General features: G+C 74.1%; 44 protein-coding genes and 1 tRNA gene (1 of these 45 running past the window's edge). 23 read left to right on the forward strand and 22 right to left on the reverse strand.

Going from position 1 to position 57,671, the window contains the following annotated elements:
* From DMH08_RS04840 to DMH08_RS04860, 5 genes are all read left to right on the forward strand, one after another.
* Window positions 1-445 (forward strand): inositol monophosphatase family protein (locus DMH08_RS04840; protein ID WP_325052908.1); only part of this gene is annotated, 445 nt, incomplete at its 5' end.
* A 95-nt stretch (window positions 446-540) separates the two neighbouring features.
* Window positions 541-1,458, forward strand: a complete 918-nt coding sequence (cysD, locus tag DMH08_RS04845) for a sulfate adenylyltransferase subunit CysD (protein ID WP_026402231.1) — start codon at window positions 541-543, stop codon at window positions 1,456-1,458.
* Window positions 1,459-1,535: 77 nt separating this feature from the next.
* Window positions 1,536-2,798, forward strand: coding sequence for a sulfate adenylyltransferase subunit 1 (locus DMH08_RS04850; protein WP_125612050.1), 1,263 nt, complete (start codon window positions 1,536-1,538; stop codon window positions 2,796-2,798).
* Window positions 2,799-2,910: 112 nt separating this feature from the next.
* Window positions 2,911-3,801: a glycosyltransferase gene (locus tag DMH08_RS04855; protein WP_233617395.1), complete on the forward strand. Its 891-nt coding sequence runs from the start codon at window positions 2,911-2,913 to the stop codon at window positions 3,799-3,801.
* A gap of 147 nt (window positions 3,802-3,948) precedes the next feature.
* Window positions 3,949-4,914, forward strand: a complete 966-nt coding sequence (locus tag DMH08_RS04860) for a sulfotransferase (protein ID WP_199747625.1) — start codon at window positions 3,949-3,951, stop codon at window positions 4,912-4,914.
* 793 nt (window positions 4,915-5,707) lie between these two features.
* On the opposite strand, the gene DMH08_RS04865 is transcribed toward DMH08_RS04860, so the two are convergent.
* From DMH08_RS04865 to DMH08_RS04895, 7 genes are all read right to left on the reverse strand, one after another.
* Window positions 5,708-6,967 (reverse strand): glycosyl hydrolase, encoded by a 1,260-nt coding sequence (locus DMH08_RS04865; protein WP_125611984.1) that lies wholly within the window; start codon window positions 6,965-6,967, stop codon window positions 5,708-5,710.
* On the reverse strand, window positions 6,964-8,274 hold the full coding sequence (locus DMH08_RS04870; RefSeq protein WP_026402225.1) for an RCC1-like domain-containing protein: 1,311 nt from the start codon (window positions 8,272-8,274) through the stop codon (window positions 6,964-6,966). The genes DMH08_RS04865 and DMH08_RS04870 overlap by 4 nt, the downstream gene beginning before the upstream one ends.
* A complete protein-coding gene (locus DMH08_RS04875) occupies window positions 8,271-9,965 on the reverse strand; it encodes an oligosaccharide flippase family protein (protein WP_125611986.1) in 1,695 nt (564 codons plus the stop codon). Before DMH08_RS04875 ends, DMH08_RS04870 begins: the two co-directional genes overlap by 4 nt.
* A 6-nt stretch (window positions 9,966-9,971) precedes the next feature.
* The gene (locus DMH08_RS04880) at window positions 9,972-12,164 is read right to left on the reverse strand and encodes a Wzz/FepE/Etk N-terminal domain-containing protein (protein ID WP_125611988.1); all 2,193 of its coding nucleotides are present in this window, start codon (window positions 12,162-12,164) and stop codon (window positions 9,972-9,974) included.
* 86 nt (window positions 12,165-12,250) lie between these two features.
* Window positions 12,251-13,684, reverse strand: coding sequence for a hypothetical protein (locus DMH08_RS04885; protein WP_125611990.1), 1,434 nt, complete (start codon window positions 13,682-13,684; stop codon window positions 12,251-12,253).
* Window positions 13,681-15,702: a sulfotransferase gene (locus DMH08_RS41425; protein WP_233617396.1), complete on the reverse strand. Its 2,022-nt coding sequence runs from the start codon at window positions 15,700-15,702 to the stop codon at window positions 13,681-13,683. The genes DMH08_RS04885 and DMH08_RS41425 overlap by 4 nt, the downstream gene beginning before the upstream one ends.
* Window positions 15,699-17,138, reverse strand: coding sequence for a hypothetical protein (locus DMH08_RS04895; RefSeq protein WP_233617397.1), 1,440 nt, complete (start codon window positions 17,136-17,138; stop codon window positions 15,699-15,701). The genes DMH08_RS41425 and DMH08_RS04895 overlap by 4 nt, the downstream gene beginning before the upstream one ends.
* Window positions 17,139-17,406: 268 nt before the next feature.
* Here DMH08_RS04895 and DMH08_RS04900 point away from each other — a divergent pair, with 268 nt between their 5' ends.
* Complete coding sequence (locus tag DMH08_RS04900; protein WP_125611992.1) at window positions 17,407-20,184, forward strand: PKD domain-containing protein; 2,778 nt, start codon at window positions 17,407-17,409, stop codon at window positions 20,182-20,184.
* 196 nt (window positions 20,185-20,380) lie between these two features.
* On the opposite strand, the gene DMH08_RS42300 is transcribed toward DMH08_RS04900, so the two are convergent.
* The 6 genes from DMH08_RS42300 to DMH08_RS04930 all read right to left on the reverse strand — a co-directional run bounded on the left by DMH08_RS42300 (window position 20,381) and on the right by DMH08_RS04930 (window position 27,685).
* The gene (locus tag DMH08_RS42300; RefSeq protein WP_125611994.1) at window positions 20,381-22,066 is read right to left on the reverse strand and encodes a CBM96 family carbohydrate-binding protein; all 1,686 of its coding nucleotides are present in this window, start codon (window positions 22,064-22,066) and stop codon (window positions 20,381-20,383) included.
* Window positions 22,067-22,091: 25 nt separating this feature from the next.
* A complete protein-coding gene (locus DMH08_RS04910; protein ID WP_026402219.1) occupies window positions 22,092-23,354 on the reverse strand; it encodes a delta-60 repeat domain-containing protein in 1,263 nt (420 codons plus the stop codon).
* Between the two features lie 93 nt (window positions 23,355-23,447).
* Complete coding sequence (locus DMH08_RS04915; protein WP_125611996.1) at window positions 23,448-24,230, reverse strand: WecB/TagA/CpsF family glycosyltransferase; 783 nt, start codon at window positions 24,228-24,230, stop codon at window positions 23,448-23,450.
* Window positions 24,199-25,143, reverse strand: a complete 945-nt coding sequence (locus DMH08_RS04920; RefSeq protein WP_084550159.1) for a sulfite exporter TauE/SafE family protein — start codon at window positions 25,141-25,143, stop codon at window positions 24,199-24,201. The genes DMH08_RS04915 and DMH08_RS04920 overlap by 32 nt, the downstream gene beginning before the upstream one ends.
* Window positions 25,144-25,296: 153 nt before the next feature.
* Window positions 25,297-26,763: an adenylyl-sulfate kinase gene (gene cysC, locus DMH08_RS04925; RefSeq protein WP_026402217.1), complete on the reverse strand. Its 1,467-nt coding sequence runs from the start codon at window positions 26,761-26,763 to the stop codon at window positions 25,297-25,299.
* A 118-nt stretch (window positions 26,764-26,881) separates the two neighbouring features.
* Window positions 26,882-27,685 carry a class I SAM-dependent methyltransferase gene (locus DMH08_RS04930; RefSeq protein WP_125611998.1) on the reverse strand — a complete coding sequence of 268 codons (804 nt, stop codon included), beginning with the start codon at window positions 27,683-27,685 and terminating at the stop codon, window positions 26,882-26,884.
* Window positions 27,686-27,898: 213 nt separating this feature from the next.
* Between DMH08_RS04930 and mfd the strand changes: the two genes are divergently transcribed.
* The 6 genes from mfd (at window position 27,899) to DMH08_RS04960 (ending at window position 37,076) form a co-directional block, all read left to right on the forward strand.
* Entirely contained in the window at window positions 27,899-31,504 is a 3,606-nt protein-coding gene (gene mfd, locus DMH08_RS04935) for a transcription-repair coupling factor (protein ID WP_026402215.1), read from the forward strand.
* A gap of 41 nt (window positions 31,505-31,545) precedes the next feature.
* Window positions 31,546-32,244, forward strand: a complete 699-nt coding sequence (locus DMH08_RS04940; RefSeq protein WP_026402214.1) for a hypothetical protein — start codon at window positions 31,546-31,548, stop codon at window positions 32,242-32,244.
* Entirely contained in the window at window positions 32,241-33,218 is a 978-nt protein-coding gene (locus tag DMH08_RS04945; RefSeq protein WP_125612000.1) for a MazG family protein, read from the forward strand. The genes DMH08_RS04940 and DMH08_RS04945 overlap by 4 nt, the downstream gene beginning before the upstream one ends.
* Before the next feature lie 133 nt (window positions 33,219-33,351).
* On the forward strand, window positions 33,352-35,790 hold the full coding sequence (locus DMH08_RS04950) for a penicillin-binding protein (protein ID WP_233617398.1): 2,439 nt from the start codon (window positions 33,352-33,354) through the stop codon (window positions 35,788-35,790).
* Window positions 35,791-35,875: 85 nt separating this feature from the next.
* Complete coding sequence (locus tag DMH08_RS04955; RefSeq protein WP_125612002.1) at window positions 35,876-36,835, forward strand: NADP-dependent oxidoreductase; 960 nt, start codon at window positions 35,876-35,878, stop codon at window positions 36,833-36,835.
* A 43-nt stretch (window positions 36,836-36,878) separates the two neighbouring features.
* Window positions 36,879-37,076 carry a hypothetical protein gene (locus DMH08_RS04960; RefSeq protein ID WP_026402211.1) on the forward strand — a complete coding sequence of 66 codons (198 nt, stop codon included), beginning with the start codon at window positions 36,879-36,881 and terminating at the stop codon, window positions 37,074-37,076.
* 46 nt (window positions 37,077-37,122) lie between these two features.
* Here DMH08_RS04960 and DMH08_RS04965 read toward each other — a convergent pair whose 3' ends face one another.
* Entirely contained in the window at window positions 37,123-38,577 is a 1,455-nt protein-coding gene (locus DMH08_RS04965; RefSeq protein ID WP_233617399.1) for a sensor histidine kinase, read from the reverse strand.
* A 197-nt stretch (window positions 38,578-38,774) separates the two neighbouring features.
* Between DMH08_RS04965 and eno the strand changes: the two genes are divergently transcribed.
* The 4 genes from eno to DMH08_RS04985 are packed head-to-tail and all read left to right on the forward strand — an operon-like array spanning window position 38,775 to window position 42,088.
* Complete coding sequence (gene eno / locus DMH08_RS04970; protein WP_026402209.1) at window positions 38,775-40,058, forward strand: phosphopyruvate hydratase; 1,284 nt, start codon at window positions 38,775-38,777, stop codon at window positions 40,056-40,058.
* Window positions 40,059-40,069: 11 nt separating this feature from the next.
* Window positions 40,070-40,510, forward strand: coding sequence for an FtsB family cell division protein (locus DMH08_RS04975; protein WP_125612003.1), 441 nt, complete (start codon window positions 40,070-40,072; stop codon window positions 40,508-40,510).
* 55 nt (window positions 40,511-40,565) lie between these two features.
* The gene (locus tag DMH08_RS04980; protein WP_125612005.1) at window positions 40,566-41,162 is read left to right on the forward strand and encodes a DUF501 domain-containing protein; all 597 of its coding nucleotides are present in this window, start codon (window positions 40,566-40,568) and stop codon (window positions 41,160-41,162) included.
* Window positions 41,159-42,088: a Ppx/GppA phosphatase family protein gene (locus DMH08_RS04985; protein WP_026402206.1), complete on the forward strand. Its 930-nt coding sequence runs from the start codon at window positions 41,159-41,161 to the stop codon at window positions 42,086-42,088. The genes DMH08_RS04980 and DMH08_RS04985 overlap by 4 nt, the downstream gene beginning before the upstream one ends.
* A gap of 7 nt (window positions 42,089-42,095) precedes the next feature.
* Here DMH08_RS04985 and DMH08_RS04990 read toward each other — a convergent pair whose 3' ends face one another.
* Window positions 42,096-42,632 carry a hypothetical protein gene (locus DMH08_RS04990; RefSeq protein WP_125612007.1) on the reverse strand — a complete coding sequence of 179 codons (537 nt, stop codon included), beginning with the start codon at window positions 42,630-42,632 and terminating at the stop codon, window positions 42,096-42,098.
* A complete protein-coding gene (locus tag DMH08_RS42750; protein WP_442778626.1) occupies window positions 42,581-42,919 on the reverse strand; it encodes a DUF2510 domain-containing protein in 339 nt (112 codons plus the stop codon). Before DMH08_RS42750 ends, DMH08_RS04990 begins: the two co-directional genes overlap by 52 nt.
* Window positions 42,920-43,107: 188 nt before the next feature.
* On the opposite strand from DMH08_RS42750, the gene DMH08_RS05000 reads away from it, so the two are divergent.
* From DMH08_RS05000 to DMH08_RS05015, 4 genes are all read left to right on the forward strand, one after another.
* On the forward strand, window positions 43,108-43,929 hold the full coding sequence (locus DMH08_RS05000) for a uracil-DNA glycosylase (protein WP_026402204.1): 822 nt from the start codon (window positions 43,108-43,110) through the stop codon (window positions 43,927-43,929).
* Window positions 43,930-44,061: 132 nt separating this feature from the next.
* Window positions 44,062-45,435, forward strand: coding sequence for an NAD(P)/FAD-dependent oxidoreductase (locus DMH08_RS05005; RefSeq protein WP_125612009.1), 1,374 nt, complete (start codon window positions 44,062-44,064; stop codon window positions 45,433-45,435).
* Window positions 45,436-45,545: 110 nt separating this feature from the next.
* Window positions 45,546-45,618 (forward strand) — tRNA-Leu (locus DMH08_RS05010).
* Window positions 45,619-45,776: 158 nt separating this feature from the next.
* The gene (locus tag DMH08_RS05015) at window positions 45,777-46,628 is read left to right on the forward strand and encodes a Bax inhibitor-1/YccA family protein (protein ID WP_026402202.1); all 852 of its coding nucleotides are present in this window, start codon (window positions 45,777-45,779) and stop codon (window positions 46,626-46,628) included.
* Between the two features lie 182 nt (window positions 46,629-46,810).
* Here the strand turns inward: DMH08_RS05015 and DMH08_RS05020 are convergent, their stop codons facing one another.
* The 3 genes from DMH08_RS05020 to DMH08_RS05030 all read right to left on the reverse strand — a co-directional run bounded on the left by DMH08_RS05020 (window position 46,811) and on the right by DMH08_RS05030 (window position 49,716).
* Window positions 46,811-47,038, reverse strand: a complete 228-nt coding sequence (locus DMH08_RS05020) for a DUF4287 domain-containing protein (protein ID WP_026402201.1) — start codon at window positions 47,036-47,038, stop codon at window positions 46,811-46,813.
* Between the two features lie 202 nt (window positions 47,039-47,240).
* Window positions 47,241-48,461, reverse strand: a complete 1,221-nt coding sequence (locus DMH08_RS05025; RefSeq protein WP_026402200.1) for an acetyl-CoA C-acetyltransferase — start codon at window positions 48,459-48,461, stop codon at window positions 47,241-47,243.
* Between the two features lie 205 nt (window positions 48,462-48,666).
* Window positions 48,667-49,716 carry an SGNH/GDSL hydrolase family protein gene (locus DMH08_RS05030; protein ID WP_034517673.1) on the reverse strand — a complete coding sequence of 350 codons (1,050 nt, stop codon included), beginning with the start codon at window positions 49,714-49,716 and terminating at the stop codon, window positions 48,667-48,669.
* Window positions 49,717-49,901: 185 nt separating this feature from the next.
* On the opposite strand from DMH08_RS05030, the gene DMH08_RS05035 reads away from it, so the two are divergent.
* A complete protein-coding gene (locus DMH08_RS05035) occupies window positions 49,902-51,308 on the forward strand; it encodes a cystathionine beta-synthase (RefSeq protein ID WP_125612011.1) in 1,407 nt (468 codons plus the stop codon).
* A 137-nt stretch (window positions 51,309-51,445) separates the two neighbouring features.
* Here the strand turns inward: DMH08_RS05035 and DMH08_RS05040 are convergent, their stop codons facing one another.
* Complete coding sequence (locus tag DMH08_RS05040; RefSeq protein WP_026402198.1) at window positions 51,446-53,605, reverse strand: MMPL family transporter; 2,160 nt, start codon at window positions 53,603-53,605, stop codon at window positions 51,446-51,448.
* A gap of 158 nt (window positions 53,606-53,763) precedes the next feature.
* Here DMH08_RS05040 and DMH08_RS05045 point away from each other — a divergent pair, with 158 nt between their 5' ends.
* Together DMH08_RS05045 and DMH08_RS05050 are read left to right on the forward strand one after the other, a co-directional pair.
* Entirely contained in the window at window positions 53,764-54,921 is a 1,158-nt protein-coding gene (locus DMH08_RS05045) for a cystathionine gamma-synthase (RefSeq protein WP_026402197.1), read from the forward strand.
* Between the two features lie 73 nt (window positions 54,922-54,994).
* Window positions 54,995-56,164: an alpha/beta hydrolase gene (locus DMH08_RS05050; protein WP_233617400.1), complete on the forward strand. Its 1,170-nt coding sequence runs from the start codon at window positions 54,995-54,997 to the stop codon at window positions 56,162-56,164.
* 25 nt (window positions 56,165-56,189) lie between these two features.
* On the opposite strand, the gene DMH08_RS05055 is transcribed toward DMH08_RS05050, so the two are convergent.
* Both DMH08_RS05055 and DMH08_RS05060 read right to left on the reverse strand, forming a co-directional pair.
* Window positions 56,190-56,744, reverse strand: coding sequence for a hypothetical protein (locus DMH08_RS05055; protein WP_125612013.1), 555 nt, complete (start codon window positions 56,742-56,744; stop codon window positions 56,190-56,192).
* 26 nt (window positions 56,745-56,770) lie between these two features.
* Window positions 56,771-57,671, reverse strand: partial view of a vWA domain-containing protein gene (locus DMH08_RS05060; RefSeq protein ID WP_125612015.1) — the 3' portion only. The gene runs 1,160 nt beyond the window's last position; 901 of the gene's 2,061 nt are visible here — the last part of the coding sequence; its start codon lies off the right edge, out of view; the stop codon is at window positions 56,771-56,773.

The following is a 57,671-nucleotide window of genomic DNA, read 5'->3' on the forward strand; positions in this document are numbered from 1 at the left end:
GCGACACCGCGATCCGCAGCTTGCCCGCCTCCGGCGCCGGCACGTGCCGCGGGAGGGGCCGCTGCACGTGCCGGCGCCGGAGGCGGGCAAGCTGCGGATCGCGGTGTCGCGGACGCGGCCGCCGGAGTTCGTCCGGCGGCTGGCGGACGCGGTCGAGCCGGACGTGGAGCTGGTGCCGATCGGCTCGGCGGGCGCGAAGATCTCCGCGGTGCTGCTCGGGGAGGTCGACGCGTACGTGCACGCGGGCGGCCAGTACGAGTGGGATTCGGCGGCTCCGGCGGCGGTGGCGCTCGCCGCGGGCGCGCACGCGTCGCGGGTCGACGGGGCGGCGCTGGCCTACAACCGTGAGGACCCCAGGTTGCCGGATATCCTGGTGTGTCATCCCGTGTCGGCGTCGACGCTGCTGACCGGCATCCGGGACGTGAGCGACGCGCTGCCGACGTGACCCCGCTTCGCGGCCGTCGTTCGAGCCGGTGGACGGGTGCGCCCGTCGCGTGCCACCGGTAGTACCTGCCAGTTCGTGGAGAGAAGCCCCAGATCATGCAGCGTGGCGATTATCTGCTGTCCCAGTTGGACGTCCTAGAGTCGGAGTCGATTCACATCTTCCGGGAGGTGGCGGCCGAGTTCGAGAAGCCGGTGCTGCTGTTCTCCGGCGGCAAGGACAGCATCGTGATGCTGCGCCTGGCCGAGAAGGCGTTCTGGCCTGCGCCGATCCCGTTCCCGGTGATGCACGTCGACACCGGGCACAACTTCCCCGAGGTGATCGAGTTCCGTGACCGGCGGGTCGCCGAGACGGGCGTCCGGCTCGTGGTCGCGTCGGTGCAGGAGTCGATCGACAAGGGCCGGGTCGTGGAGGAGAAGGGGCGCCGCGCGTCCCGGAACCGGTTGCAGACGGTGACGTTGCTGGACGCCATCGAGGAGCACGGGTTCGACGCGGCGTTCGGCGGCGCCCGGCGCGACGAGGAGAAGGCCCGCGCCAAGGAGCGGGTGGTGTCGTTCCGCGACGAGTTCGGCCAGTGGGACCCGAAGAACCAGCGTCCCGAGCTGTGGAACCTGTTCAACACGCGGATCACGCGCGGCGAGCACGTCCGGGTGTTCCCCCTGTCGAACTGGACGGAGCTCGACATCTGGGACTACGTCCGCCGCGAGGGGCTGGAGCTCCCGTCGATCTACTTCGCGCACTCCCGGCAGGTGTTCGAGCGGGACGGGCTGCTGCTGGACGCGCAGACGGGGTTCGCCAACCGGGGCGACGACGAGCCGGCGTTCGAGGCGACGGTCCGGTACCGGACGGTCGGTGACGCGTCCTGCACGGGCGCGGTGAAGTCGGCGGCCGAGTCGCTGGACGAGGTGATCGAGGAGATCGCGGCGACGCGGATCACCGAGCGGGGGCAGACCCGCGCCGACGACCGGACGAGCGAGGCGGCCATGGAAGACCGCAAGAAGGAGGGCTACTTCTGATGGCCACCGCGTCATTCGAGAGCGGGTCGCCGGAGGCGCCGCTGACGCCGGAGCAGGCGCAGGCGTCCGGGAAGCCGATGGACATCCTGCGGTTCGCCACGGCGGGGAGCGTCGACGACGGCAAGTCGACGCTGATCGGCCGGCTGCTGTTCGACTCCAAGTCGATCTTCGAGGACCAGCTGGAGTCGGTGGAGCGGACCAGCGCGGACCGCGGCGAGGAGTACACGAACCTGGCGCTGCTGACCGACGGCCTGCGGGCCGAGCGGGAGCAGGGCATCACGATCGACGTGGCGTACCGGTACTTCGCGACGCCGCGCCGCAAGTTCATCATCGCCGACACCCCCGGGCACATCCAGTACACCCGGAACATGGTGACGGGCGCGTCGACGTCCGACCTGGCGATCATCCTGGTGGACGCCCGCAAGGGCATCCTGGAGCAGTCGCGGCGGCACGCGTTCCTCGCGACGCTGCTGCAGGTGCCGCACCTGGTGGTGGCGGTCAACAAGATGGACCTGGTCGACTACGACCGGGCCACCTACCAGCGGATCGTGGACGAGTTCACCGCGTTCGCCTCCAAGCTGGACGTCACCGACCTGACGTTCGTGCCCATTTCGGCTCTGCACGGCGACAACGTCGTGGAGCGCAGCGTCAACATGCCCTGGTACGAGGGGTCGTCGCTGCTCCACACTCTGGAGCACGTGCACATCGCGTCGGACCGCAACCTGATCGACGTGCGGTTCCCGGTGCAGTACGTGATCCGCCCGCACGCCTCCACCGACCCGGAGCTGCACGACTACCGGGGGTACGCGGGGCAGGTCGCGGGCGGCGTGCTGAAGCCGGGCGACGAGGTGGTGCACCTCCCCTCCGGGCTGACCACGACGATCACGCACATCGACGGGCCGCGCGGCCCGGTCGGGGAGGCGTACGCGCCGATGTCGGTGACGCTGCGGCTGGCCGACGACATCGACATCTCCCGCGGCGACATGATCGCCCGGCCGAACAACCGGCCGGAGGTCGCGCAGGACATCGAGGCGATGGTCTGCTGGATGACCCCGGACCGCACCCTCACCCCGCGGTCCAAGCTGGTCGTCAAGCACACCACCCGCACCGCGAAGGCGATGGTCAAGGACCTGCACTACCGGCTGGACGTCAACACCCTGCACCGCGACGAGCAGGCCGACGGGCTCGCGCTCAACGAGATCGGCCGGATCAGCATGCGGGTGACGCAGCCGCTGTTCGTGGACGACTACAGCCGCAACCGGCTCACCGGCGGGTTCATCCTCGTCGACGAGGCCACCAACAACACCGTCGGGGCCGGAATGATCATCGGTACCCGCTGACCCTCGCGGGCGTCGGCGCGCGGGACCGGACGGCGACCGTCCGGTCCCGCGCCCGTCGCCGTCCCCCCACAACTCAAGCCAAGGCAGGTCGTCGATGCCCCCATCCGTCGGAGTGGTGCTTCCCACGCACAACCGGCCGGAGCTGCTGCGCCGCGCGCTGGAGTCGGTCCTCGCGCAGGACTACGACGGGGAGCTGCGCGCCGTCGTCGTGTTCGACCGCGCCGAGCCGGACACGAGCCTGGCGGGCGACCGCGTCGAGGTGATCGCGAACACCCGCGAGCCGGGCCTGGCGGGCGCCCGCAACAGCGGCATCCTGCACCTGGGCACCGACCTCGTCGCGTTCTGCGACGACGACGACCAGTGGCTGCCCGGCAAGCTCGCGGCGCAGGTCGCGGCGCTGGAGGCGGCGGTGGCGGACGAGCCGGACACGGTGCTGTGCAGCTCGGGCATCCTCGTCGACTTCGACGGCCGGGAGCTGCCCCGGCTCGCCGGGACCGACCGCGTCACCTACGACGCCCTCATCCGCGACCGGATGATGAGCGTGCACTCGTCGACGTACGTGGCGCGCCGCGAGCGGCTCGTCGAGATCGGCATGGTGGACGAGTCGATCCCGGGCAGCCAGGGCGAGGACTGGGACCTCGCGCTGCGCGCCGCGCGCCGCGCCCCGGTCGTGAACGTCGACGTGCCGTACGTCCGGGTGCTGTGGGGGCTGACGTCGTACTACGCGCAGGCGTGGGAGACGAAGGTCGCGGCGCTGGAGTGGTTCCTGGAGCGGTACCCGGAGATCGGCGACGTGCCGGGCGCGGCCGCGCGGGTGTACGGGCAGCTGGCGTTCGGGTGCGCGACCGTGGGGCGCCGCAAGGACGCGCTGCGCTGGTCGGCGCGCGCGCTGAAGGCGAACCCCGCGGAGCGGCGGGTCCCGTTCGCGCTCGCCGTCGCGTCCGGCGCGGTGTCGGGCAAGCGGGTGCTGCTGGCGCTGCACGCGCGCGGGCGGGGGATCTGACCGGTCCCGGGCATGCGGCCTGGGCGATTCCCGCCCGGGCACGTCCGGGCGAACTGTACGGTGATGGGCACGTCGCGGGCATACGCGAAGCAGGCTTACGGGGCCGCCGCGGGTGCCGCGGCACGGCAGGCTTTTCGGTGAGGTGGCATGGCAGTGGACGCCCCCGTGCGGGTGCTGTTCATCGGGGCTCTCGGGCGCAGCGGTACCACGCTGATCGAGCGTCTCCTCGGTGAGCTTCCGGGCACCGTGTCGCTCGGCGAGGTCGTGCACCTGTGGGAGCGCGGCGTCGGAGCGGGCGAGCAGTGCGGATGCGGGGTTCCGTTCCCGGAATGCCCGTTCTGGGGGAAGGTCGGCGAGCTGGCGTTCGGCGGCTGGGACGCCTTCGACCTCGCGGAGTTCCGCGCGGCGAAGGACCCGGTCGACCGCACCCGCCACATCCCGGCGCTGTCGCGCGGCGGCGGCGCCGACGCGGTCCCCGACGACCTGCGCGGGCCGCTCGCCGCGTACGTCCGGTACTACGAGCGGCTGTACGACGCGGTCCGGCGGGTGAGCGGCGCGCGGCTGCTCATCGACTCCAGCAAGCACGCCTCGCTCGCGTTCTGCCTGCGCTCCGCGGCCGCCGGGGGACGCCTCGACCTGCGGGTCGCGCACGTCCTGCGGGACAGCCGGGGCGTGGCGCAGTCCTGGTCCAAGGAGATCCGCCGCCCGGAGGCGACCGAGGCGAGCCCCGAGCAGTACATGGCGCGCTGGTCGCCGCACAAGGTCGCGATGCACTGGAACGCCGCCAACGGGGCGTTCGCGCTGCTGGGGCGCCGCGGCGTCCCGGTGCGGACGGTCCGGTACGAGGAGTTCCTCGCCGACCCGCGCGGGACGCTGCGCGCCATCGCCGAGTTCGCCGGGCTCCCGGTGTCGGACGGCGACCTGGCGTTCCTCGAGGACGACCACGCGACGCTGTCGGCGAACCACACCGCGTCGGGCAACCCGATGCGGTTCACGACGGGACGGGTCGAGCTGCGCCGCGACGACGCGTGGCGCGAGAAGATGCCGCCGGCGCGGCGCCGGGCCGTCACCGCACTGACCCTGCCGCTGCTGCGGCACTACGGATATGTCTGACCGATCCCTTTCCCCTCATCCCTTCCCCCGAGCCGCTGCGAGGAGCCGTTCCGTGCGCGTACGACCGCCCGCAGGCCGCCGCCTGTCCCTCGTCCTGCCCGCGGCCGCCGCGGCGGCGCTGCTGGCGCCGCCCACCGCCGCCCACGCCGACCCCGACATGACGCTCGTGGTCGACTCGGTCGCGGAGGCCGGGTACTACGTGGACTCCGGCGCCAAGTACTTCCAGTCGGACGGCGCGCTGGACCTGCTGCGCGACAACAAGGCGCTGCACTCCCCGGTGTTCGTCGCCGTGCTGCCGCAGGGCCAGTCGCCCGACGCCGTCCTGAACGGCCTCGTCCAGGGCGTGGGCCGCAAGGGCACCTACGCGGTGATCAGCGGGCAGCAGCTGCGGGTCAAGTCGACCGCGCTGCCGCAGTCGCAGGTGAAGTCGGCCTACGACAAGGCGGTCGCGGCGAACGGGTCCCGGCCCGACAAGGCGCTGATCGGCTTCGTGAAGCTGCTGCCGGAGGCGGAGGGGCTGCCGCCCCGCGAGGACCCGAAGAAGATCGAGGAGAAGGCCGCGCAGCCGCCGCTCGCCGAGACGAAGGTCGGCGAGGACAAGGCGCAGGCCAGCGAGCACGCCGAGGCCGTGCAGAACCGGGCGGCGCAGGAGGCGGCGGACGACGGCGGGTTCCCCGTGCTGCCCGTCGCGGGCGGCGGCGTGGTGCTGGTGCTGCTCGCGGGCGGCGGGTTCCTGCTGTGGAAGCGCCGCAGCGCCGCGCCGGCCGCGGCCGCCGCAGCCGGCCCCGGCGGTTCAGCCGCCCCGGGGCCCGGAGCCGGCGCCCCCGGCGCCCCCGGTGCCCCCGGGGCTCCCGGGGCCGCTCCGGCGGCGGGACCGCAGGAGCAGCCACCCGCAGGCCCCCAGGGCGGCCAGCACCCCGGCGCCCCCGGCGGCGGCGAGCACCGGCCCTAGCGCGTCGCCGCGCGCGTCCTCTTCCTCGTCCCGGCAGTTCGGCGGGCAGGGGACGCGCGCGCCGAACACCGGCGCGGCGGCCATCGCCCGCCACGCCCGCAGGGACCGCTCCGAGCTGCGGTAGTCCCAGGCGCAGGTCGGGCCCTCGGGCCGCGCGTGCCGGGCGTCCCAGTGCAGCAGCGCCGTGTACCGGCGGTACTCCGGCCGCTGGAGGAGCGCGGTCGCCTCGGCGAGCCAGCGCGCCTTGCGGCCGGGGTCGGCCGGGTCCTCGACCGTGCCGGTCTCCAGGATCATCAGCTGCTCGTCCGGATGCTTCTCGCCGAACCGGCGGTGCCGCTCGATCAGCTCGCCGAGCGGGCGCCAGCCCTCGTCGCGGCCCCGGCAGGTGAACCAGTTGTAGGCGTCCACGCCGATCGCGTCGACGTGGTCGTCGCCGGGGTAGTAGCGGGCCGCGTCGCGGCCGAACGCCGCGTCCGTCATCGTCCACACGTACCGGACGTTGCGCGCGCCCTCCTCCCGGAACACCGCCACGACGCGGCGCCACGCGTCGGTGTACTCGCGCGGCCGCCCCATGCCCGAGGACGCGCCGTTCTCGGGCTCGTGGTTGAAGGTGAACCACACGTTGCCGGGGAGTTCCTTCAGCGCGCGCGCCTGCCGCCGGATCTCGTCATCGATGGCGCTTCCGGGGGGCGCCGAGGCGATGTCGGCCCACCGCAGCTTCGAGCCGTCCGGGCGGCGCGCCTTCACCGAGATGAAGAAGACGTGCGAGCGGGCCCGCGACCGGACGAAGTCGTCCACGACCGGCTCGCCCCACCGCCGGAACACCCGGACGGCGCCGAGCGGGCGCCCGGTCTCGCGCTCCCGCTCGGCGAGGTCGGCGTCGCCGTGCGCGGTGGCGCCGAGCAGCATCGGCGCGCGCCCGCCGTCCGGCGCGGCGGACCCGGTGGCCGGCGCGGTGGCGGGCGCGGCGGCGGGGGAGGGGGACGCCGCCCGCGCGGGCCCGGCCCCGGCGACCGGCGCGGCGGTCGCGGCGCAGAGCGCGGCGCCCGCCAGCAGCGCCGCCGCGCCGCGGCTCCGCCGCGGCCGCGCCGGGTGCGTCACCGGCTGTCCCGCGGCTGCATCAGGAACAGCAGGTGGCTGCCGCCCGCGGCGGCGGACAGGAACGTTCCCGCGCGGGCGCCCTGCGCGAGGATGATCGGGCCGGGCCGGGCGCGCGGCAGCCGGCTGCCGGCGCCGAGCTGCCCCTTGCCGTCGGCTCCCCAGGTCAGCGCGCTGCCGCCGGCGAGCAGCGCCACCCCGAACCCGTCGCCGGCCCGGACGCCGGTGACGCCGCGCAGCCGGGGCGTGTGGGAGCCCTTCACCGGGACGGGACGGGCGGACGGCCGCGTGCCGCCGTCGCCGAGCTGCCCGTTGCCGTTCGAGCCCCACGCCACGATCGTCCCGTCCTCCAGCAGCGCGTAGTTGTGGTTGCCGCCCGCGGCGACCGCGGTGACGTCCCCCAGCGGGGCGCCGCCGGACGGGCCGGCGACCGGGGCGGGCGCCCAGCGGCCCTGGACGGTGCCGTCGCCGAGCTGGCCGTGGTCGTTCTTGCCCCAGGCCAGCACGGTGCCGTCCCGCAGCCGGGCGATGGCGTGCTTCTTGCCCGCGGCGAGCTCGGCGACCCCGGTGAGCTGCCCCTGCCCGCCCGCGCCGCTGACGGGTGCCGGCAGGGCGCGGGCCCGCACGCCCCCGGTGCCGAGGATCCCGGCGAGGTTGCCGCCCCAGGACAGGACGCGCCCGTCCCGCAGCGTGACGAGGCACGCCTGGTCGCCCGCCGCGATGGACGTGACGCCGGTGAGCGGCGCGTCGCCCTCCGGGGTGCGGACGGTCGTCGGGAGGGCGGGGGCCTCGGTGGTGCCGATGCCGCGCTGGCCGCTGCCGCCCGCGCCCCACGTCACGACCCGTCCGTCCGCCAGCAGCGCGAGCGACAGGTTCCCGGAGGCGGCGATACCGCTGACGCCCCGCAGCTCGCCCTCGGCGCCGTCCGGGGCGCGCACCGGGACGGGCACGGACCTGGGCTTGCTCGTGCCGTCGCCGAGCTGCCCGTTGCTGTTGGCGCCCCAGGCGAGGACGCGCCCGTCTTCGAGCAGCGCGAGCGAGTGCCGCTTCCCGGCGGCGAGGGCCTTCACGCCGGTCAGCGTGCCCCGCCCGGTCGGGGCGCGGACGGGCCCGAGCGCGACGTCGAACCCGTCGGCCTTGCGGCCGAGCTGGCCGAAGTCGTCGAGGCCGACGCTCCAGACCTCCCCGGCCGTCGCGGCGGGCGCGGTGGGGCGGGTGTCCTCGGCGTCGGCGCCGCCGCAGGCGGCGGTCAGGGCGAGGCAGAGGGCACCGGCCGCGGCGGGCGCCGCGGCCGTCCGCAGGGACCTCACGGACGCCGGTCGGGCATCGTGCGGTCCGGCGGCAGGCCGGCGCCCGGCCACATGCCGTCGGGGACCGTGCGGTCCGGCGGGAGCATTCGTTCTTCCATGGGCGGGACGGTCCGTTCTGCGGGGGTGGACGCGGCGGTGGGGCCCCGGCCGGCGCCGCGGCGCCGCAGCAGGGCCTTGAACGCGGTGAGCGACAGCCGTTCCCGGCCGGTCCAGAGCAACACCGCGTATCCGGCGGTCCCGAGGGCGACGCCCAGCGCCAGCGCCGGGACCGTCGCGCCCAGTGCCGCCTGGACGCTCACCGGGAGCATACCGAAGCAGATGACGGCATAAGCGATAGATCGCCACAATCCGGCACCGGTGGGAAGGATGCCCAGAATCCGGTGGATCTGCAGCAGCGGCAGCACGTTCCGCGTGGCGAGCGCCGCGGCCCGCGCCGCGGCCGCGCCCGGCACCCCGAACAGCGGGATGAGCACCACGTTCAGCACCATGTTCACCGCCAGCGCGGCGGCGTTGTTGCCCAGGCTGAGCCCGCTGCGCCCCGCCATCAGCAGGACGACGTCCGCCGGGCCGATCGCCGTCGCCAGCAGCATCGTCAGCGCCAGCACGATCGTGGTGCTCCGCCCCTCGTCGGCGTACTCGGGACTGAACACCATGAGGAACACGTGCGCCCCGGCGGCGAGCGTCAGGTACAGCGGCCAGGTGACGGCGACGGTCCACGTCGTCCCGACCGCCATGACCCGCTGGGCGCCCGCGACGTCCTCCGTCGCCATGTGCCGGCTCACCGCCGGCTGCATCACCTGCTGCAGCGACTGCGCGGCGAGCTGCCCGAACACGATGAACCGGGTCGCGGCCGTGTAGATCGCGGCCTCCCGCGGGGAGGCGAGCGCGGCGATGAGCACGATGTCCGAGCGCTGCAGCGCGGTCTGGCAGATCTGCGCCAGCGAGCGCGGCGCGGTGAACCGCCAGAACGGCCCCGCGAGGTCGCGGACGGGCGCGGGCGCCCCGCCGCCCCCCGCGCGCCGCGCGAGCGCCCGGTACTGGACGGCCGCGATGAGCACGCCCGGCACGTACGGCAGGCTCCACGCCAGCGCCAGGACGGCCGCGTCGCCGTCGACGGCGTACGCGACCAGCACCCCGGCGACCTGCGCCACCTGCCGGAAGATCTTGTCGACCAGCACGGTGGGCCGCATCGAGCCGTGCCCGCGCGTCGCGGCCAGCAGCGCGTCCTGCGCCGCCGCCGCGGGCAGGAACAGGCCGAGGACCCGCAGCATCGCCGTCGTCTCGCCGGGCGCGTCGCCGTGCACCAGCGCCGCGAACCACGGCGCCGTGGCCACCATGGCCAGCCCGGCCAGGCACGCGGTCGCCAGGACGGGGACGAGCGCGATCGGCACCGTGCGGCGGGCGTTCGCCCGCGCGCCCAGCGCCAGGTGGTGCGGGACCCAGCGCAGCAGGCCCGCGTCGCTGCCGAGCCCCGACACCGCGTTCAGGATGAGGAACAGCGACGTCGCGGCGAAGAACGCGCCCGCCAGCGCCTCGTCGTACGTCCGCACGACCGCGACGATCAGCACGAACCCCATGAGCCCGGCGCACATCGCGCCGACGAGGTTCAGCGCGCCGCCGCGCGCGAGCTTGCCGAGATCGGCGTTCGCGCCCCCCGGCGGACCGGGGGCGCCGGATGTCGCGGTGGTCATCTGCCCTCAGAGGTGGAAGTCGTCCCGGGTCCGGTTGGTCGGGCTGCCCTCGTCGGCGCCGCCCGCGACCGACTTGTCCTGCGGGTCCGGGGTGTCGCGGCCCGCGAGCCGGTCGGACCCGAAGTGCTGCGACGCGCCGCGCGTCCCGTGCCGTCCGGTGCCGCGCCCCGAGGCCGGGCGCCGGTCGGCGGGCTTGTCGGAGCGCCGTCGCCCGGCCGTCCCGTTCGCCGGGGGACTCGCCGGAGGACTCGACGGGGGAGTCGAGGGAGGGCTCGCCGGGGGACTCGACGGGGGGCCGGCCGGCGGCGGCGACTTCGCCAGGCCGCTCGCGGTCGGCGTGCCCTGCGGCGGGCCGCTCTGGGCCGGGCCCGCCTGGCCGGGGCCGCCCTGGGGGCCCTTCGGCGGCGGGCTCTTGGGCGGCGGGCTCTTCGGCGGGCCGCTCTTGCCGGGACCGGCGGGCAGCGCGGGCAGCTGCACCGTCGTGTTGGTGTCGGACTCGTCGACCGGCGGGCGGGCGCCGCCGCGCGGCGGCGCGGACCGCCGCCCGCCGCGCGCCCGGCCCTCGCCGCGCCCCTCGCCACGTCCCTCGGCGCGTCCGTCGCCCGCGTCGCCGGTGCGGCCCCACTCGCCGGGCGGGCCGGAGCGGCGCCGGTCGGCGGCGCGCCCGCCGGGCTGCTGCTGCGCGGGCGCCGGGCGGGGCGCGGTGGCGTGCCGGACGGGCCGCGGCGGGACGCCCGACGACGACTCGATGACGACGCCCAGCACCGTGGAGCCCGCGTGGACGACCTCCGCGTACGCCTGCTGCAGGTCCTCGCGGGTGGTGACGCCGTCCTGGACGACGAGGACGACGGTGTCGACGAGCGTGCACAGCGCCTGCGTGTCGGCGTCGTGCACGTCGGGCGCGTTGATCAGCACGAAGTCGGCGCGGTCGCGGAGGGTGTCGACGGCGTCGCGCATCCGCGGGCCGCTGAACCGGTGCGAGGCGGCGGCCGGGTTCGTGCCGCGCGGCAGCAGCCGCAGCTGCGAGTCGGCGTGGATGAGCAGCGCCGCCGGGTCGGTCCCCTTGAGCAGGATCTCCGACAGGCCCTTGCCGGGCGGCAGCCCGAACGACGCCGCCGGGTCCGGCTCGTCGGCCGTCGCGTCCACCAGGATCGTGTCCGACCCCGCGTAGGCGAGCGCGACCGCCAGGTTCGTCCCGGTCGTCGAGGTGGTCGTCGCGGGCGTCGCGCCCGCCACCAGCATCGTGATCGGCGTCGCCTGGATGTTCGCGACGATCCCCGACCGCAGCCGCCGGTACGCCTCGCCCGCCGGGGTGCGCGCCCCGTCCGCCAGCGCCAGCTCCCCGCCCGCGCCGGGCGGCACGATGCTCAGCACCCGCAGGCCCATCGCCTCGACCTGCTCGCCGGTGCGCAGCCGCCGGTCGAGCCGCTCCCGGGTCAGCACCAGCGCCAGGCCGAGCAGGGCGCCCGCGACGAGGCCGGCCGCGCCGAAGATCCCGATCCGCGCGACGCCCGCGCCGCCCGTCGCCGCCGCCGGGTTGATCACCTGGCCGGGCTCCACCGGGGTGCTGCTGACGTCGTTCTTCTGCTCGTCGATCACGCCGAGCTGGTTGGCGTACGCGGTGATGCGCTGCCCCAGCAGGGTGCGCTGCGCGCTGGACGCGGTCGCGAGCTGCTGGTTGGCCTGCGTCATGTTCTCCTGAACCTTGGCGGCCTGCTCCTCCAGCTTCTTCAGCTTGCCGTCGATGACGGCCTGCGCGCGCTGCTGCCGGTACTTCAGGTACGCCTCGGCGAACGCGCGCGCGCCCTTCTCGGCGCCGTCGCCGCTGCTCGCGTTGTAGACGATGTTCAGGATCTGCGTGTTCGGCGGGACGACGGTCGACACGTTCGCCCGCAGCGTGGAGACGTCCTCGCCCTTGAGCTTCTGCTGGACGAGCTCGGCGACCGCGTCGGTCTGCACGAGCTGCGCCTCGGTCTCCAGGTTGATCAGGTCGTCGCCGCGGCCCTCGGGGGAGTAGGGGTTGCCCTCCAGCGGCGACACCAGCACCGACGCGGTCGCCGAGTACTGGGCGGGGAGCAGGACGCCCGCGCCGACGCCGGCCACCGTGCCCGCGACCACGAGGGCGATGAGCAGGCGCATGCGGCGCCGGAGCATCGCGACCAGCTGGCCGCGTGCCTCCGCCGAGTGCTCAACCGCCACATCGATTCCCTTCGCTCGACTCGCTCGTCCAGAGCCGGGTCGTCAACGCCATGACTTTATCTTCCGTTCACCTACGTTGGTCCGTCTCAACGGCCGGCGGGCTCGGCCAGAATCAGCCCCCGCGCGGGCACGGCCGTCTCGGCCAGCACCGCGATCCCGCGCGCGACCTCGACGTCGACGGTCGTCCCCCGCTCGGCCACCACGACCGTCAGATCGCAGAACGTCGCCAGCGTCAAGGTGTCCACGCTGGCCAGTTCGGGTCCGGTCACGATCACGATCTCGGCCTCCGCGCGGGCCCGGTCCACGGCCTCCCGCAGGCTCCGGTCGCCGTCGGTGATCCGCACCGTCCGCCGGACGCAGTTCGCCGTCTCCGGGAACGCCCGCGACGTCTGGACGTCCCCGTCCGCGCCGTCCTGGCGCAGCACCAGCAGCATGGTGGACGAGCCGCCGTTCGCGCACAGCCGGGCCAGCTCCCGCGCCGCCGGCAGCGCCGCCCCGGCGGGCGCGCCGGCCAGCAGGACGCACCGCGCCTCCTCGTCGAACACCAGGTTCCGCAGCCGCCGGCACGTCCCGTCCCGGTCGGCCTCGTCGGGCGCCGTGCGGCCGAACACCGGGATGTCGGTGCGCAGCACGACCGACTCCTCGTCGCGCACCCGGCGCGGCCGGCGGTCCCGCAGCAGCGCGATGCCGAGCGCGAGCGTCAGCCCCGCCGCCGCGCCGGTGGACAGCGCGACGTCCCGCCGCCGGTTCTCCGTGCGCTGCGGCAGGCTCGCGTACCGGATGATCTCGCCGCTCTCGAGGTCGGCGCCGTCGATCGCGGAGAGCTGGTTGCGGACCTCCTTGAGCTGCTTCTGCACGGCCTGCCGCCGGGTCCGCGCCGTCAGCTGCGACTGCGACGCGTTCTCGTCGGGGAACGTCTTGAGCTGCTCCTCCAGCACCGACTCGCGCCGGGCCAGCGATTCGCGGTTGCGCTGCCGGACGCCGCCGAGGATCTGGTGCCGCAGGTTCAGGTAGGACTCGCCGACGATCGCGGCGCCGTCCCGCGCCTGCTCCGGCGTCGGCGCCCGCACGCCGATTTCCAGCACCCGCGTGTTCGACGGCACGGTGATGGTCACCCGCTCCCGCAGCGCCCGCGGCGACCCCCGGAAACCCGGGACCGTCGCGAGCCGCTCGATGACCTCGTCGGACCGGACGAGCTGCGCCTCGGTGTCGACCGTGGACGGCTTCGGCGGGCGGGTGTCCTCCGCGTCGTCGCCCGGCCCCAGCAGCTGCCCGATGTGCAGCGGCACGCGCGGCGCCAGCACGTTCACCGTCGACACGTAGCTCTTCGGCGCCAGCACCGCGACGAGCAGCCCGCTCGCCCCGAACAGGGCGGGCAGGACGCAGAACAGCACGAGGTGCCGCCGGGCGAACCGCGCGTACCGGGTCAGCGGGACGGCGTCCGGATCGCGGACGACCGGTTCGCGGGGCCCGCGGCCCGGCGGCACCGGGCGGCCGGGACGCCCGCGGCGCCGTCTCATCGCCGCCAGGGCGGCACCTCGCCCAGCAGGTCCGCCAGCCGCTCGTCGTAGGGCCGGAAGTGCTCGTCCAGCCGCGCGCGCAGCGCGTCCGGCATGGGGGAGCGGGGCCGCGCGTTGGTCTGCTCGAACTTGGCCGGGTGGACGCGCGGCAGCCCGAGCCGGTCGAGGATCCGGTCGTACACGGGCTCGGGCGTCGCGAAGAAGTCCTCCGCGAAGACCACCATGACCCGGTCGCGGCCGAACAGCTCGAACAGCACCTCGATCTGCTCGACGTACCGGCTCCGGTCCAGGTACGCCTGGTGCCGGTGCGCGTGGCTCAGGTACGCCGGGTCGGCGGCGATCTTCTCGAGTTCGCCCGCCAGCCGCTCCGGCTCCAGTTCCAGCGCCCGCTCGAACTCCTCGGTCTCGAACCCGCGCATCAGCTCGTGCCGGTGCGCCGAGTACGCCCGCTCGACCGGGTCGCGCAGCGTCGCGAGCAGCTTCACGCCCGGCAGGTCCGCCGCGATCCGCCGCGGCGCCAGCGGGTGGTGCATGTAGTAGCCCGCGGACTCGAACGCGATCGGCTCGACGCCGTCCAGTCCGGCCGCCTCCAGCCGCTTGCGGGCGGCGGCGCGGCGCGGGAAGTGCCCCTGGTACCAGGCCATGCCGCGGTGGTACTCGACGTCGAAGTAGTGGACGCCCTTGTGGAAGTTCGGCTGGACGAGCGCCGGGTGCTCGGCGAGCGCCCGGAACAGCGACGTGGTCCCGCCGCGCTGGGTGCCGACCATCAGCAGGCCGGGCAGCATGCGGGAGTCGGCGGTGAGCCGGCCGACGGTGCGGGTCGCGCCGCGCCCGGCCTCCTTGAGCCACTGGGGTGCGTCGCGGCGGGAGATCACGGGGTTCCTCCGGAGGGCTGTGCGGTGTGCTCGGCGAGCATGTGGAGAAGGCCGTCGGCCTGGGCGCGGACCGCCTCGCCGCGCGGGCCCGTCCCGGCGCGCTGGTAGCGGCAGCACAGCGCCAGCAGGTAGAGGTCCAGGGTCGCCTCGGCCGCCGCCGCGGACAGCCCGAGCGGGGCGGCGCGTCCGCTCCTGCAGACGGTAGTGCACGAGGTCGAAGCCGAGCGGCACGCGCGGCTCGAACCGCTCCCAGTCCCACAGCCGCAGGACGCCCCGGTGCCACGCCATGTTCCACGGCGTCCAGTCGCCGTGCCACGCGCCGAACTCCAGGTCGAGGGCGCCGTGCCGGGCCTCGATCTCCGTGATCACCGCGTCGAGGCGGGCGGCGCGGGCGGGGTCGCCGAGCGCGGCGGGCGTGCCGCGGACGGCCTCCCAGAACGCGCTGCCGGCGAGCCGCTCGCGGGCGAGGCCGTCCACGCCGGCCAGCGCGAGCATCGCCGCGACGGGCGCCTCCTCCCGCGGCCGCCGGCCGCGGGCGCTGGTCGGCAGCGGGGACAGCACGAGCAGCGTCATCCCGTTCCACTCGCCGTGGTGCAGGACGCGCGGGACCTCGACGCCGGGCGGCGTGCGGTCCGCGAGGTGCTCGAGCGCGGCGGCCTCGTCGGCGATGAGGGCCCGCGTCGCCTCGTTGTCGCCGACCTTGACGAACGCGGCGGCCCGTCCCTTCGGCGTCAGCGCGTGCAGGATCGGCTTGCGGTTCGCGCGGGCCGCCGGGCCGAGGCCGATGACGACGACGACGTCCCGGCCGAGGATCTCGCCGAGCCGGTCCTCGACGGACGGCCCGCCGCCGCGCACGGTGATCCGGTCGCGGAGCGTCCGGCCGGGCAGCCCGGTGCGGGCGGCCGCGGCGCCCGCCGCGCGGGCGAGCCGCTGCTTGGCCGTCAGGTCGTGGCTGTAGCGGCGCAGCGCCGCCGCCGCGACGCCCGCGCGTCCGGCCGGCAGCAGCAGGCGGGGCGCCGCGGCGTTCGGCAGGAAGCGCAGTTCGCGGTCGGCCCGCCCGGACGCGTCGCCGGGGAAGGAGACCTCCGCGCCCGGCCACAGGTCCGCCACGGTCTCCACCCAGGGACCGGCGAGGTCGCTCATGACGCCGCCTCGCCGCGCTTCGCCGCGCGCGCGTCCCGTTCGGCGCGCCACATCAGCGCGACCGCGATCATCACCGTGTACAGCGGTACCTCCACGATGTCGTAGACGAAGAGGAAGAGCCCGGACGCGACGAGCACGCAGCACCCGGCGAGCGAGTAGGCCGTGTGGTCGCGCCAGTGGCGGCCGAAGCGCCTCAGGAAGAATGCCAGGAAGGCGAGGGTGCCGCCGAGTCCGTGCGCGAAGACCAGCAGCCACAGGTGGCCCTGGGTGCCGAGCGGCGGCACCGCGCACGCGTCGCAGTCGGGCCGCGACCCGCCGCCCACCGAGTTGAAGTTGCCCTGGACGTCGCGGGTGGAGCCGAACCCGACGAGCGGCGACCCGGTCACCGTGGCCTGCACCGTCTCCACCGCGAGCTGGACGCGGCGGTTGTTGCTGTGCGGGTTGTTCAGCCGGTCGCTGATCATGCCGGGCAGCGGGGAGAACGCCACGACGACCGCGCCGACCGCGAGCACCGCCGCCGCGCGCGTCGCCATCTTCCAGCCGCCCGCGATGACGATGGACAGCGCGGCGTACCCGGCGATGAGCGCGAGCGCCAGCCACAGGCCCCGGTTCAGCGAGTACACGACCGGCCACAGCGACATGACGAGGATCGTGATCCCCGCGACGCGCTTCGTCCCGCGCGCCCGCGCCACCCACGTGATCAGGAAGAACGGGAGGAACAGCGCGTACGCGGCGCCCCAGGTGTTGGCGTACGCGAACGGCGCCATCGGCCGCGCCTGCTCGTACCCGAGGATGGACTCCACCTCGGCCGTCTTCGGGTGGACGATGTCCTCGATGAACGCGTTGGACGCCAGCGAGTTCGGCAGCAGCATCTCCACCGGCGACGTGAGCTGCAGGTTCGGCATCAGCAGGCCGATCATGCCGCCGACGGTCGTCACGATGAACATGACCCCGAGGAGGTTGCCGATCTTGCCCGTGGGCAGGTCGCGCTCCTTGGTGTTGCCGATGTAGAGCAGCACGATCGTGCAGGCGAGGTACCAGGCGTACCGCCAGAAGAACACCAGCAGCCGTCCGGCGCCGCCGCTCTGCTGCGTGCCGGGCACCTCGGCCCAGAGGGTCGCCGCGCCGAACAGCACCCAGACCAGGAACAGCAGCCACGGGCCGAAGCCGCGCGGGACGACGATGCGGTCGCGGCGGCGCCACAGGTACAGCCCCATCGGGACCGCCATGATCATGAAGATCAGCGCGCCGAGGCCGAGCAGCCACCACAGCGGGAACAGCAGGAAGATCGCCGTCAGCGGCCAGCCGGGCCGCAGCCGGACGAGCGGCGGGTCCGCCCGCGCGGGCAGCCGGGGGAGGCCGGGGTCCGGCTCGTCCGGGACGCCCGCTCCCGCGCGCCGCCCGGCGGGGGAACGTCTCGTCACCGTGCCGGCCACGTGCCCCTCCCTTTACCGTTCGAAGTACTGGATCCTAACCGCCGCGCCGGGATGCGCCGGATGTCCCGCATGATGCACGAGCCGCGCCGTCCCGCGTGGCCACCTTCGGGCAACCGGGTGAAATGTGGGGGTTCACCCGGAGGTGTGGGGCTCGCAGGCGGTAGTGTTACCCGGCTTGACGCCCGTGAGGCAGGGCGTATCGGGGGATGTCGTTCGATCGGCAGGACGGTTGAGGAGAACACGCGTGCGCTGGAGAAGACTGTGCACCTTGGCCACGGCGACGGCACTGGCCGCCGCCGGGCTCGGCGTCGCCGGAGTCGGGACGGCCGCCGCCGCCCCGGGCGGCTCCCTGGTCAGCGAGAACCCCGTTGACTTCACCCCCCACGTCCAGGACGGCTCGGTCAAGGCGATCGTCCAGGTCGGTGACACCATCTACCTCGGCGGCTCGTTCACCCAGGTCAAGGAAGCGGGCGCGAACAAGCCGGTGGTGAACCGCGCCCGGCTGCTGGCCTTCGACGCCACCACCGGACGGCTCGACACGGCCTTCGACCCCGCCGTCGACGCGGGCGAGGTCAGCGCCATCCTGCCCGCGCCCGACGGCGAGAGCCTCTACATCGGCGGCAGCTTCAACGCCGTCGACGGGCAGACGCACCGCAAGCTCGCCCGGATCGACGCCGCGACCGGCGCGCCGATCGCCGGGTTCCAGCCGGACCTCACCGGCCGGGTCCGCGACCTGCGGATGGCCGGCGGACGGCTCTACGTCGCCGGGCAGTTCACCCACGTGAGCGGCGTCGCGCAGCCCGCGTTCGCCACCCTGAACCCGACCACCGGCGCCCGCGACGCGTTCTACGACCTGGAGGTCGCCGGCACCCAGAACGGCGGCTACACCGCCGTCATCAAGATGGACGTCACCCCGGACGGCTCCCGCCTCGTCGGCGTCGGCAACTTCACGTCCGTCGGCGGCCAGTCCCGGCCGCAGATCTTCATGCTCGACCTGACGGGCTCCAAGGCGGCCCTCGCGAACTGGCACACGGCCCGGTACGCCGACCAGTGCTCGCCGTCGTTCGACACCTACATGCGCGACGTCGATTTCGCCCCGGACGGCTCGTTCTTCGTCGTCACCACCACCGGCGGCCACCGCGGCTCCACCCAGATGTGCGACACGCACGCCCGCTGGGAGAACGCCGCCAACGGCACCGGCAAGCAGCCCACCTGGACGAACTGGACGGGCGGCGACACCTCCTACGCCGTCGAGGTCACCGACGACGCCGTCTACGTCGGCGGCCACTTCCGCTGGGCCAACAACCCGTTCGCGGCCGACAAGGCCGGCCAGGGCGCGGTCGCCCGCGAGGGCATCGCCGCCCTCGACCCGCTCACCGGACTCCCGTTCACCTGGAACCCGGGCCGCACCCGCGGCGTCGGCGTCTTCGACATCCTCGCCACCGGCCAGGGCGTGTGGATCGGCAGCGACACCGACATCGCGGGCGGCGAGACGCACCAGAAGGTCGCGATGTTCCCCGCCGCCGGCGGCACCGCGCTGCCGGTGCTGGAGCCCGGCGAGCTGCCCGGCGAGGTGTACTACGCGGGCGGCATCGGCGCCGGCGCCCAGAACTACCTCAAGCACCGCTCGTTCGACGGCTCCACCGCCGGGCCCGAGCAGACCGGCTCCACCGCCGGCGTCGACTGGCGCTACGCCCGCGGCGCGTTCATGCTCAGCGGCCGCCTCTACTACGGCGGCTCCGACGGCGGCTTCTACTCCCGCACGTTCGACGGCACCTCGCTCGGCGCGCAGACCCCGATCGACACCGCCGACCAGCTCGTCCCGATGACGACCTGGCACTCGCAGGTCAGCACCGTCCAGGGGATGTTCTACTCGGACGGCAAGATCTACTACACCCGCGGCGACGCGGCCCTGCACTACCGGCACTTCACGCCGGAGAGCGGCGTCGTCGGCGCGATCGAGTACACCGCCACGAACAACCTCGCTTCGGTCGACTGGCGGAACGTCGGCGGCATGTTCGTCTCCGGCGGGAAGCTGTACTACGTCGACAACACCAACGGGAACCTGCGCGCGGTGAACTTCGCCGCGGGCGTCCCGGGCGGCACGTCCGTGCTCGTGGACGGCGGCGACTGGCGCGGCCGCACGGTGTTCCTGCACGCGGCCGAGCCCAACGGCAAGCCCACGGCCGCCTTCACCCGCACCTGCACCGGCCTCGACTGCTCGTTCGACGGCTCCGCGTCCAGCGACGCCGACGGCACCGTCGAGTCCCTCGCGTGGGACTTCGGCGACGGCGGGACCGGCACCGGCGTGACGCCGCAGCACACCTACGACGAGCCCGGCGAGTACACGGTGAAGCTCACCGTCACCGACAACCGGGGCGGCACCGGCACCGCCGAGCAGACCGTCACGGTCGCCGAGGACCGGGTGCCCGTCGGGTTCCGCGGCACCGCCGGCTTCAACGAGAACACGACGAGCGCGGCCGTCACCGTGCCGCCCGGCGTCCAGGCCGGCGACGCGATGCTGCTGTTCGCGACCATGAACACCGACTCGTCCGACGTCACCCCGCCCGCCGGGTGGACCGAGGTCGGCACGCAGACGAACGGCGCCTCCCGGTCCACGCTGTGGCGGAAGGTCGCGGGGGCGGGCGACGCCGGGTCCGCCGTCACCGTCGGCCTCGGCGACTTCGCCAAGGTCTCCCTGCGGCTCGTCGCCTACTCGGGCACCGCGGCGTCCCCCGTCGCGGCGTCGGCGAAGGCGACCGACAACGCCGCCGAGCACAGCGCGCCGCAGGTCGCGGTGACCGAGCCCGGCAGCTGGGTCGTGTCCTACTGGTCCGACAAGTCGTCCACCACGACGGCGTGGACGCCGCCGTCGTCCGGCGAGCAGCGCGCCGTGAGCATCGGCAGCGGCGGCGGCCGCGTCACGTCGCTGCTCGTCGACAGCGGCGGCGCCGTCGCCACCGGGAACCACGGCCCCCTCACCGCGACGACGAACGCGTCGAGCCGCGGCCTGATGTGGACGGTCGTCCTGCGTCCCGCCGCCTGACCCGACGCACGGCGAGGCCCGCCCGGATCCGTTCCGGGCGGGCCTTCGCCGTCGAACGCGGACGCCGGACGAGCGTCACCGCGGCCGGGGCCCCCGCCCCTCACGGGCGGCCCAGGGGCCGAACGCGACGGCCCGCCCGGAGCCGGTGCTCCGAGCGGGCCGTCGCCGTGGTGGGTGGTGCGCCGGTGGGCGCGGGTCAGCAGAAGTCGTTCCACGCCTTGATGCTGGGCGCGTCGAGGAGGCGGAAGTCGCCGGTGGGCCAGTCGAGGTCGAAGTAGGCGACCCACAGGGCGTTCTTCTGCTCCAGGTACCGCGTCATGGACCGCAGCCACGCGGCGCGCTTCGCGCCGTCGTCGCCCGGGATGAGGTGGGCGCCCGTCTCGGCGACGCCGAACGGCAGGTCCTCCTGCGCGCTGACCTCGAGCACCTTCCCGTACATCTCGTCGGGCGTCTGGTACCGGCTCTTGGCGAGGTTGTAGGTGTCCCAGCCGAGGACGTCGATGACGTCCCGGCCCGGGTAGTAGTCGCGCCAGTTCCGCCGCGACTCCGGCTCCAGGCTCCAGCTCATGAGGACGAGCGTGGCCTTCAGCCGCGGGTTGTCCGCGCGGTCGGCGAGCCCGGCGAGGCGCCGCCACGCGGCACGGTAGTCGGCCGCCGTGAAGTGGCCGTCCGCGATGTTGTCCTCGGGCTCGTGGTAGTACACCCAGTAGACGTCCCGGTCGTCGGGCGCCTCCGCGAACCACCGCGCCATCTTCGCGTCGTGCTTCCCGGCGAGGACGTCCCGCGGGTTCATCTTGAACGAGACGACGGTCGGGCGCTTGCCGAGCTTGTCGCCGAACCGGCCGGGCCACGCGCCGGGCGTGCCCGGGTAGAACTGGCGGACCATGTCCAGGCGGCCGTAGCGGCGCTCGGCCTCCGCGAGGGCCTCCAGGTGGGTCTGCCCCCGGTCGACCTCCAGCGAGACGCCGCACAGCGTCCTGGCGTCCGTCCTGGAGCCGCCGCCACCGCCCCCGCCGCTCGCGTCGGGCTTGCGGGACGACGGCGCGGGCGCCGGGGCCGCGTCGCGGGCCTGCGGCGGCGACGCTTCGGGCGCCGACGGGGACGGGCTCGGCGCCGTGCTCGCCGTCGGCGCGGGCGCCGCGGCGGGCGCGTCCGGGGACAGGACGAGCCGGGGCCCCGCCGCGGTCTCGCCCGCCCGGAACCGGGCGGACGTGTGCCGCTGCGCGTTCACGAGGGCGAACGCGTAGTCGCCGGGCCCGTCGATCCAGCGGCTGACGTCGACCGTCACCCGCTCGTCCGGCCCGCCGGGGGCGTCCGGGCGGGGCAGCGGCACCCGGGCCAGCGGCCGTCCCGCGTGGGGCCGGTTCCGCCAGGACGTCTCGTGCTCCGACCAGCCGCCGGGCAGCGCCCGCAGCTCCACGTCCGCGGGGAGGTGGTCGAACCGCTCGAGGGTCAGCTCCAGCCGCGCCGACCGGAACGGCGCCGCCGTCGACGGGACGGTGAACGCCAGGTAGCCCTCGGTGTGCCAGTCGGGCCACGCGGCGGCGCTCACGACGGCGTGCGCGCCGCGGACCGAGTCGGGCTCCTCGCGGCTGACGTAGGTGTCGGCGGACGCGGGCACGACCGTGATGCGCTCGCTGCCGTCGACCGGGGCCGTCCGGTACAGGTCGCCGGGGGCGAGCACCACGCCGGCGCCCGCGGCGGCGGCGAGGACGGCGCCGAGCGCGGTCACCCGCAGCGCCCGCCGCCGGGTGCGGGACCGGGACCGGGCCCGCGCGGCGGCGGCCCGGCGGGCGCGGCGGTTCCGCGGCGGACGCCCGTCCGGACCGGCGGGACGTCCGAAGCTCGGCGGCGTCTCACCGCGCCGTTCCCACCCCGTCATGCCCGCTCCTCTCGCCAGTGCAGACTTACCGTAGCGGGAACATCCCGATCCGCCCATGGAACTCGCGGCCGAGCTGGTCGGTGTCACTGCCCACCAGCAGGCCCTTGGGGGTCGCGACGAGCGCCTCGACGCCGTGGCCGCGGCTGCGGGTCGGGTTCCACGACAGCGCCTTGCCGGTCTTCGGGTTCAGCGCCGCGATGCCGGGACGTGCGGCGGCGCCCGGACCGGGGGAGTCGGAGCCGTACGGGTTGTCCATCCAGCGCTGGTGCCCGCCGACGTAGACGGCGGCGCCGGTGACGGCCGTGGACAGCAGCGTGTCGCCGCCGGTGTGGTTGACCCACGTCGCCTTCTGGCCGGAACCGGTCTTGTTCGTCTCGAAGCGGGCGGCGGTGTCGCACATCTGGCGGGGCCCGTACGGGCCGCCGGTCGTCGTGACGACGAAGTACGAGCCGTCCGGGGAGAAGTCCATGCCGCGCATGTAGGTGTCGAACGCCGTCCGGTTGCAGGGCGACGTGTACGCGTCGGTCGCCCAGGTGGACAGCTTCGCCGTCTTCGCCGTCTCGATCATCGCGAGCTGGTAGCGGCGCTGCCCCTCGGCCCGGGTGAAGGTGCCGTTGACGACCAGCCGGGTGTCCTGCGGGTTCACGATGAGGTTCTGGACCTTCAGCTCGCCCGCGCGCGGCTCGCTCAGCGTGATGTCGAACGTCGGGTCGACGGCCCCGGTGGCGGCGTTGAGGCGCGCGAGCCCGGTGACGGCCGTCTTGCCGACCTGCGTGAACGTTCCGCCGACGTACAGCCGGGCGTCGCGCCGCACCATGCTCGACACGCGCCCCCACGGGATGGCGGGCTTGAACGACGGCACGACCTTGCCCGTCGACACCTGGAGCAGCGCGAGGGGGCCGGTCTTGACGCCCGCGACGTTCTTGAACCGGCCGCCCACGTACACCGTGCCGTCGGGGCCGGGCTGCAGCGCGTAGACGGTCCCGTCGATCTGCGGGACGAACGTCGTGGTGATCTTGCCGGTGGCCAGGTCGAACGAGAACAGGTTCGTGCGGGCCGCCGCCTTCGCGTTCCGGCCCGCGTTGCGCACCTGCTCGAAGTTGCCGCCGACGACGACCGTGGAGCCGACGACCGCGATGGCGCGGACCGTCCCGTCCAGGACGTGCGGCGTCGCGTCCACCGGGTCGGCCGAGACGACCGAGGAGTGGGCGATGTCGGCCGAGGCCGCGGCCGGGAACAGCAGGGCTGCGCCGAGGAGTGTCGCCGCGGCGGCAGAGCGCTTGCGCATGTCGGTCTCCGGGGGAAGGGCGTTGACCCGGCATGTTCTACCACGCAATTGATCGCCGCGTCCGGGTTTCGGCGGCGGCCGCCCGCGTCCGGATCAGGACTGCTTGCCGTGCCGGATCCGGTGCACGAGGACGCGCCCCAGGTAGGAGCCCAGTTCGACGGTGTAGCGGCGCCACAGCCGCCGCGGTTCGCGCGCGAGCCGGTACAGGAACCCGATCCGCAGCTTCAGGACCCAGGGCGGGTAGTACTCGCGGCGCTCGGCGAGATGCTCGAAGTACGCGCCGCACGTGATGATGACGGGCGCCTCGATCGCGTCGCGGTGCTCGGCGACGAACCGCTGCTGCAGCGGTGTGCCCAGCCCCACGTGGAGGATGTCGGGCGCCGCCGCGTTGATCTCGGCGACGAGCCGCTCCGCGGTCTCCGGGGGCAGGACGCCGTCCCGCGCCCAGTGCCCGTGCTGGGTGCCGGCGATCGAGAGCCCGGGGAACCACTCCCGCAGGTTCCGCGCGGCGTCGTCGGCGACGCCGGGCGCGTTGCCGAACAGGAAGACGCTCCAGCCCTCCTCCGCGGGCTGCCCGAACAGGTCGTCGGTCAGGTCGTCGTTGGCCATCCGCCCCGGCACCGGCCGGCCGAAGATCTTCGCGGCCAGCACCACGCCCCAGCCGTCCGGCAGGTTGAGGTCGAACCCGTTCATGAGGTCGCGCAGCGCGCGGTCCTTCTGCGCCTTCCGGACGTAGTCGGGGTTCGCGAACGTGATCGTCAGCTTCGTCCGGTCCTTGACGGCGGCGGCGACGAACTCCCGCAGCCGGGCGGCGTCGATGCGGCTGACGCGCACGCCCAGCACGTCAACGGTCTGGTGCGGCCATCGATCGTCCACGCGTGCTCCGCTTTCCTGTTTCTCCGGCTTCGTCCGGCGACTCGGAGGGCACTGTATCCCGCTTCCTCCGGCCGACGAGCCAGGTCGCGGCGGTCCCGGCGGCGATCGCGGCGATCGTCCACGCCAGCGGGACCACGCCGACGCCGAACATGTTGAGCGCGGAGGCGACGAGGACGAGCACGAGCAGGCGGCGGATGAGTCCGGCGGGGGCCCGGGAGGAGATCCGCGAGCCGAGGTAGACGCCGGGGATCGACCCGACGAGCAGCGCGGCGGTGACCTCCAGCCGGAACTCGCCGAAGAGCAGGTGGCCGAGCGCGGCGGCGAACACCAGCGGGACGGCCTGCAGCAGGTCCGTCCCCACCAGGTGGTTCGGCTTCAGCGCCGGGTACAGCAGCAGGAGCGCGACGATGATCAGCGAGCCGGACCCGACCGAGGTGATCCCCACGACGAGCCCGCCGACCGCGCCGACGAGCACGGTCGGGACGGGACGCACGGTGATGGGGCCGTCGTCCTCGTCGGGCCGCGCGCGGCGCGCCAGCAGGCCGCGGACCAGGATCCCCGCGGCGGCCACGAGCAGCGCGATGCCCATCGCCAGCTCGATGAAGTCGTGCACGGCCTCCCCGTCGCCGAGGGCCCGCGGGATGAGCACGCCGCAGAACGCGGCGGGCACCGAGCCCGCGCACAGCCACCCGACCAGGCGCAGGTCGACGGTGCCCCGCCGGTAGTGGACGGCGCTGCCGACGGGTTTCATCACGGCGGACGCGGCGAGGTCGCTGGAGACCGCCGCGAGGGGGCTGACCCCGAAGAAGGTCACGAGCATCGGCGTCATCAGCGCACCGCCGCCCATGCCGGTGAGACCGACGACGATGGCGACCAGGAACGAGCCCAGCGCCATCGGCCAATCGAAGTCCATCGCCATGATCTACCAGACATGTAGGGATTACCGGCTATCACGGTAAAGGATCGCGACCCCGGCTTCGTAACCCGGGTGGGCCGGGCCAAACGACACCCCTGGAGGGACGCGTCGAATCCCTCGGGGGCGGGGCGGTGATCAGGCGGGGCGAGGTCAGGCGGGGCGGATCCAGCCGCCCTCGGTGAGCACGGCCAGGACGCGGTCGACGGCCTCCTCGGGCGTCAGCCGGGAGGTGTCGATCGCGAGGTCGGCGTCGTCCGGCTCCTCGTAGGGGTCGGAGATGCCGGTGAACTCGGGGATGAGGCCGGCGCGGGCCTTGGCGTACAGGCCCTTGCGGTCGCGGCGCTCGCACTCCTCGAGCGGGGTGGCCACGTGCACGAGGATGAAGTCGCCGTGGGCCTCCACCATGCGGCGGACCTCGGCGCGCGTGGCGGCGTACGGGGCGATCGGCGCGCAGATCGCGACGCCGCCGTGCCGGGTGATCTCGGACGCGACGAAGCCGATGCGGCGGATGTTCAGGTCGCGGTCGGGACGCGAGAAGGTGAGCCCCGCGGAGAGCATGCGGCGCACGACGTCGCCGTCCAGGAGCGTGACGGTGCGGCCGCCGCGCTCGATGAGGGCGTCGGACAGGCCGCGCGCGACGGTCGACTTGCCGGAGCCCGACAGGCCCGTGAAGAAGACGGTGAGGCCGCGCGAGCGCTTGGGCGGACGGGCGACGGCGAGTTCGGCGGCGACGGCGGGCGGGGTGAACCAGTCGGGGACGGGCTCGCCCGCGTCGAGGAGTTCGCCGAGCCGCTCGGGGCTCAGCTCGGCCTGGACGTGGTCGGGCTCGATGCGGGCGACCGGGCGCCACACCTCGACGTCGGCGTCGTAGGCCCACGGCTCGGGGACGGCGACGGGGATCGGGACGTCCTCGGGCTCCAGCTCGGCGAGCAGGTGCGTCGCCCCGTACGCGGCGGCGACGTGGGCGCGCAGGACGACGTCCCGCTCGCCGTCGCCGCGGGCGGGCAGCGGCACGGGGACGACCCGCGCGCCGGGCAGTTCGCGGCGGACGGCGAGCAGCGCGCGGACGAGCGACTCGTCGTGCCCGCCGCCGAGCAGCGGCATCAGCAGGACGCCCGCGCCGAGGCGCTCGGCGACCTGGCGGATCTGGCCGAGCTGGCGGCGGTGCAGGAAGTCGCGGGTGGCGACGGCCAGGACGGGCCCGGCGGCCGGCTCCATCTCGTCGGGGCGGCGGCGCATCGCGTGGAACGGTCCGTGCGCCGGGGCGCGGAGGGCCTCCAGCGGGCCCGCGAGGCGCTGGTCGCCGGACGTCGGGTCCTGCCAGCGCTCCTCGACGGTCAGGACGGCGAGCGGGACGCCCTCGGGGTCCTGGAGGACGAGCCGGTCGTGCTCGGTCAGCTCCTTCGGGACGGAGAGGGTGACGGGCACGGGCCAGGGGGTGCCGTCGGCCAGCCGGCCGCCGGCGATGACCATCGCCGCGTCGAACGAGCCGAGGAAGCCCGTGAGCGGCCGGTAGACGCCGGCCAGGATCAGCTCCAGGTCGGCGAGCTCCACCGGTTCCGGCGTCCAGGCGGGCAGGTCGCGCAGCGTGTCGGGAAGGCCGGCTTCGGCGGTCACCGCGGTCTCCGATCTTGCCCGGGACGGTGCCGGGCTGATCCAGGTGGGAACGTGTTCGCGCTGCAGAAAATACTGCGGCGGCTCAGGTGCCCGCATCTCCGGCGCGCCCGTGACCGCCTCAGATGACCCGCGCGAAACGGTTCTCGGGTTTGCGGATGACCAGTGTCACGTCGCTGTGCGCGGCGGTGAGCCGCCCGCGGGTGCAGAGCGAGACGAGCCGGCACAGCAGGTCGGCGGGGCCGGATCCGGCCCCGAGTCCGTCGAGGGACGCGCGGGAGGTGTACTCCTCGGCGACGACGAGCCCGCGCATCGTGCAGTACCAGCGCAGGCCCCGCCGCGACGCGACCCGCTCGTAGACGGCGGCCGGCGGCCCGGCGGCCGGCCGCGGCGCGGGCGCCGGCTCCGGCCCGCCGCCGGGCGCGACGCGCGCGTGCGCCCCGCGCTGCGCCCGTCCGGGCCGCGGCCGGCGCCGCCGCCGGACGGGCCGGAGCCGGTGCGGGAGCGTGCGGTCGAGGAAGCCGAACGCGGTGTCGCGGTCGCGCATCCGCACCAGCAGCAGCCCGCCGGGCTTGAGCGCGGCGACGAACCGGTCCAGGACGAGTTCGGCGTGCGGGACCCGTTCGATGAGGTAGGAGGCGTGGACCACGTCGTAGGAGCGCGGCGGCAGCGGGACGGTGCGCAGGTCGCCCAGGTGCCAGGAGTCCAGGTCGGTGCGCTCGCAGGTGTACGCGCGCAGCTCCGGGACGTCCATGTCGACGCCGGTGGCGACGTGGGCGCGGCCGCCGAGGTTCAGCCCCGTGCCCCAGCCGCATCCGGCCTCCAGGATGTGGATCCGCTGCAGGGGCTTCTCGAGGGCGTACTGCCGGGCGCGTTCGGAGAAGAGGTCGCCGCCGTCGACCGGCGGCGTACGCAGATCGGTCACAGTTCCGCAGCGTAACCGTCCGGATGCGCTCTGTCCGCTATTTGCGCATTCTTGGTAACGGCCGTGTCGCGCTCCGCAATCATCGCCGGTCGCGGCGGTGAAACGCGGGCGGGTCGGCGGGGCGCGTACCCTGGTAAGCGGTACCGGGTCCACGCGGGATTCCGGGTCTTCGGGCTGCCCTGCCTCGGGGTCTTTGCGATTGAGCGGGCGAACATGACGCTTTCTGGACTTGTCGATCTGGCGTGCACCGATGCCGGGCTGTCGCGCGCGCTGGAGCGGGTGCGCACCGACCACCAGGTGGTCGCGCCCCCCGCGCTGTGGCCGGTCCTGGCCGCGGCGCTGAGCCGCCGGGTGTCCGGCGGGCCGGGCGGGACGGGCGGGACGGTGCTGGCGGTGACGGCGACCGGCCGGGAGGCCGAGGACCTGACCGCCGCCCTGTCGAGCCTGCTGGACCCGGGCCGGGTCGCGCACTTCCCCGCGTGGGAGACGCTGCCGCACGAGAAGCTGTCGCCGCGGTCCGACACCGTCGGGCAGCGCCTCGCGGTGCTGCGCCGCCTCGTGCACCCGGACGCCGACGGCGCCGACCCCGCGCCGGACGGGGCGTCCGGCGGCAAGGGCGGGCGCCTGGACGTCGTCGTCACGCCGGTGCGGGCCGTGCTGCAGCCGATCGTGTCCGGCCTGGCCGACCTGGAGCCGGTGCGGCTGGCGTCCGGCGCGGACGCCGACATGGACGACGCGGTCCGCCGGCTCGTCGACGCCGGGTACCACCGGGTCGACCTGGTGGAGAAGCGCGGCGAGATCGCGGTGCGCGGCGGGATCCTGGACGTGTTCCCGCCGACCGAGGAGCACCCGCTGCGGGTGGAGTTCTGGGGCGACACCGTCGAGGAGGTCCGCTACTTCAAGGCCGCCGACCAGCGGTCCCTTGAGGTCGCGCAGGACGGGCTGTGGGCGCCGCCGTGCCGGGAGCTGCCGCTGACCGCGCAGGTGCGGGAGCGGGCGCGCGCGCTGGCCGCCGAGCATCCCGCGCTGGAGGACATCCTCGGCCGGATCGCCGACGGCGACACCGTCGAGGGGATGGAGGCGTTCTCGCCCGTCCTCGCCGACAGCATGGAGCTGCTGACCGACCTGCTCCCCGACGGCTCCGCGCTGCTGGTGTGCGAGCCCGAGCGGATCCGGACCCGCTCGGCCGAGCTCGTCCGCACCAGCCAGGAGTTCCTGGAGGCGAGCTGGGTCAACGCGGCCGCGGGCGGGGCGGCGCCGATCGACCTGGGCGCCGCCGCGTTCCGCTCCCTGGAGGAGGTGCGGCTGCACAGCCGGGAGCTGGGGCTGCCGCGCTGGACGGTGACCGCGCTGACGCCCGGCGCGACGGACGAGACCGGCGGGGCCGCCGCGGACGAGGCGCTGTTCGAGGACGACGTCGAACTGCTCGACCTCGGGGCGCGCGCGGCCGAGGCGTACCGGGGCGACACCGGCCGGGTCGTCGCCGACCTGAAGGGCTGGATCGACGGCGGCTGGCGGGTCGTGCTCGTCACCGCCGGGCACGGCCCCGCGGAGCGGCTCGTCCAGCTCGTCGGCGACGAGGGGCTCGGCGCGCGGCTCACGGACGTGGCCGGGACGCCCGGCCCGTCGGTCGTGAACGTGACGACCGGGCTGCTGGAGAACGGGTTCGTCTGGGAGCACGTGAAGCTCGCGGTGCTCACCGAGACCGACCTGTCGGGGCAGCGGTCGTCCACGAAGGACGCGCGGCGGATGCCGTCGCGGCGGCGCGGCGGCATCGACCCGCTGCAGCTGCGCCCCGGCGACTACGTGGTGCACGAGCAGCACGGCGTCGGACGGTACGTGGAGATGGTCAGCCGCACCGTGCAGGGCGCGACCCGCGAGTACCTGATCCTGGAGTACGCCAAGAGCGACCGGCTGTTCGTCCCGACCGACCAGCTCGAGGAGCTGACCCGGTACGTGGGCGGGGAGGCGCCGAGCCTGCACCGGCTCGGCGGCGCCGACTGGCAGAAGGCGAAGTCGCGGGCGCGCAAGGCGGTCCGGCAGATCGCCGGGGAGCTGATCCGGCTGTACTCGGCGCGGATGGCGAGCCCGGGGCACGCGTTCGGCACGGACACGCCGTGGCAGCGGGAGCTGGAGGACGCGTTCCCGTACGTGGAGACGCCCGACCAGCTCGCCGCGATCGACGAGGTCAAGGCCGACATGGAGAAGGCCGTCCCGATGGACCGGCTGATCTGCGGCGACGTCGGCTACGGCAAGACGGAGATCGCGGTGCGGGCGGCGTTCAAGGCCGTCCAGGACGGGATGCAGGTCGCGGTGCTGGTGCCGACGACGCTGCTGGTGCAGCAGCACCTGTCGACGTTCAGCGAGCGGTTCGCGGCGTTCCCGGTCCAGGTGAAGCCGGTCAGCCGGTTCCAGACCGACAAGGAGATCGAGGCGACGCTGGAGGGCCTGGCGGCCGGCACGGTCGACGTGGTCGTCGGGACGCACCGGATCCTGTCGTCGCAGACCCGGTTCAAGAAGCTCGGCCTGGTGATCATCGACGAGGAGCAGCGGTTCGGCGTCGAGCACAAGGAGGAGCTCAAGCGGCTGCGGACGCAGGTGGACGTGCTGGCGATGTCGGCGACGCCGATCCCGCGGACGCTGGAGATGGGGCTCACCGGCATCCGGGAGATGTCGACGATCCTGACCCCGCCGGAGGAGCGGCACCCGATCCTCACGTTCGTCGGGCCGTACCAGGAGAAGCAGATCGCGGCGGCGATCCGCCGGGAGCTGCTGCGCGAGGGCCAGGTGTTCTTCGTGCACAACCGGGTGCGGTCGATCGACAAGGTCGCGGCGAACCTGGCGCGGCTCGTGCCGGAGGCGCGGATCGCGACCGCGCACGGCCAGATGAACGAGCAGCAGCTCGAACGGGTCATGGTCGACTTCTGGGAGAAGAACTACGACGTGCTGGTCGCGACGACGATCGTCGAGTCGGGCCTGGACGTCCCCAACGCCAACACCCTCATCGTGGACCGCGCCGACATGTACGGGCTGTCGCAGCTGCACCAGCTCCGCGGCCGGGTCGGGCGCGGCCGGGAGCGGGCGTACGCGTACTTCCTGTACCCGCCGGAGACGCCGCTGACGGAGACGGCGCACGAGCGGCTCGCGACGCTGGCCCAGCACACCGAGGTCGGCGCGGGCATGTACGTCGCCATGAAGGACCTGGAGATCCGCGGCGCGGGCAACATCCTGGGCGCCGAGCAGTCCGGGCACGTCGCGGGCGTCGGGTTCGACCTGTACGTCCGGATGGTCGGGGAGGCGGTCCGGGAGCTGAAGGAGGGCGGCGAGCCGGAGCAGGCCGAGACGAAGGTCGAGCTGCCGGTGGACGCGCACCTGCCGCACGAGTACGTGCCGGGGGAGCGGCTCCGCCTGGACGCCTACCGCCGCATCGCCGCGATCACGTCGGAGGACGAGATCGCCGTCGTGCACGACGAGCTGAAGGACCGCTTCGGCCCGCTCCCCGTCCCGGTGCTGAACCTGCTGGAGGTGGCGCGGTTCCGGGCGAAGGCGCGCCGGGCCGGGCTGAACGACGTCACCCTGCAGGGCAACTTCGTCAAGTTCACGCCCGTCGACCTGCCCGACTCGCGGCAGGTGCGGCTGAACCGGCTCTACCCGAAGAGCATCCTGAAGACCGCGAACGAGACGCTGCTGGTGCCGATGCCGAAGACCAAGCCGCTCGGCGGCCGGCCGCTGCGCGACCAGGAGCTGCTGGCCTGGGCGAGCGACCTGGTGGACGCCCTGTTCCTGGAGTCCTCGCCCGCCGCCGGGTCGGCTCGGTAGGCTGCCCGCGACCGCTTGATCACCGAGGAGTGGAGGGTTCCGTGCCCGGTAAGTCCCTGAGGCGCGTCCCGGCCGCCGCGCTCGCCGCGGTGCTGGCCGCGGGCGCGCTCGCCGGCTGCGACGCCGCGCCGAAGGCGGGCACCGCCGCCCTCGTCGACGGCGACCGCATCACCGTCCGCACGCTCGGCGACACCGTCGAGACCTGGTGGGGGCAGCTCCGGCGCGACCCGGCCGCCGGGCAGATCTGGGCGCGGTCCGGCAACGGGGCGGCGCAGGCCGGCGAGCCCGGCACGGCGCCCGCCGAGCCGGGCGAGGCCGACATGCGCGGCGCGCTCAACCTCCTGGTGTCGTTCCGCATCGCCGACGAGGCCGCCGAACGCGCGGGCGTCACGGTGTCGGGCGGCCGGACCGCCGAGATCGTCGACCTGCTGGGCCGCGGCGGCGCGAGCGCCGAGACCATCACGCTGGCGAACGGCCTGCCGCGCGAGCGCACCCGCGACTTCGCACGGTTCATGGCCGTCCAGGACGCGCTGATGCGGCACTTCGGCGCGGACGGCGTCCCGCAGAGCCCCGCGAACATGCAGGCGACGCAGCGGTTCCAGGCCCTGCTCGTGGAGACGGCCGGCGCGATGGACGTCGAGATCAACCCCCGGTACGGGTCGTTCGACCCGCAGCGGGTCGCGATCGGGCCGCTGTCCGAGGAGCTGTCGACCCCCGCGACGGAATCCGCGCGGGCATGAGCCTGACCCTGCTCGCCACCACCCACCGCGTCGCGCCCGGCCTGCTGTCCTGGCGGGCGTGGGAGCGGCTGCGGACGGCCGCGCGCGTCCTCGCGCCCGCCGGGCACCCGCTGCTGCCGTCCCTGGCGGACGCGGACGTCGCCGTCGAGGAGGCGCCCGCGCCCGACCCGGCCGCGCTGGTCGCCGCCGCCCGCGCCGCGGACGTCGTGTGGGTGGCGGCGCCCGAGGGCGACGAGGCGCTGCTCCGCGAGGTCGGCGCCCTGGTCGTCGCCGACCCGCTGGACGTCGAGGTGCTGCACGGCTCGTACGACCTGCCGGGCGCGCGGCTGCTCGACCTGGTGTCGGTGATGGACACGCTGCGCCGCGAGTGCCCGTGGGACCGGGAGCAGACGCACGCGTCGCTCGTCCCGTACCTGCTGGAGGAGTCGTACGAGGTCCTCGACACCGTGGAGTCGGGCGACCTGGGCGCGCTGCGCGAGGAACTGGGCGACGTGCTGATGCAGGTCGCGTTCCACTCGGTGGTGGCCGCCGAGCGGACGGACGGCACGGAGTTCACGATCGACGATGTCGCTGCGGGCATCGTCGACAAGCTCGTCCGGCGGCACCCGCACGTGTTCGCGGACGTCGCGGTCAGCGGCGCCGACGAGGTCAACGCGAACTGGGACCAGATCAAGGCGGCCGAGCGGGAGGCGAAGCACGGCGCGGACGCGTCCGCGCTCGACGGCGTCCCGATGGCGCAGCCGGCGCTGTCGCTGGCGGCGCAGTTGCAGCGCCGCGCGGCGCGGATGAAGGCGCCCGCCGACCTCGCGCCCGCGCCCGGGGAGGCCGGGGCGAGCGACCTGGGGGTGCGGCTGTTCGCGCTCGTCGCCGAGGCGCGCGAGGCCGGTCTGGACCCCGAAGCGGAGTTGCGCGCCGTTTCGCGGGTATTCCGAGACCGTGTCCGTGCTTGGGAACGGCGGCGGCCGAACGCCTGATAAGCGCGACTTCGCCCGGATACTCCGCGATGGGGTGGTCCGCCGGGGGGCACGCGTCTACGCTGGGCGCGTGCCGGCCGAGACGGAAGTCGACGCGAGTGACCGCCGAGGCGGGAACGGAACGCTCGTACCCGTGTCCGGATCCGGCCGCCGGCGGCGCCGGTGGCTGACCGGGAGGACCACCCGCGCCGAGAAGCTGCGCGCCGTCCGCGGCCTCGCGTCGCTGAGCGGCGTCGCCGGGGTGCTCGTCGCCCTCATGCTGATCCCCACCGCCTGCACCGCGGGCGTCGGCGCGCGCGACGCGGCCCGCTGGTTCCAGAACGCGCCCGAGGGGCTGGAGGGCCTCGGCGTCCCGCAGCGCTCCACGATCCTCGCCGCGGACGGCTCGAAGATCGCCACGTTCTTCTACCAGAACCGCGTGAACGTCGACCTGGACGACATCGCGCCGATCATGCGCGAGGCGGTCGTCGCGATCGAGGACAGCCGGTTCTACGAGCACGGCGCGCTCGACACCGAGGGCACGCTGCGGGCGCTCGCGACCAACCTGACCAGCGGCGACGTCGAGCAGGGCGGGTCGGGCATCACGCAGCAGTACGTGAAGAACCTGCTGCTCGTCCAGGCCGAGTCGGACGCCGAGCGGACGGCCGCCACGGAGGTCACCGTCGCCCGCAAGATCCGCGAGCTGCGGTACGCGGTGGCGATCGAGGAGCGGCTGTCCAAGGACGAGATCCTCCGCCGCTACCTCAACATCGCCTACTTCGGCGACGGCGCCTACGGCATCGAGGCCGCGTCCCGGCACTACTTCTCCAAGCACGCGTCCGAGCTGGACCTCGGGGAGGCGGCGCTGCTCGCCGGCGTCATCCGCTACCCGCACGCCTACAACCCCGTCGAGCACCCCGACATGGCGCGCGAGCGCCGCGACGTCGTCCTCGACCGGATGGTGGACCTCGGCTGGGCCGACCCCGCCGAGGCCGCCCGGGTGAAGGAGCGTCCGGTCGACCTGAAGCTGGAGGAGGTCGACAACGGCTGCGTGTCCAGCGGCGCGCCCTTCTTCTGCGACTACGTGCAGCGCGAGATCCTCACCGACAAGGCGTTCGGCGAGACGGCCAAGGAGCGCGAGCGGCTCCTCAAGCGCGGCGGCCTCACCATCCACACGACGCTCGACCCGAAGGCGCAGCGGGCCGCGCAGCGCGCCGTCGAACGGTTCGTTCCGCCGAAGAACGACGCGCGCCTCGCCGCCGCCCAGGCGATGGTCGAACCCGGCACCGGCCGCATCAAGGCCATGGTCGTCGGCCGCGAGATGGGCGACGGCACCGAGCGCGGCAAGACCTGGATCAACTTCGCCGCCGACGCCAGCCACGGCTCCAGCATCGGCATGCAGGCCGGATCGACGTTCAAGCCGTTCACGCTGGCGGCCGCGCTGGACGAGGGCATGCCGCTCGGCACCCGCCTGATGGCGCCCCGCGCGTACACGCCCACCGGTTTCCGCAACTGCGACGGCGAGCGCGTCGGCGACCCGAACGCACGCCTGCGCAACTCCGCCGACGGCGAGGGCGGCCGCCGGTTCAGTCTCGTGACCGGCACGCGGAACTCGGTCAACACCTTCTTCCTCGCGCTGCAGAAGGAGGTCGGCCTCTGCGACACCGTCGAGATGGCCGAGAAGCTCGGGATGCGGCAGGCGAACGGCGAGCCGCTGGAGCAGTACCCGTCGTTCACGCTCGGCTTCAACCCCGTCTCCCCGCTGCGCCTCGCCGCCGCCTACGCCGCGTTCGGCGCCCGCGGCGAGTACTGCGAGCCCATCGCGATCACGAAGGTCGCGGACGCGTCCGGCAAGAAGCTCGACGTCCCGGACGCGAACTGCGAGCAGGTGATCGACGAGGGCGTCGCCGACGGCGTCAGCCACGTCCTGCGCGGCGTGCTCACCGACGGCACCGCCGCGGGGAGGGGCATCGGCCGCCCCGCCGCCGGGAAGACCGGCACCGTCGACAACTTCTCCGCCGCCTGGTTCGCCGGCTACACCCCCGACCTGGCGTCCGCCGTCTGGGTCGGCGACCCGCGCGGCGGCTACGACCACCCGATGACGAGCGTCTGCATCGACGGCCGCTGCTACGGCGCCGTCTACGGCGCGACGCTCCCCGCGCCGATCTGGCAGCAGAGCATGCGCGGCGCCCTCCAGGGCACCGAGGCGTCCCCGTTCCACCGGCCGCCGGGGCACTTCTTCAGCAAGGGCAGCGGCCTCGACCGCGTCGACGTCCCGGACGTCCGCGGCATGGACCTCGGGGACGCCCTCGACCGGCTGCGGTCCGCCGGGTTCCGGGTCAGCTTCGGCGACCGCATGCCCTCCCGGTACCCGCGCGGGACGGTCGCCGAGATGACGCCCGGCCCCGGCTCCGCCGAGCCCGGCTCCACGATCACCGTCCGGGTCAGCGACGGGCCCGAGGACGAGGACGAGCCCGGCGACGGCGACCCGGGCGACGGCGATCCCGGCGACTCCCCGACGATCCCGCCCGACGCCTCCCTGCCGCCCGACGCGGGCGGCCCGCCGGACCCGAACGGCCCCGCCGGCGACTGACGCCGTGTGACGTCCCGGACCGCGGGTAGATCATTTGGCGGGGTGTGATCCCGCCCCGCACGACCGATCCGGGGGGACGATCGTCATGCGAGCCATCGCCGTGTCCGAATACGGCGCCACACCGGCGCTCACCTACCTGCCGCGACCCGAGCCGGGTCCCGGCGAGATCCTCGTGAAGCTGGTCGCCGCCGGGCTCAACCCGCTCGACTGGCGCATCGCCGACGGGATGCTCAAGGACACCGCCGACGCCGTGTTCCCGCTCGTCCTCGGGGCCGACGGCGCCGGGGTCGTCGAGGACGCGGGCGAGGGCGTCACCCGGCTGCGGCACGGCGAGCAGGTCTACGGGGTCTTCACCGACGTCGAGCGCGGCCGCGGCTCGTACGCCGAGTACGCCGTCGTCCGGGAGGACGGCCCGGTCGCCCGGATGCCCGCCTCGATGATCTACACGGAGGCCGCGGCGGTGCCGACCGCGTGCGCCACCGCGCTGGACGTGGTCGAGCGGGCCGGGCTCGGCGAGGGGGCGGGCGAGGGGCGGACGGTCCTGGTCGCCGGGGCGACCGGCGGCGTCGGGCAGGCCGCCGTGCAGCTCGCCGCCCGCGCCGGCGCGACGGTCATCGCCACCGCCCGCGCCGACACGGCCGGGACGATGCGCCGCCTCGGCGCCGCGCACACCGTCGACCACACCGCCGGGGACCTGAACGAGCAGGTGCTGGCCGTCCACTCCGCGGGCGTCGACGCCCTCATCGTCCTCGCCGGGGACACCGCGCGGACCGCCGAGCTGGCCCGCCTGCTGCACCCCGGCGGCACCTGCGTCAGCACCGTGTGGACCGCCGACCCGGACACGATGGCCGCGCACGGCCTCCGGGGCGTCAACTACGACGACCGTCCCACCGCCGGGGCCCTCGACCGGATCGCCGGCCTCCTCGACGCGGGGGAGCTGCGCGTCCGCATCGAGCGCGAGGCGCCGCTGGACGCCGCGCCGGACGCCCTCGCCCGCAACCGGGCGGGCGGCGCGCGCGGCAAGACCGTCCTGCGCATCTTGTGACAACACGCCCGAAGCGGGCATGGGACGGCGTATGAGTCAACGGATGAGCGACGAGGAACGCAGCGCCCGGATCCGGGAGATCGACGAGGACCTCGCGCGGATGCGCGGCGACATCGACCCCTCCGTGGACGGCCCCCACGACATGGTGGACGCCGGGCAGAACCTCGCGGCCCGCGAGGAGCTCGCCGGTCAGATCGAGGAGCTCGAAGCCGAACGCGAACGGCTGATGCGCGGCACCTGACCCCCGCCGGGCGCGCGGGGCGTGCGGCGCGTGCGGCGGGCAGCGCTCAGCGGGGCGAGCGCTCGTCCGGCCGCGGGCCCGGCAGGCGCAGCACGAACCGCGCGCCGGGCCGCCCGTCCGTCCGGTCCGTCAGCACCAGCGTGCCGCCGTGCGCCTCCGCGATGTCCCGGGAGATCGCCAGGCCGAGGCCGGTGCCGCCCGCGTCGCGGTGCCGGCCCTGGGCCAGCCGGGTGAACCGCTCGAACACCCGCTCCCGGTCCGCCGGCGCGATCCCCGGCCCGTCGTCGATCACCTCGACGACCGCCGCCTCCGCCTCGGTCCGCACCACCACCGTCACCTCCCCGGTCGCGTGCCGGTCCGCGTTGTCCAGCAGGTTCGTCAGCGCACGCGCCAGCTCGGACCGCCCGCCGTGCACCGCGGCGGGCCCCTCCGAGAACACCGTGACCCGGCTGCGGCGCGGCCGGCGCAGGACCTCCTGGTCGGCCAGCTCCGCCAGGTCGACCGGCTCCCGCGGGAATTGCCCGTCCGCCTCCAGCCGCGCCAGCGCCAGCAGGTCGTCCGCCACCGCCGCGACCCGGTCGGTGTTGGCCAGCAGCGCCCGCAGCGTCTCCGTCAGATCCGTCGCCTCCGGATCCGACATCGCCAGCTCCAGCTCCATCCGCAGCCCCGTCAGCGGGCTGCGCAGTTCGTGCGACACGTCCGACACGAACGCCCGCTGCCGCGCCACCGCCTTCTCCAGCCGGTCGAGCGTCGCGTTCACGCTCTCCGCCAGCAGCGCGATCTCGTCCCGCTTCCCCGGCACCGGCACCCGCCGCTCCAGGTCCGTCATCGTGATCTCGTCGAGCTCCCGCCGGATCGCGGCCACCGGCCGCAGCGTCCGCCCCACCGCTACCCACGTGCCGTATCCGGCGAGCGCCCCGAGGAACGGCACGCCGAGGATCGCCAGGACGGCCGCCACGGGCCGCGGCAGGAGCGCCGGCTCGGGCGCCAGCGCGAACACGTAGAACGGCCCCGACGGCATGTCCACCCGGTACTCCACGACGAGGAGGCAGCCGCCGCCCGGTACGTCGAGGTCGCAGCTGTGCCCCTCGCGCCGGTCGTCACCGCGAGGCGGCGGCGGGAACGCCACCGCCGGCCGCCCGTCCATCGCGGGGCTCGACCCCACCACCCGGCCCCGCGCGTCCACGACCTGCAGCAGGTCGCCGTCCGACGCGAAGATCCGGCTGCGGTCCCTCAGCTCCCCGGAGCGGACGACGGTGACGACGCGCCGGGCCTCGCGCCCCAGCTCCGCCTGCACGTCGCCGACCACGTTCCGCCGGGTCGCCACCAGAAGCAGCGCGCACGCCACCGCGGCGAGGACCAGCGTCGCGAGGACCGCCGACACGGTCACGCGCACCCTGATCTGCGAGTGGTGCAGGACGATCCGCCAGAAGCGGCGGGTCACGCCGTCGACGATGCCGCGGAGCCCGACACGGATGACGACCTCCCCGAGGTTGCGCACCCCGTCCCGGGGCGCTTCGGACGTTGAGCCGGTACCCGATGTTCCTTACCTCACCGGGCAAACAGGACCGACCTCCCCGGGTAAAAAGATCGTGCTTCCGCCGGGTCCCGCAAAGCCCCGCGCCGGGAGGCGCCTCCCCGGACGGACCGGCTAGGCTCGTGAGTCGCACCAGATCATTCCTATGCAGGGGGTTCCCCGTGTCGTCCATCAACGCCGTACTCGCCCGGGAGATCCTCGACTCCCGCGGCAACCCGACCGTGGAGGTCGAGGTACTGCTCGATGATGGGACCGAGGCGCAGGCCGCGGTGCCGAGCGGTGCGTCCACCGGCCAGTTCGAGGCGGTCGAGCTGCGGGACGGCGGCGAGCGGTACGGCGGCAAGGGCGTGCGGAACGCGGTCAAGGCCGTCAACGACACCATCGACGACAAGCTCGTCGGCTGGGACGCGGCCGACCAGCGGCTGATCGACCAGCGGCTGATCGACCTGGACGGGACGCCCGCGAAGTCGGCCCTCGGCGCGAACGCGATCCTCGGGGTGAGCCTGGCGGTGGCGAAGGCCGCGGCCGAGTCGGCGGGGCTGCCGCTGTTCCGGTACGTCGGCGGCGCGAACGCGCACCTGCTGCCGGTGCCGATGATGAACATCCTGAACGGCGGCGCGCACGCCGACACCAACGTGGACGTCCAGGAGTTCATGATCGCGCCGATCGGGGCGTCGACGTTCGCCGAGGCGGTGCGGTGGGGCGCCGAGACGTACCACGCGCTGAAGAAGGTGCTGAAGGGCAAGGGGCTGAACACCGGGCTCGGCGACGAGGGCGGCTTCGCGCCCGACCTGCCCAGCAACCGCGACGCCCTCGACCTGATCATGGAGGCGATCCGGCAGGCCGGCTTCACGCCGGGCCGCGACATCGCGCTCGCCCTCGACGTCGCCGCGACCGAGTTCCACGCCGACGGCATGTACACCTTCGAGGGCGTGAAGCGCTCGGCCGACGACATGGCCGCCTACTACGGCGAGCTGGTCGCCGAGTACCCGCTCGTCTCCATCGAGGACCCCCTCGACGAGGAGGACTGGACGGGCTGGGAGGGGCTCACCGCGGCCGTCGGCGACCGGGTGCAGCTCGTCGGCGACGACCTGTTCGTCACCAACCCGGAGCGGCTCGCCCGCGGCATCGGGTCCGGCGCGGCGAACGCGCTGCTCGTCAAGGTCAACCAGATCGGCACGCTCAGCGAGACCCTCGACGCGGTGTCGCTCGCGCAGACCAGCGGCTACCGCTGCATGATGAGCCACCGGTCCGGCGAGACCGAGGACACCACGATCGCCGACCTGGCCGTCGCGACGAACTGCGGCCAGATCAAGACGGGCGCCCCGGCGCGCAGCGACCGCGTCGCGAAGTACAACCAGCTGCTGCGCATCGAGGAGCTGCTGGACGACGCCGCCCGCTACGCCGGCGCGGCCGCGTTCCCGCGGTTCACGCCGCGCGGCTGACCGCGCGGCCGATGGCAGCCGAACACGACCGTCCGCAGGACGCCTCCCGGGGCGACGCCCCGGGAGGCGCCCGGCGCGGCGCACACGCGCTGACCAGCCGCGCGGCGATCCTCGCGGTCGTGATGTGCGCGATCGCGCTGAGCCTGGCGTACCCCGTGCGGGAGTACATCGCGCAGCGCCAGGAGATCGCCGAGCTGCGGCAGCAGGAGGCGCTGGCCCGCCAGAAGGTGGAGCGGCTCGAGGAGCAGAAGCGGCGGCTCGGCGACGAGTCGTACATTGAGCGGGAGGCCACGCAGCGCCTCCACTACTGCCGCCCGGACGCGAAGTGCTACATCGTCCTGGACGGCGGCGGTGACGGGGAGCGGCGGGCCGCGAAGGACGGCGAGCCGCGCAGGCCGCCGTGGTACGAGAGCCTCTGGCGGTCCGTGGAGGCCGCCGACAGGCCGCGCTGACCGCCGGGAACCGAGACGGAACGGAAGGCGGGACGCGCGGGTGGGGACGCATGACATGATCGACGAACGCGCCGAACCGGCGGCCGAAGGCATCTCCCCGCGGGACGAGGCCGCGGTGGCGGCCCAGCTCGGCCGGGTGCCGCGCGGCGTCCGCCGGGTGGCCCACCGCTGCCCGTGCGGGAATCCCGCCGTGATCGAGACGGCGCCGCGGCTGCCCGACGGGACCCCGTTCCCGACGCTGTTCTACCTGACGTGCCCGAAGGCCGCCTCGGCGATCGGGACGCTCGAGGGGAGCGGCGTGATGCGGGAGATGCAGGCGCGGCTCGCGGACGACCCGGACCTGCAGGCCGCGTACGTCCGGGCCCACGAGGACTACCTGCGGCGCCGCGACCTGGCCGCCCGCGAGGACGGCCTGGAGCCGCTGCCCGCGGGCATGCAGAGCGCGGGCGGGATGCCCGAGCGGGTGAAGTGCCTGCACGCCCTGATCGCGCACGAGCTCGCCGTCCCGGGCGCGAACCCGTTCGGCCGGGAGGCGCTGGACGCGCTGCCGGAGTGGTGGCGGTCCGGGCCGTGCGTCCATCCCGAGGCCCCCGGCGGCCCCGCCGCCACCGAGGACACCGAGGACACCGACGACCCCGAGGAGGCCCGGTGACGCGCGTCGCCGCCGTCGACTGCGGCACCAACTCCGTCCGCCTGCTCATCGCCGACATCGACCCCGCGGCGGGCTCCCTCGCCGACGTCGAGCGCCGGATGGAGATCGTCCGGCTCGGCGAGGGCGTGGACGAGACCGGGCGGCTGTCCCCCGCCGCGCTGGAGCGGACGTTCGCCGCGATGCGCGGCTACGCGGAGCTGATCGACCGGCACGGAGCCGCCGACAAGGTCCGCGTCGTCGCGACGAGCGCGACCCGCGACGCGGCGAACCGGGACGCGTTCGTCCGCGGCGTCGTGGACATCTTCGGCGTCGTCCCCGAGGTGATCACCGGGGACGAGGAGGCGGAGCTGTCGTTCGTCGGCGCGACCCGCGAGCTGGCGGAGCTGCGCCCGGCCCGCCCCTACCTGGTGGTCGACATCGGCGGCGGCTCCACCGAGTTCGTGCTGGGCAGCACGTCGGTGCAGGCGGCGCGGTCGATCGACATCGGCTGCGTGCGGATGACCGAGCGGCACCTGAAGGACGGCGACCCGCCGTCGCCGGAGCAGATCGCGGCGGCCGTCGCCGACATCGACGCCCAGCTCGCGGCCGTCCGGGAGACCGTGCCGGTGGACGAGGCGCGCACGCTCGTCGGCCTCGCCGGGTCGGTGACGACGGTGTCGGGCATCGCGCTCGACCTGCCCGAGTACGACCCGTCCCGCATCCACCTGTCGCGCGTCATGGCGGCGCAGGTGCACGAGGTGACGCGGCGGCTGCTGCACGCGACGCGGGACGAGCGGTCCCGGTTCGGCGTCATGCATCCGGGGCGGGTCGACGTGATCGGCGCGGGCGCCCTCATCCTCGACCGGATCATGCGCGAGTACGGGTTCGGGGCGGTCGTGGTCAGCGAGCACGACATCCTCGACGGCCTCGCCTGGTCGCTGGTCTGAGGCCCGGTCACCCCTTCAGCCGGTCGAGGAGCGCCGGGATGAGGACGGCGTTCGGGTTCTGCTGCGGCACGTAGAGGACGGCGTCGGGGCCGGTGGCCTGCCGGATCCAGACGCGGCCGCCGTCCACGACGGCGCCGGAGATCGCCGACCAGCTCAGCGACACCCGCGCGCCCCGCACCCCGCCGGGGTGGACGGTCAGGCCGTGCGCGACGTCGACCGCCTCGCCCGCGCGGACGTGCTCGGCGAGCTGCGCGACGAGGCGGGGTTCGGCGCGCACCTGGCACAGCCGGATCAGCCGCCCCCACACCTCCTCCGGGCCGCCGACCGCGCCGGGCGCGTGCCGGGGGACGGACGCCTCGTCCAGCACCACCTCGACGCGGGGGCCGCCGTGGAACGGGTGCCGCCCCACCTGGAAGATCCACTGCGCGGGGCGCCCGGAGCCGTCCGCGCCGTCCGCCGCCCAGTACGCGACCCATTCGACGTACTGCCAGATCAGGGACTCGCCGCCGAACGCGACGCCGTGGTCGTCGGCGCGCAGCCGCACTCCGTGGACGACGACGTCGAGCGCCTGCTCGGCCGGCGGCGCCTGCCAGGAGCGGTCGGCCTGCGGGGGGCGTGCGGGGCGGCCTGCGGGGCGGTGCGGGGGTCGGCGTGCACCGCGGCGTCGGACGGGCGGCGCCGGGGGAGCGGGGCGCGACCGGGCGCGGCGGGTTCCGGATTGAGGCGGTCGCTCCAGTTCCGGCCGTCCCACCAGCGCAGGCTGCCGGTCCCGTAGGGGTCCGGGTACCAGCCGGGTTGCGACAATGCAGACTCCGTTCGCAAGGACGACAAGGCGTCCGTTCTCCCCGATCGGCGAACGCATCGTACCGACGCGGCCCCCGGTTCGGCGGCTGTTGGTCGGAACCGGCCACAGGGAAAACGTCGGAACCGGCCACAGGGAAAAGTCGGAACCGGCCACCGGGAACACCAGGGGACACCGGCGGGACCGGCGCGGGGGACGCGCGTGCGAGGATCGGGGCATGTCCACCGCCAATGCCCCGTTCGTCCCGCCCGGTTCCGGCTGGCCAGAGGACCCCGCGCGCCCGGACACGCCCGTCGCGCACGGCGCCGGCGAGGTGGTCGAGCTGGCGGCGGGCGCCCCGGACCTGGACGAGCTGTGCGCGCGGCAGTCGGTGTGCCGGGCGTGCGAGCGGCTGGTGGAGTGGCGCGAGCAGGTCGCGGTGAAGCGCCGCCGGGCGTTCGCGGACGAGGAGTACTGGGGGCGCCCGGTGGCCGGGTGGGGCGATCCGGAGCCGCGCATCATGATCGTCGGGCTGGCGCCGGCCGCGCACGGCGGGAACCGCACCGGGCGGATCTTCACGGGGGACCGGTCGGGCGACTGGCTGTTCGCGTCGCTGCACCGGGTGGGGCTGGCGGCGCTGCCGACGAGCGTGCGCGCGGGGGACGGGCAGCGGCTGATCGGCGCGCGGATGGCGGCGACGGTCCGCTGCGCGCCGCCCGACAACAAGCCGACGCCGCTGGAGCGCACGGCGTGCCTGCCGTGGCTGGCGCGCGAGATCGAGGACGTGGCGGCGTCCGTCCGGTGCATCGTGTGCCTCGGCGGGTTCGCCTGGCAGGGGGTGTGGCCGGCGCTGAAGCAGGCGGGCTACGGGCTGCCGCGGCCGCGGCCGAAGTTCGGGCACGGCGCGGAGGCCGAGCTGCCGCCGCCGCCGGGGCATCCGCGCCGCGAGCCGGTGCTGCTGCTGGGGTGCTACCACCCGAGCCAGCAGAACACGTTCACCGGACGCGTCACGGAGGAGATGCTGGACGCCGTGTTCGTGCGGGCACGCGACTACGAGTAGCCCCGTATTGGTGCGTTCTCCTGCGCATGGCGCTTTTCGGTCGGTACAAAGTCTGATATCGGCGAAGTAGTCGCAAAGGCGGCAATAGCGGAAGATACGTGAGTCGGCGCCGAATGCGGGTACCGGCCCGGTATGCCTTCCGAGCGCACCGCGGATTCCGCGAAGCACATCGTGATCGTCGGCGGCGGGTACGTCGGCATGTACACGGCGCTGCGCCTGCAGCGGAAGCTGCGGGGCGAACTGCGCCGCGGCGAGGTCGCCGTCACCGTCATCGACCCGCAGTCGTACATGACCTACCAGCCGTTCCTGCCCGAGGCGGCGGCGGGGAACCTGGAGCCCCGGCACGTCGTGGCGCCGCTGCGGCGGGTCCTGTCGGGCTGCCGGGTCGTCAACGGGTACGTGACGAAGATCGAGCACGCCAAGCGGCGCGTGACCCTCTGCCCCGCCGGGACGAGCACCGCGGGCGTCCCGGAGCGCCACGTGCACTACGACCGGCTCGTCCTCGCCCTCGGGTCGATCTCCAAGACGCTGCCGATCCCCGGCCTGGCCGAGTGCGGCATCGGCTTCAAGACCATCGAGGAGGCCATCTTCCTGCGCAACCACGTCATCCACCAGCTCGACATCGCCGAGTCCAACCCGGACGACGCGGAGGTGCGGCGCCGCGCGCTGACGTTCGTGTTCGTCGGCGCCGGGTTCGCGGGGGTGGAGGCGATGGCGGAACTGGAGGACATGGCCCGGCTCGCCTGCCGCTGGTACCCGCACATCGACCCCGAGGAGATGCGCTGGGTGATGGTGGAGGCCACCGACCGGATCCTGCCCGAGGTCGGCCCGGAGATGGGCCGCTGGACGGCGGAGGCGCTGCGCGCGCGGGGCATCGAGGTGAAGCTGGACACGCTGCTGAAGTCGGCGCGGGGACGGCACATCGTGCTGAGCGACGGCGAGGAGTTCGACGCCGGCACGCTGGTGTGGACGGCGGGCGTGAAGCCGCACCCGGTGGTGCGGCAGAGCGACCTGCCGCTCGACGAGCGCGGCCGGGTGAAGGCCACCGCCGAGCTGACCGTGGACGGCGCCGAGCACGCCTACACCGCCGGCGACAACGCGGCCGTCCCGGACCTGACCGAGACCGGCGAGTTCACGGCGCCGAACGCGCAGCACGCCGTCCGGCAGGCCAAGCGGCTCGCCGACAACATCGTCGCGGACATGCGCGGCCGCCCCCGCAAGCCCTACCGGCACGCCTACGTGGGGTCGGTGGCCAGCCTCGGCCTGCACAAGGGCGTCGCGAACGTGTACGGGATCAAGCTGCGGGGCTGGCCCGCGTGGTTCATGCACCGCACCTACCACCTGTCGCGGATGCCGACCGTGAACCGCAAGTTCCGGATCACCGCGGACTGGACGCTCGCCATGTTCTTCCGCCGCGAGATGGTCTCGCTCGGCGAGCTGGAGCGGCCGCGCGAGGAGTTCGAGCTGGCCGCCGGGCGCCCGCGGGAGGTCCCCGCCGCGCGCTGAGCGGCCCCGGCGGCTCCGGAGCGGTTCCGGAGCGGCAATGCGCGGGTGAAGGCGCGCCGTACGGATTGTTTTCCACCGGGCGGCTCATGTGCTCCCGGTATGATTGCGCCGCCCCTGTAGCCCAATGGCAGAGGCGGGCTCCCTAAAAGAGCTTTCGTGTCGGTTCGAATCCGACCAGGGGCATGGGCGGCGGGCCGGCGTTCCGATTCGGGCGCCGGCCCGACGTGTCCGAGAACACGCGTCCGGCGGGCCGCCGGCCGGATACTCCGTGATCAGCACTGCGTTCGGTGGGTACTTCGCGTTTAGACTGGAGTCCGGTTCGATCAACGTGGAGGCTCCGAATGGAGAGCAGGAACCCGGCGTTCCGGGGCCGTTCCTTCCAGCAACGCGCGGACGGCGCCGCGTACGGCGCGCCCGGGCACTACGGCGCGCCGGGCATGGAGCAGGGCTACGGCGCCCCCGGCCACGGCGGCTCCGGGTACGGCGTGCAGGCGCCGCCCGCGGCTCCGCCGGCCACCCGCCCGATGACCCTCGACGACGTCGTCGTCCGCGGGTTCATGACGCTGGCCACCCTCATCGCCACCGGCGCGCTGGCCTGGGCGCTGGTGCCCGTCGAACTCTCGGTGCCCGTGATGGTCGTCGCGCTCGTCGCGATGATCGGCGTCTGGGCGTTCATCACGTTCGGGCGCAAGGCGAACGCGCCGATGGTGCTGGCGTTCGCCGCGCTCTACGGCGTCGCCGTCGGGATCATCAGCCACGCCTACAACGACCTGTACCACGGCGTGGTGCTCCAGGCCGTGATCGGGACGGCGCTCGCGTTCGCCGCGACGCTCGCCGTGTACGCGCTGCGGATCGTCCGGGTCACGCCGAAGTTCGTGCGGTTCGTCGTCGCGGCCGGCGCCGCGCTCGTCGGGCTGATGCTGGTCAACCTCGTGGTGGTCCTCTTCGGCGGGGAGGACGGCATCGGCATCCGCGACCCCGACAACCCGCTCGCGTACGTGTTCAGCGTCGTCGCGATCCTGGTGGGCTGCTTCTTCCTGCTGCTCGACTTCGACGCCGTCGAGGACGGCGTCCGGGCCGGCGCGCCGGAGAAGTTCGCCTGGTACTGCGCGTTCGGCCTCGTGCTGAGCCTGGTGTGGATCTACCTGGAGATCCTGCGGCTGCTGTCGTACTTCTACGCGTCCCGCGACTGACGCGGACGCCGCCCGCCGGACGTCCGTCCGCGGGCTCCCGCGCAAGAACCAGCCCCTCGCCGACTCCGGTGAGGGGCTGGTTCGCGTGGGATCTCGGCGCCGGTGGCGTGACGGCTCGGGCGCCGCGCCTGCGGGGATGTGCCGTGGCGGGATCCCAGCGGTTCCGGGACGCGCCGGGCTCTTCAGTAGTGCCGGGCGCGGCGGGCGCGCTCGTGCTCGCGCACCAGCGCGGCGGCGTAGCCGTGGGTGAGGTTGTGCTCCTCGGCCAGCCAGGTGCTGCGTTCCTCGCAGCGGGAGAACGACGGTCCGTTCTCGATCGCGGTGAACCACTCGGGAAGGTCACGTCCGGTGACGTGCGGGATGCGGGCGATGAGCTTGCTGTGCGTCTCCGGCGAGTGGTTCAGTGACAATTGGCACCTCCAGGTCGCGGGGCTCTTCCTGGCACTGTGCAACACGCGTCCGGATGTGACAAGACCCTAACGGGGACCTATCCGTTGCGTAACGTAGATCATTCATGACGATGACCTGCGGCGGAACGCGCGAACGGCCCGTGCGGCGGGCGCTGCGGCGCCCCGCACGGGCCGTTCGGCCGTTCCGGGAGTGGCGGACGGGTCAGGAGAGGCGCTCGAGCACCATCGCCATGCCCTGGCCGCCGCCGACGCACATCGTCTCCAGGCCGAACTGCTTGTCGTGGAACTTCAGGCCGTTCAGGAGCGTGGAGGTGATGCGGGCGCCGGTCATGCCGAACGGGTGGCCGACCGCGATCGCGCCGCCGTTGACGTTCAGCCGGTCGAGGTCGATGCCGAGGTCCTCGGCGGACGGCAGCACCTGCGCGGCGAACGCCTCGTTGATCTCGACGAGGTCGATGTCGCCGATGGTCATGCCGGCCTTGGCGAGCGCCTTGCGGGACGCCTCCACCGGGCCGAGGCCCATGATCTCGGGGGACAGGCCGGTGACGCCGGTCGACACGACCCGCGCGAGCGGGGTGATGCCGAGTTCGGCGGCCTTGGTGTCGCTCATGATGACGACCGCGGCGGCGCCGTCGTTCAGCGGGCAGCAGTTGGCCGCGGTGACCGTGCCGTCCGGGCGGAAGGACGGCTGGAGCTGCGACACCTTCTCGTAGGTGGTGCCGGGGCGGGGGCCGTCGTCCTTGGAGACGACGGTGCCGTCCGGCAGCGTCACCGGGGTGATGTCCGTCTCCCAGAAGCCGTTGGCGATGGCCTTCTCGGCGAGGTTCTGCGAGCGGACGCCGAACTCGTCCTGCGCCTGGCGGGTCACGCCGCGCAGCGACGCGACGTTCTCGGCGGTCTGCCCCATCGCGATGTAGACGTCCGGGATCCGGCCGTCCTCGCGCGGGTCGCGCCAGACGCCGGCGCCGCCCTCGGCGGCCTTGGCGACGCGGGCCTGCGCATCGGCGAACACCGGGTTCTGGGTGTCGGGGAGCCCGTCGCTGCTGCCCTTGGCGAAGCGGCTGACGGTCTCGACGCCGGCCGAGACGATGACGTCGGCCTCGCCCGCCTTGATCGCGTGCAGCGCCATCCGGGTGGTCTGCAGCGAGGACGAGCAGTAGCGGGTGATCGTGGCGCCGGGGACGTCGTCCCAGCCCAGCAGCACCGACACCACGCGGGCCATGTTGTAGCCCTGCTCGCCGCCGGGCAGGCCGCAGCCGAGCAGCAGGTCGTCGATCTGGGACGGCTGCAGCTGCGGGACCTTCGCCATCGCGGCGGTGATCATCTGGGCGGTGAGGTCGTCGGGACGGATGTCCTTCAGCGACCCCTTGAAGGCGCGGCCGATCGGCGAGCGAGCGGTCGCGACGATGACTGCCTCGGGCATGTGCGGGTCTCCTGTCTCGAGCGGCCGGTCGGCGAACCGGCGTCCCCTGCGGGCGGTTGCGGCGGACGGTGTTACTCGCCGGTCATCGCAATCTAGCCCCACGTCCTCCGCCCGGTACACGGCGGGGGGCCGGGTATGTTGACGATGAGTCAAATAAGTGCTGACTTACTCCGATACGCGCAATCGGTGCCCCTCACGTGCGCGTTCACGATGTGGCGGCGCCCGGTTCGGTCCGGGCCGCCGCCTCCGGGCCCGCGTGCGGCTCCGGCTCTGCGGAGCGCCGCCGCAGCAGCCGGGCCCAGCGCCCCCGCGGACCCCGCTCGCGGCCCGCGACCGACGCGCCCGACACCTCCGTGCCGGCCCGCTCCGCCGCCGCGGCCGCCGCCAGGTACACCGGCAGCACCCCGTCGCCGATCCGCGTCTCCACCGGCCACGCCTCCAGATCGGGCTCCAGGGACAGCGCCGACGCCAGCGACGGCAGCAGCGCCGCCGCCGCGGCCGCGTAGCCCCGCGCCGACGGGTGGTACCGGTCCGCGCTGAACATCGCGTGCGGGTCCGCCGCGAACTCCCGCCCGAGCAGGTCGCCGATCGACACCGACCGGCCGCCCCGCTCCACCACCGCGATCGTCTGCGCCGCCGCGAGCTGCCGGCTCGCCCGCCGCGCGATCCACCGCAGCGGCTGCATCAGCGGCTTCACCGACCCGAGGTCCGGGCAGGTGCCCGCCACCACCTGCGCGCCCGCCTCCCGCAGCCGCGCCACCGCCTCCGCCAGGTGCCGGACGGACTCCGCCGCGGGCACCCGGGACGTGACGTCGTTCGCCCCCACCATGACCACCGCGAGGTCCGGGCGGACCTCCAGCGCGCGCTCCACCTGCCCGGCCAGCGCCGCCGACCGCGCGCCCGGCCGGGCCACGTTCGTCAGCCGCACCGGCCGTCCGGCCAGCTCCGCCAGCCCGCCCGCCAGCACCGCCGCGGGCGTCTCCGCCGGGGTGTGCACCCCGAGCCCCGCGGCCGTCGAGTCGCCCAGCACCACCAGCGACAGCGGCGCCGCCCCGCGCCCCGCCCGCCCGTACGCCTCGCCGTACAGGCCGTCCGCGGCCGGCGGGTCGCCGTTCGGCGTCGCCAGGATGATCTTCCGGGCGAGCCGCGCCTCCACCATGACCAGCGCGAACGTGGCGCCGCCGAGGGCCGTGATGCCCCCGCCCCCGTAGGCCGCCGCCGCCGCGATGCGGCGCGCCGTGAACGCTCTCAGCATGCCCCACTACCCTCCGTGCCCGCTGCATACCCGCCGCCCATCGGGTTGATGCCCGCCCCGACCGATCTCGGCTAACGTCGGAAACGGAGATCTAACCGGGGCCGTACCAGGTCGTCCGCGCGAACCGCGGTCCGATCCGGCAGGCTGAACACCCGGACCGAACGCGGAACGACAAGGATGTCGCGGTGCACGTACACGATTCGCTGGTCGAGCTGATGGGCAACACCCCGCTCGTTCGGCTGCGCAAGGTGACCGAGGGCTTCACCGAGGTCGGGGGGCCGCAGGTCCTCGCCAAGGTGGAGTACTTCAACCCCGGAGGCTCGGTGAAGGACCGCATCGCGGTCCGCATGATCGACGCTGCGGAGGCGTCCGGGGAGCTGAAGCCCGGCGGGACGATCGTCGAGCCGACGTCCGGCAACACCGGCGTCGGGCTCGCCATCGTGGCGCAGGAGCGCGGCTACCGCTGCGTCTTCGTCTGCCCCGACAAGGTCGCCAAGGACAAGGTCGACGTGCTGCGCGCCTACGGCGCCGAGGTCGTGGTGTGCCCCACGGCCGTGAACCCCGACCACCCCGACTCGTACTACTCGGTGTCGGACCGCCTCGCCGCCGAGATCCCCGGCGCCTGGAAGCCGAACCAGTACGTGAACCCGCAGAACCCGGCGTCCCACTACGCGACGACCGGGCCCGAGCTGTGGGAGCAGACCGAGGGCCGCATCACGCACTTCGTCGCGGGCATCGGCACCGGCGGCACGATCAGCGGCGCCGGGAAGTACCTCAAGGAGGTCTCCGGCGGGCGCGTGCAGGTCATCGGCGCCGACCCGGAGGGCTCGGTGTACTCCGGCGGCAGCGGCCGCCCCTACCTGACCGAGGGCGTCGGCGAGGACATCTGGCCCGAGACCTACGACCGCGAGATCTGCGACCGGGTCATCGCCGTGTCCGACAAGGACTCCTTCGTCATGACCCGGCGGCTCGCCCGCGAGGAGGCCCTGCTCGTCGGCGGCTCCTGCGGCATGGCGGTCGTCGCCGCGCTGCGCGTCGCCGCCGAGGCCGACGACGACGCGGTGATCGTCGTCCTGCTCCCGGACGGCGGCCGCGGCTACCTCTCGAAGATCTTCAGCGACGAGTGGATGCACCAGCACGGCTTCAGCGAGGACCGCACCACGGAGCCGACGGTGGGCGACGTCCTCGCGCAGAAGGCGGACGCGGAGTCGGAGGGCATCCCGAACTTCGTGCACATGCACCCGACCGAGACCGTCGGGGAGGCGGTGAAGGTCCTCCGGGAGTTCGGCGTGTCGCAGATGCCGGTGGTGTCGCCCGGCGCGGGCCACCCGGACGTGATGGCCGGCGAGGTGATCGGCGCGGTCGAGGAGCGGGTCCTCCTGCACGCCCTGTACGCCGACCACGCGGGCGCCGACGACCCGCTCGAGAAGCACATGAGCCCGCCGCTGCCCGTCGTCGGCTCGGGCGAGCCGGTGGCGCGGATGGTCTCGGTGCTCGAGAAGCGGGACGCGGTGGTGGTCCTGGTCGACGGCAAGCCCTCGGGCATCGTCACCCGCCAGGACATCCTGGCCTTCCTCGCCCCCGGCGCCTGACCCGCCCCGCACTCCGGAGACGCAGAGGCCCCCGGCTCTCGACGAGCCGGGGGCCTCTGCGCGAGGGTGCCGGGTTGCGGGGCGGTCCGTGGGCGGCGTTTCCGACCGCCCCGCAACCCGGCGTCTGCGGGATCCCGCTAGGAGCGGGTTCCAGAGGGGGCGTACCGGTCCTCGACCGGGCCCACCGGGCCGGACGGCGGGTCCTTCGGCTTCGCGCGTCCCGGCCACCAGGCGCGCTGGCCCAGCAGGGCGGTGATCCCCGGCACCAGGAAGATCGACATCACGAAGGCGGAGAGCGCGATGCCCAGCGCGATCGAGAAGCCCATCTGCTGGAGCATCGAGACGCTCGCCAGCAGCATCACCGAGAACGTCCCGGCGAGGATCAGGCCCGCCGCGGCGACCGTCGGGCCGCCGTGCTGGACGGCCAGCGCCGCGGCCTTGCGCGGCTCGTGGCCCTCCTTGGCCTCCTCGCGGAGCCGCGCGGTCATCAGGATGTTGTAGTCGGTCCCGATGGCCAGCACGAACAGGTACAGCATGATCGGCAGGTGGAAGATCTCCCCCGGTTCGCCCAGGAGGCCCTGGAAGACGAACACCGCGGAGCCCAGCGTGGCGGCGAAGCCCAGGAGCACCGCCGGGACCAGGTACAGCGGCGCCACCACCGAGCGCAGCAGCAGGAGCAGGATCAGCGCGATCAGCACCCCGGCGACCGGGAGGATCACCGACAGGTCGCGGTTGACGACCTTGTTGATGTCGGCGTAGATCGCGGCCTCACCGCCGACGTACACCTTGGTGCCCTCGGGCGCCATGTCGTGCACCGCCGGGTTCAGGTCGTCCTTCACCAGGTTGATCGACTCGTTGCTGACCGGGTTGCCGTTCAGCAGCAGGTTGACGCGGCCGACCTTGGGGTCCTGGCCGAGCTCGGCGGGCGCGACGCCGCCGACGCCGGGCAGCGACTTGGCCTGCTGCCCGAAGGCGTCCAGCTCGGCCTTGGTGAGCGGCTGCCCGTCGGTGGACTCCACCATGACCTCCACCGGCCTGGTCTGGCCGGCCGGGAAGCCCTTCTGCATGTCCTTGATGGCCTGGGCGGACTCGGTGTCCTGCGGGAAGCTGGACTGGAAGTCGTAGTTGGACTTGAAGCCGAACACACCGGTCGCCAGCGCGATCATCACGGCGGCCGCGGCCAGCGCGACGATCGCCGGGCGCTTGCCGACCAGCGCGCCGAGCCTGGCCGACACGGCGCCCTTCGGCTGCTTCTTCCACGCCTTGGACGGCCAGAACACCGCGGTGCCGAGGATCGACAGCAGCGCCGGGAACACCGTCAGCGACGTGATGCCCATGACGAGGACGCCGATGGCGAGCGACGGGCCCCACGCGGCGAAGATCCCGAACGAGGCCAGCATCAGCACGACGAACGTGGCGGCGATCGCGGCGGCCGCGGAGGTGATGACCTCGCCGACCCGCGTGACCGCCTGGATCAGCGCCTCCTTGCGCTCCACGCCGGTCCGCAGCAGCTCGCGGTAGCGGAACAGGACGAACAGGTAGTAGTCGGCGCCGACGCCGAACAGGACGATCGTCAGGATGATCTGCAGGCTGTCGTCACCGGAGAAGTCGAGCACCTTCGAGGCGGCGCCGATCAGCCCCATCGACAGCTGCTCGGTGACGATGATCACGATGATCGGCAGGATCGCGGCGATCGGGGCCCGGAAGATCAGCAGGATCAGTCCGATGATCAGGGCGAAGGTGGCGACCGTGATCAGCAGGAAGGACTGGGTGAAGGAGTCCTCGTTGTCGACGAACATCGCGACGTCGCCGCCGACCTTGGCCTCCAGCCCGCTGCCCAGGACCTCGGGCAGCTTCTCCCGGAGGTCCTTGATGGCCTGGCTCTGGTCCTGGGCCTCGGCCCCGGTCGCCAGCTCCATCGGCACGGTGATCAACTGGATGCTCTTGTTCGGCGCGACCGTCTGCGGGCCGGTCATGAACCCGAGGACCGTCGGGTACTTCTCGGCCGTCAGCGCTTTGGCGGCCTCACCGATCTTGGCGCTGTCCTGCGGCGTGATCTTCCCGCCGTCGGTCCGCTGCACCACGATCAGCGAGCTGGCCTCCGCCTGCTGAGGGAAGGCGTCGGACGCGAGCTCGGCGGCCTGGACGGACTCGTATCCGGAGGGCAGGAACTCGCCCTGGTCCGATTCGGTTGTCAGTTTGGGGGAGAAGGCGATGATGACGACTGCCGCCGCCAGCCAGGCCACGATCGTCCACCACGGGTGTCTCACGACGAAGCGTGCGAGCCCAGCGAACATGCGTCTTCCTTCGGTTCAGAGGAGGGGTGCGGATGCCTATCAAACGGTAGAGATCCGGCGCCCCGTTGAGGTCACCCCGTGCGCCGAACTTGGTGCTGATACCTCGGGGGGACCCTCTCCTCCTTCAGGAGGGCAAGGCGGCGGATAGCCTCGTTCCCATGGACAACGACGTTCACCTGGGTTTCGAGACGGTGGCCATCCACGCCGGCCAGGAGCCGGACCCCGTCACCGGGGCGGTGGTCCCGCCGATCTACCAGGTCTCGACCTATAAGCAGGACGGCATCGGGGGGTTGCGCGGAGGCTACGAGTACTCCCGATCGGCCAATCCCACGCGTACGTCGCTGGAAGTATGCCTCGCCGAGATCGAGGGCGGCGCCCGCGGCCTGGCGTTCGCGTCCGGCCTCGCCGCCGAGGACGCGCTGCTGCGCACCGTCTGCCGCCCGGGCGACCACGTGATCATCCCGAACGACGCCTACGGCGGCACCTACCGGCTGTTCGCGAAGGTCGCCGAACCGTGGGGCGTCGCGTTCGACCCGGTGCCGCTCGGCGACGTCGCCGCCGTGCGGGCCGCCGTCCGCCCCGAAACGAAGATCATCTGGGTGGAGACGCCGACGAACCCGCTGCTCGGGGTGGCCGACATCGCGGTGCTCGCGTCGGTCGCCCGCGACGCCGGCGCGCTCCTCGTCGTCGACAACACCTTCGCCTCGCCCTACCTGCAGCGTCCGCTGGAGCTCGGCGCCGACATCGTCGTGCACTCCACCACCAAGTACATCGGCGGCCACTCCGACGTCGTCGGCGGCGCGCTGATCGTCTCCGACCCGGGGCTGGGCGAGCGGCTCGCGTTCAACCAGAACTCGATGGGCGCCGTCGCCGGCCCCTTCGACGCCTGGCTGACGCTGCGCGGCATCAAGACCCTCGGCGTCCGCATGGACCGGCACTGCGCGAACGCCGAACGGGTCGTCGACCTGCTCACGCGGCACCCGTCCGTCCGGCAGGTGCTCTACCCGGGGCTGCCCGACCACCCGGGCCACGAGACCGCCGCCAAGCAGATGAAGGGGTTCGGCGGCATGGTCTCCTTCCGGATGGAGTCGGAGGAGGCCGCCGTCCGCGTCTGCGAGCGGACGAAGCTGTTCACGCTCGGCGAGTCCCTCGGCGGCGTCGAGTCGCTCATCGAGCACCCCGGCCGGATGACGCACGCGTCCGCGGCCGGATCGCCGCTGGAAGTGCCCGCCGACCTGGTGCGGCTGTCGGTCGGCATCGAGGACGCCGCCGACCTCCTCCACGACCTCGAGGACGCGCTCGGCCGAACCGAATGACCCTTCCCGCGCGTTCTTGATCAAAACCTCTTATGATGAGCGCGCCAGGTTTCCGTGTGCGAAGGGGTCCCGGGTGCGCAAGGCAGTGGTGTTCAGTGCGGCTCTCGCCGCGACGTGCGCGTCGGCCGTGGCCGTCCCCGTGGCGGCGCAGGCCGCGTCGCCCGCACCGACGGCTCCGGGCACCCCCGCACCGGGCACCTCCGCACCGGGCACCGGAACGGACGGCCCGTCGGGCGCGCCGCCGAGCGCCCCGGCGGACGCGCCGACGACGCCGCGGGGCACCCCGTCCGACGCGGCCGACGGCACGGTCACCGCCAGCGCCGTCATGGTGACGCCCGAGCTGCCGCGGACCGAGACGTACTCCTACGGGCCCGACGACCTCCAGCAGGTCGACGCCTACTGGACGACCGCCGAGCGCGGCGCCGCGCCGCGCCCGGCCGTCCTGGTCGTCCACGGCGGCTACTGGCTGCAGGGCGACAAGAGCGCCTGGGAGTACTTCGCGCGCCGCCTCGTCGCCGACGGCTACGTCGTCCTGTCGGCGAACTACCGGCTCGCGCCCGCCGCGCAGTGGCCCGCGCAGCGGACCGACGCGCTCGCGGCGCTGAACTTCCTCAAGACCAACGCCGCCCGCTGGAACGCCGACCCCGAGCGCGTCGTGGTGATCGGCTCGTCCTCCGGCGGGCACCTCGCCACCCAGCTCGGCACGTACGGCGACGGCGGCGAGCGGGTCCGCGGCGTGATCGCGCTGTCGCCGCCGAACGACCCGGAGCTCGCCTACACCGACGGCGGCGCGGCCACCGCGAACTACCAGCAGCGCAAGCTGCGCCGCGCCGTCACCGACCTGCTCGGCTGCGACCCGGCCGACGCCGCCGCCGGGTCGCGCTGCTGGAAGCTGCTCGAGGACAGCAAGTCCGCGAGCCACGTCGGCGGCGAGGACGTCCCGATGCTGCTCATGCACGGGACGGCCGAGTTCGTGCCGGTCACCGAGAGCCGCGGCCTGGCGACCGCGCTGCGCGCCGCCGGGATCGAGGCGACCATCAAGACGGTCGAGGGGTCCGCGCACGCCGCGGCGCTGCTGAACCACCCCGACACCTACCCGATGATCACCGAGTGGCTCGGGAAGCGCCTCGCCCCCGCGGCGCCCGGCGGCGGCACCGGCCCGGAGGACGACGAGGGCGGCGAGCACGACTCCCCGGCCGATCTCCCCAGCGCCCTCCCGACCCAGCGCGCCACCGACGACTGACCGCGCCGCCGGGGCCGCGCTCCGGTCAGCCGTTCCACACCATCAGCACCAGGATCACCAGCCAGATCAGCGCGATGACCCCCGACAGCGCCGCGATCCGGCCGCGCTCCACCTGCGCGACGTCCGCCCCCGACGCGGTGGCGGCCTTCGCGTCCGCGGCCTTCGCGTCGTCGGCCTTCGCGTCCTCCGGCCGCTCCTCGCCGTCGGCGGTCTCGCCCGCGGCGGGCGCGGACGGGCCCGCCGGGACGGCCGCGGCGCCCGCCGTCTCCAGCAGGTGCACCGCCCGCCGCTGGTCGCGGTCCACGATCAGCAGCAGCACCAGCGCGACGATGAACAGCGTCATGGACGCCGACAGCCACATCTGGTCGAACTGCCCGGATCCCAGGAGCATCCCGAACAGGAAGATGCCCAGGCACGCCACGCCGTAGATCTGCGTGGTCCGGTTCAGGTACCGCACGACCGACGTGTTGCCCTTGCGGATGTAGCGCGGCGTGGACATCGTCGCGGCGGTCAGCGGCCCCAGCGTGAAGATCGCGAAGCCGATGTGCAGGATCAGCAGCAGGTGGTCGGAAGTCGACATGACGCCGACCCTAGCCCCCGCGGGCGCTACCTGCGGCCTCGCCGCACCCGCAGGTAGTCGCTCACCACGTACTCGCCGAGCCGCTGCGCGTCCGGCGCGAAGACGCGGCCGCCGTTGCGGCGCGCGACCTCCTCCACGAACGACACCAGCCGCCGGTCGTCGGCCAGCATGAAGAAGTTCATCCCCGCACCGCGCCGCGTCATCTTGTCGACCTCCGCGAGCGTCAGCACCAGCGTCTCGGTGGACGGCGGGTAGTCGAACAGCGAGCGCCCGTCCGGACGCAGGTGCGCGGTCGGCTCCCCGTCGGTCACCACGAGCACGATCGGCTCGAAGTCGGGGTGCCGGTCCAGGTGGCGGCCCGCGATCATCAGCGCGTGGTGCAGGTTCGTGCCCTGCACCATGTCCCAGTCGAGCCCCGCCATCTCCGTCGGGTGCAGGGTCCGCGCGTAGTTCGAGAAGCCGATGATCTGGATGGCGTCCTGCGGGAACTTGCTCGTCACGAGCGTGTGCAGGGCGAGCGTCGTCTGCTTCGCCGCCGCCCACGTCCCGCGCAGCACCATCGAGTACGACAGGTCGACCAGCAGGCAGACGGCCGCGCCCGTGCGCCGCTCCGTCTCGTGGACCTCGAAGTCGTCCACGCCCAGCCGGACGGGCCGCGGCCCCGGCACCCCGCCGCCGCCCGCACCGCCGCCGGGCAGGACGTCCGCGCGCGAACCGTTCGCGGACGGCTCGGCGGGCGCGGGCTCGGCGACCCGTGCGACCGGCCCGGCCATCGCGCCGCGCCGCACCGCGTTGCTCACCGTCCGGACGACGTCGAGGGGCTGCTCGTCCCCGAACCGCCACGGGCGGCTCGACCCGGTCAGTTCGCCCGCCTGCCCGGCGTCGCGCTGGTCGTGGTCGCCGGACCGGCCCGACGCGAGCTGCGCG

It is taken from the genome of Actinomadura sp. WAC 06369, assembly GCF_003947565.1.
GTDB lineage: Bacteria > Actinomycetota > Actinomycetes > Streptosporangiales > Streptosporangiaceae > Spirillospora > Spirillospora rifamycini.

What these genes read in the sequence shown, in the direction of transcription:
- DMH08_RS04955 (WP_125612002.1), top strand. Translation starts at nt 35,876, where the DNA reads ATGCGAGCCATCGCCGTGTCCGAATACGGCGCCACACCGGCGCTCACC.
- DMH08_RS05055 (WP_125612013.1), bottom strand. Translation starts at nt 56,744, where the DNA reads ATGTCGACTTCCGACCACCTGCTGCTGATCCTGCACATCGGCTTCGCG.
- DMH08_RS05040 (WP_026402198.1), bottom strand. Translation starts at nt 53,605, where the DNA reads ATGTTCGCTGGGCTCGCACGCTTCGTCGTGAGACACCCGTGGTGGACG.
- DMH08_RS04850 (WP_125612050.1), top strand. Translation starts at nt 1,536, where the DNA reads ATGGACATCCTGCGGTTCGCCACGGCGGGGAGCGTCGACGACGGCAAG.
- DMH08_RS04980 (WP_125612005.1), top strand. Translation starts at nt 40,566, where the DNA reads ATGATCGACGAACGCGCCGAACCGGCGGCCGAAGGCATCTCCCCGCGG.
- DMH08_RS05025 (WP_026402200.1), bottom strand. Translation starts at nt 48,461, where the DNA reads ATGCCCGAGGCAGTCATCGTCGCGACCGCTCGCTCGCCGATCGGCCGC.
- DMH08_RS04975 (WP_125612003.1), top strand. Translation starts at nt 40,070, where the DNA reads ATGGCAGCCGAACACGACCGTCCGCAGGACGCCTCCCGGGGCGACGCC.
- DMH08_RS04860 (WP_199747625.1), top strand. Translation starts at nt 3,949, where the DNA reads ATGGCAGTGGACGCCCCCGTGCGGGTGCTGTTCATCGGGGCTCTCGGG.
- DMH08_RS04945 (WP_125612000.1), top strand. Translation starts at nt 32,241, where the DNA reads ATGAGCCTGACCCTGCTCGCCACCACCCACCGCGTCGCGCCCGGCCTG.
- DMH08_RS04910 (WP_026402219.1), bottom strand. Translation starts at nt 23,354, where the DNA reads ATGCGCAAGCGCTCTGCCGCCGCGGCGACACTCCTCGGCGCAGCCCTG.
- DMH08_RS05030 (WP_034517673.1), bottom strand. Translation starts at nt 49,716, where the DNA reads ATGCTGAGAGCGTTCACGGCGCGCCGCATCGCGGCGGCGGCGGCCTAC.
- DMH08_RS42300 (WP_125611994.1), bottom strand. Translation starts at nt 22,066, where the DNA reads ATGACGGGGTGGGAACGGCGCGGTGAGACGCCGCCGAGCTTCGGACGT.
- DMH08_RS04920 (WP_084550159.1), bottom strand. Translation starts at nt 25,143, where the DNA reads ATGGACTTCGATTGGCCGATGGCGCTGGGCTCGTTCCTGGTCGCCATC.
- mfd (WP_026402215.1), top strand. Translation starts at nt 27,899, where the DNA reads ATGACGCTTTCTGGACTTGTCGATCTGGCGTGCACCGATGCCGGGCTG.
- DMH08_RS04885 (WP_125611990.1), bottom strand. Translation starts at nt 13,684, where the DNA reads ATGAGACGGCGCCGCGGGCGTCCCGGCCGCCCGGTGCCGCCGGGCCGC.
- DMH08_RS05000 (WP_026402204.1), top strand. Translation starts at nt 43,108, where the DNA reads ATGTCCACCGCCAATGCCCCGTTCGTCCCGCCCGGTTCCGGCTGGCCA.
- DMH08_RS04875 (WP_125611986.1), bottom strand. Translation starts at nt 9,965, where the DNA reads ATGACCACCGCGACATCCGGCGCCCCCGGTCCGCCGGGGGGCGCGAAC.
- DMH08_RS04960 (WP_026402211.1), top strand. Translation starts at nt 36,879, where the DNA reads ATGAGCGACGAGGAACGCAGCGCCCGGATCCGGGAGATCGACGAGGAC.
- cysD (WP_026402231.1), top strand. Translation starts at nt 541, where the DNA reads ATGCAGCGTGGCGATTATCTGCTGTCCCAGTTGGACGTCCTAGAGTCG.
- DMH08_RS05005 (WP_125612009.1), top strand. Translation starts at nt 44,062, where the DNA reads ATGCCTTCCGAGCGCACCGCGGATTCCGCGAAGCACATCGTGATCGTC.
- DMH08_RS41425 (WP_233617396.1), bottom strand. Translation starts at nt 15,702, where the DNA reads ATGAGCGACCTCGCCGGTCCCTGGGTGGAGACCGTGGCGGACCTGTGG.
- DMH08_RS05015 (WP_026402202.1), top strand. Translation starts at nt 45,777, where the DNA reads ATGGAGAGCAGGAACCCGGCGTTCCGGGGCCGTTCCTTCCAGCAACGC.
- DMH08_RS05045 (WP_026402197.1), top strand. Translation starts at nt 53,764, where the DNA reads ATGGACAACGACGTTCACCTGGGTTTCGAGACGGTGGCCATCCACGCC.